The sequence below is a fragment of the Amycolatopsis sp. NPDC051102 genome, assembly GCF_040682815.1.
In the GTDB taxonomy this organism is placed as follows: domain Bacteria; phylum Actinomycetota; class Actinomycetes; order Mycobacteriales; family Pseudonocardiaceae; genus Amycolatopsis.
Window position 1 is genome coordinate 56382 of sequence record NZ_JBFBBT010000022.1, and the last position, 53082, is coordinate 109463.

Genomic DNA, 53082 nt, shown 5'->3' on the forward strand with positions numbered 1-53082 from the left:
CGCCGCCGCCACGCCGTCCCCAACGCCCTCCTGCCCACCACCACGCTGGTGTTCATGCAGTTCGGCCAGGTCGTCGCCGGTGCGGTCACCGTCGAAGCCGTGTTCAGCTGGCCCGGGCTCGGGCAGCTGACCTACGACGCGCTGCACGGGCCCGACCTGCCCGTGCTGCAGGGCGTGTTCACCGTGCTGGCGAGCGCGGTGGTGCTGATGAACCTGCTCGCGGAACTGCTCTACCGCGTGCTCGACCCGAGGGTGCGTACCTCATGACCACCGCCGAGACGCCCCGGCAGATCGCCCGGGCGCGCCGCCGCGCAGCGCTGCGCAAGACCTGGCGCGAGTTCTCCGGCCAGCGGGCCGCGCTCGCCGGGCTCGTCCTGCTCGGCGCCACCGTGCTCGTCGCCCTGCTCCTGCCGCTGATCAGCGACGAGAGCGGCCTCGACGTCACCAAGGCCACCGGGGCACCGCTCGCCCCGCCGAGCGCCGACTTCTGGCTCGGCACCGACAACTTCGGCCGCTCGGTGCTGCTGCTGACCGTCTGGGGCACCCGGATCTCCCTGCTCGTCGGGTTCTCCGCCGCCCTGCTCTCGGTCGTCATCGGCACCCTCATCGGCATCACCGCCGCCCACTTCGGCGGCTGGGTGTCGGCGACCCTGCTGCGGTTCACCGACTTCTTCCTGGTCCTGCCCTCGCTGATCCTCGCGATCGCGCTCTCGGCGGTGCTGCCCAAGGGCGTCGGCACCATCATCGTCGCCATCGGCCTCACCGCCTGGCCCAGCACCGCCCGGCTCGTCCGGGCCCAGACCCTCACCATCGAAAGCCGCCCCTACATCGAACGCGCCCACGCCCTCGGCGGCGGCCACCTGCACATCGTCGGCCGGCACGTCCTGCCCGGCGTGATGCCGCTGGTGCTGGCCAACACCACCCTCGTCGTCGGCAACGCCGTCATCGCCGACGCGACCCTGTCGTTCCTCGGCGTCGGCGACCCCAACTCGATCACCTGGGGCCTGGTACTGGAAAACGCGCTCAACAACGGCGCCATCAGCCGCAGCGCCTGGTGGAACGTGCTCCCGCCCGGCATCGCCATCGTCCTCGTCGTCCTCTTCTTCACCCTGGTCGGCCGGGGCCTGGAGACCGTGTTCAACCCGAGGTTGAAGAAGTGACCACCCCGCTGCTGCAGCTCACCGACCTGAACGTCACCTACGCGGTGGGGGACAAGCAAGTCCCCGCCGTCCGCGGCGTCGGCCTCACCCTCGAGCCCGGCGGCACCCTCGGCGTCGCCGGCGAATCCGGCTCGGGCAAGTCCACCGTCGCGATGAGCGTGCTGCGGCTGCTGCCGCGCACCGCCGACATCACCGGCGAGATCCTCCTCGACGGCGAAGACGTCACCACCATGAAGTGGGGCCGGCTGCGCGCGGTCCGCTGGGCCGAGGCGTCGGTGGTGTTCCAGGGCGCCATGCACGCGCTCAACCCCGTCCGCAAGATCGGCGACCAGATCGCCGAACCCCTGCGGCTGCACCCGGCGGCCGGGAAAGCTCCCACCGACGCCGAAGTCGACGCCCGCGTCGCCGAACTGCTCACCCAGGTCGACCTGCCCCCGGGCCGCGCCGGCGCCTACCCCCACGAGCTGTCCGGCGGCCAGAAGCAACGCGTCATGATCGCCATGGCGCTGGCCTGCTCACCCCGGCTGATCATCGCCGACGAACCGACCACCGCCCTCGACGTCATCGTCCAGGCCCAGGTCCTCGCCCTGCTCACCCGGCTGGTCGCCGAACAGCACATCGGGCTGATCATGATCAGCCACGACCTGTCCGTGCTCGCCGCCACCTGCGACCGCATCGCCGTCATGTACGACGGGCAGATCGTCGAAGAAGGCCCCAGCGCCGATGTGATGGGCTCGCCGAAGCACGAACACACCCGCGCACTGGCCGCGGCGTTCCCCACCGTCGGCGACCCGGTGTCCCGCTTCGCCCCCGCCACCAGCACCCCGCTGCCACCCGAACCGGCCGACCGCGCCCCCGCCGGCGAGCCACTGCTGGCCGCGGAAAACCTGCGCGTGTCCTTCCGCGACCGCACCGGCAAGCGCATCGACGCCGTCGCCGGCGTCGACCTCACCGTGGCCCGCGACGAGATCGTCGCCCTGGTCGGCCAGTCCGGCTCCGGCAAGACCACCCTCGCCCGCACGCTGCTCGGCCTGCAGAAACCCGACTCCGGCGTGGTCCGCTACGCCGGGAAGCCCGTCCCGGGCGGGGGAGCGGGCCTCAAGGCCTACCGCCGCCAGGTCCAGCTCGTCCTGCAGGACCCGACCAGCGCGCTCAACCCGGCGCACACGGTGTACGAGGCCGTCGCCGAAGGGCCGCGGATCCACAAGCTCGCCGACGAGCGCGCGGTCGTCCACCGGGCCCTGGAAGCCGCGGAACTGCGGCCGGCGGAGAAGTACGCCGACCGGCTCCCGCACCAGCTCTCCGGCGGCCAGCGCCAGCGCGTCGTCATCGCCGGAGCCTTGGCGCTCGAACCGTCGGTGGTGGTGGCCGACGAACCGGTCGCCTCCCTCGACGCCTCCGTCCGCGGCGAAATCCTCGCGCTGCTGCTGCGGCTGCGGCGCGAACTCGGCCTCGCCGCCCTGGTGATCACCCACGACCTGGGCCTGGCCTGGAACATCGCCGACCGCGTCGCCGTGATGTACCGCGGCGAGCTCGTCGAAACCGGGACCGTCGAACAGGTCCTGCTCGACCCGCAGCACGAGTACACCAAGTCCCTGCTGGCCGCCCTCCCGGGCGGGACCGCCCAGCGCCGGGCCGTCGGCAGCTGAGGCGGCAACCCGGCACTGCGGGAACCCCGCGCGAGCGCAGTGTGTAATCTCCGAACGGAAATGGCGACCACCACCGACCCCGCACAGACGCCCTCGGCCGGACTGGCCGAGCGGCTCCGCGTGCCCTCGCGGTTCCCGTACCGCACGATCGCGATGGGCACGGTCGGCAGCACGCTGCTGATGATCGCCGCCCTCGGCGCCGGCGGCATCCTGATCAAGGACCCCGTCCTCGGCCACGGCCCGCTCTCCTGGGTCCGCTACGGCCACGGGCGCATGCTCGCCAACGCCGTCCTCTACACCGGCTTCGGCCTCGTCGTCTGGGCCTGGGTCCGGCTCGGCCGCTACGTGCTGCTCGGCCGCGTCGGCAGCCGGCCCGTCCTGATCGCGGCCGGCTGCTGGATGGCGCCGCTGCTGGTCTCGCCGCCGCTGTTCACCCGCGACGTCTTCTCCTACCTCGGCCAGGGTGCCCAGCTGCTCTACGGGCTCGACCCGTACGCCAACGGCCCCGCCGAGCTCGACGTGCTGCCGAACGTCGTGCAGAACGTCCACCCGCTCTGGCAGACCACCCCGGCCCCGTACGGGCCGCTGTTCCTGCTGATCTCGAAGGGCGTGGTCGCCACCACCGGCGACAACATGATCCTCGGCGTCATCCTGATGCGCGTCGTGCTGCTGGCGGGCCTCGCCGGGACGCTGTGGGCGCTGCCGCGGCTGGTCAAGCACCTCGGCGGCAAGCTCCCGGTCGCGCTCTGGCTCGCCGTGGCCAGCCCGATGATGGTCATCCACCTCTTCGGCGGCCCGCACAACGACCTGATGATGCTCGCGTTCCTCACCATCGGCGTCCTCGCCGCCCTGGAACGCAAGCACGTCGCCGCGATCATCCTGGTCACCATCGGCATGCTGATCAAGCCCACCGCGGCGATCGCGCTGCCGTTCCTCGTCTGGATCTGGGCCAACCACCTCGAGGGCGAATCCAAGGTCCGCAACTTCCTGCGCGCCGGCGCCGCCTCGGTCGGGCTGTTCCTCCCGGTGTTCGTCGCCGGGACGTGGATCTCCCTCGGCTCGCTCAACCTGGGCTGGTGGTCCGGGCTCAAGGCCCCCCAGCTCATCGCGAACTGGCTCAACATCCCCACCGGCATCGGCGAGGTGTTCTACAACCTGGTCCACCTGGTGGTGGACGTCCAGGTCTCGCCGTTCGTCACGGTCGCCCGCGCGGCCGGCATGCTCCTGCTGATCGCCATCGGCATCCGCCAGTGGTGGCTCGGCCGCGGCGGCGGCACCGAGGCCGTCTACCGGGCCGGCATCTCGCTCCTGGCCGTGGCGATCCTCATGCCGCCGACCCTGCCGTGGTACCTGACCTGGGGCTTCGTGCTCCTGTCGGCGTTCAAGTGGCAACCCCGCCACCTGGCGGTCGTGGTGGCGGTATCGGTGTTCGTGACGCTGGTGTACTACCCCACGGGCGAGCAGGCCCTCTACGACTGGTGGTTCATCGCCCTGGTCGTGGTGGCCAGCCTGTACTCGGCGGCGTCCCTGCTGCGCCCGGACCCCCTCGGCATCATCGACGCCTGGCGCCGCCCGGAGAAGTTCCTCCGCGACTAGGGCGTGTCTGACAATGTCTTGGTCCAGGTGATCACGGCATGCAGGACTACGGCGGCGCGGTAGACGATGGCGAGCTTGTCGTCCAGTCGATCTGCCCGACCGCATCCGCGGTCATCAGCAGCGGTCGCAGCACGGTGTTCCAGGTGCCATCGCCCGCGCATCCGAAAACGGCCGCCCACGCCTCCCAGTCCGGACCGGCAGCAAGTCCTCGATCAACGCCCATTGAGCATCCGAAAGCAACTGAAACCACGACACGAGCAGCAGCATCCCAGCCGCCGACCAGGATATTCGTCAGAAACCCCTAGGCTGGCCGGCTGCGCGCGATCTCCTCGGCGACCTTCTCCATGAACCAGACCATGATCGCGTGGGGAACGCTGTGCTCCTCCGGCGCGTGGACCCGCACCGTCGGCTCCACCGACAGGTCTTCGTCGGGCACCACTCCGGTCATGATCAGCGCCCCGGACTTGATGTCGCTCAGCTCCACGAACCAGGCGTCCTCGGGCACGGCGTACATGAATTGCACGCCGTAGTGGCGCCCGGCGTGCTCGCGTTCCTCGTAGGCCATGCCCGGACGATGCCACCGCGACCGGGTCCGGGGTAGCGAATTCAGGCCGCCCCGGACCAGCCGCTCCACGTGTGCACGTCCGTGACCACCACGGCGTGTTCCGGCGGCCGGGCCGCGTACTGCTCGTACTTCGCCACCAGCCACGACACCGGCTCCGAGCCCGGAGGCAGCACTCGAGCCGTGCCGTCCGCCCGCGCCCACCACAGCTGCGACCAGTCCTCGTCGTAACCGTCCGCCAGGAAGCACACCGCCGGGTTCGCCTCGATGTTCGCCAGCCGGCGCAGCGCCGTCGTCGACTTCGGCTTGTGGTCCACCGCGAACACCACCACGTCGTGCCGCACCGCGAACGTCACCGGCACCAGGTGCGGCACGCCGTCCGCCGACACCGTCGCCAGCCGTGCGACCCGCGCCGCGGCGAACCGGTCGCGAGCTTCCTGCGGCCTCATGTCAGCGCGGGGGAGTCGAACGTCAACGTCCCCAGGTCCGCGTCCAGCGTCACCGGCACCCCCAGCGGCAACGTCGGCGACGACGCCACGTGCCCGAACCCGAACTCCTCCACCACCGGCACTCCCAGCGGCGCCAGCCGCTCCAGCAGCAACGCCCGGATGGCGGCCGGATCGCCGCACGCCGCCCACGACCCCAGCACGATCCCGCGGACCCCGGAGAACCAGCCGCTGCGCAACAGCTGCGTCAGCATCCGGTCCAGCCGGTACACGCTCTCCGTCACGTCCTCCAGCAGCACCACCGCGTCCCGCGCCGACCCCTGCTCCCGGGTCCCGATGCCCGCCGCCAGCAGCGACAGGTTCCCGCCCGTCAACCGCCCCGACGCCCGGCCCGGCACCAGCGCCGACCCGCCGCGGACCACCAGGTTCCGCTCCGGCTCGAACAACGACCGCCGCAGGTGCTCCACCGCGAAGTCGTCGAACAGCACGCTCGCCGGCATCGGGGAGAACAAACTGGACAGTCCCAAATGGACATCCACCGCCCGGTGCAGCGCGGTGATGTCCGACGAGCCGGCCAGCACCTTCGGGCCCGCCGCCCGCAACGCCGCCCAGTCCACCAGGTCCAGCATCCGCTGCACGCCGTAGCCGCCGCGCGCCGCCAGCACGCACCGCACCCCCGGATCCAGCCACGCCTCGGTGAACTCCGCGGCCCGCGCGGCGTCCGGCGCGGACAGGTACGGCGGCGACCCCGGCTCCGCCCGGACACCCGGCCCGACCCGCACCTCCACGCCCCAGCCGCGCAGCACCGGCAACGCCTTCTCCAGCAGATCCGCCGGCACCGGCCCGGCCGGCGCCACCAGCGCGACCGTGTCGCCGGCCCGCAACCGCGGCGGCCTCACCGCGACAGCTCCAGCCGCGCCACACCCGGCGTCTCGAACCCGAACGCCTGCCCGTAGAACGACAGCTCCGCCTCCAGCGCCGCCACGATCGTCGCCGCCTGCCGGAAGCCGTGCTGCTCCCCGGGGAACCGCTGGTAGGCGTACGGGATGCCGCGCCCGGCCAGGCCGGCGACGAACCGGTCGGCCTGCTCCGGCGGGCAGATCCGGTCCTCCAGGCCCTGCTGGAACAGCACCGGCCCGGCCAGCGCACCGGCGTTCGCCAGCGGCGAACGCTCCACGTAACGCTGCCGCGTCGCCGGCAACGGCCCCACCAGGCCGTCGAGGTACCGCGACTCGAAGTCGTGCGTGTCGCCCCCGGTGCCGGTCCACCCGGCCAGGTCCAGCACCGGGAACATCACCGTGCCCGCCCGGTAGGTCTTCGTCGTCGTCAGCGACGCCGCCGCGGTGAACCCGCCCGCGCTGCCCCCGCGGATCCCCAGCCGGTCCCCGTCGGCCAGCCCGGCCGCCACCAGCGCCTCGGCCACCGCCACGCAGTCGGCGACGTCCACCACGCCCCACTGCTCCCGCAGCCGCTCCCGGTAGGCGCGCCCGAACCCGGTCGACCCGCCGTAGTTCACCGCCGCCACCCCGATGCCGCGGCTGGTGAAGTACGCGATCTCCAGGTCCAGCACCGGGAAGTGCTGCCCGGTCGGCCCGCCGTGGACGTGCACCAGCAGCGGCGGCCGCTCGCCGTCGGGAGCCGCGAAGTCCGGGTTCCGCGGCGGGTACAGCACCACCGGCACGGTCTCGCCGTCAGCGGTGGTGAACACCCGCTCCTGCGGCACCGGCAGGTACGCCGACGGCAGCTCCGGCTGCGGCGTCAGGTCCGTCACCCCGCCGTCGGCCGAAACGCGCACCACGGCGGCCTCGCGGGCCGGGCCGCCGGCGACCCCCACCACCGCGTCACCGGAAACCGCGATCCCGGTGCTCGACCACGCCGTCAGCTCGCCGGCCACCGGCGTCACCGAGCCGTCCGCCTCGTCCAGCACCGCCAGCCGCCCCGACGCGAGCACCGCGTGCCGGCCGCCGCCCAGCGGCGCGAACCACCGCGACCCGGCCTTCCACAACGGCCCGCCCAGCTCCTGCTCCACCGGCGCCAGGTTCACCACCGACCCGTCCAGGCCGACCCGGTGCAGGTTCCACCAGCCCTCCGGGTCCAGCAGCGCCAGCAACGCCGACGGCGTCTCCCACTCGAGCTGGCACACCGAAACGTCCGCGCCGCCGGCCAGCACCCGGTGCGGCCCGAACGTCCCGTCCGCGGCCACCTCGGCGACGCACAGCTCGGTGCCGTCCCACGGCATCAGCGGGTGGTCCCAGCCGAACCAGGCCGCGTGCCGCCCGTCCGGCGACAGCTTCGGCACGGTCAGGAACCGGTGGCTCGCGCCCAGGACCCGCTGACCGCCGTCCAGGCCGATCGCCACCAGCTCCCGCTCGATGTCCGTCGGCCGCGGCCCGGTGCTGCGCTCCCGGACCGCCCACACCTCACCCGGCCGCCCGGCCCGCAGATCGCCGTAACGGACGCTCTGCGGTTCCGCCGGGGCCGGCGTGAGCGGCACCACGCCGGTTTCGCTCTGCGCGTACACGCGCTGATCCGCCCAGTGCGTGAACACCACCGCATCCCCGGCCGCCGCCCACGGCCGCCCGCCGTATTCGTGCAGCCGGTTGCGGACGTTCCACGGCGGCGGCAGCACGTCCTCGGTGCCGCCCGGCACCGCCCGGACCAGCGCGACCCGCCCCTGCTCACCGGGCCGCGCCTCGGCCCACCACACCTCGTCCCCGACGACGTCGAGCCACTGCGGGCCGCCACCGGCGGCGGCCACCTCGGCGGCGGTGATGGGCGAAGACCAGGTTCCGTACGGGGAGATCCGAGACACCCCCCGAGGCTAGCGGCCCCGCGAACCAGGGGCGGCGGATGCCGATCATGCGCCGGTGGCCTAGGGTCGTCAGTGCTATGTCTCGCGTAATCCACGTCTTCCGCCAGCCGGATCGGTTCGTCGCCGGCACCGTCGGCGAGCCCGGCGATCGCACGTTCTACCTCCAGGCGTCGGAGGACGTGCGCACGATCAGCGTCACCATCGAAAAACAGCAGGTCGTCGTCCTCGCGGAACGGCTGAGCTCCCTGCTGGAGGAGGTCGCCAGCCGCTTCGGCGCCGATGTCCCCGACGACGCACCCGACGACCTCGTCGACCTCGACCCCCTCACCGTGCCGGTCGAGGAGGAGTTCCGCGTCGGCACCATGGGGCTGGGCTGGGACGCCGACAGCAGCGCGGTCGTCATCGAGCTGCTCGCCATCACCGAGGGCGAGGTCGACGAAACCGTCGTGCTCGACGACACCGAGGAGGGCCCGGACGCCGTCCGCGTCTTCCTCAGCCCGGCCGCCGCCCGCGCCTTCGCCGAGCGCGCCGACCGCGTCGTCAACGCCGGCCGCAAGCCGTGCCCGCTCTGCGGCGAGCCGCTCGACCCGACCGGGCACATCTGCCCCCGGCAGAACGGCTACCGGCGCGAAACCGACGCGGGCGAAGACTGACCATGACCCCTGCCCCGGCCGACCCCGAGTCCCGCGAGCTGGTCACCCACGGCCGCATCGACGTCGAAGGCCGGCTCGTCGACGCCTCCAACGTCACCCTGTTCTGCGCCATCGAGCTCGACGGCGTCACCGGCCGGGTCGTGTACAAGCCGGTGTCGGGGGAGCGGCCGCTGTGGGACTTCCCCGACGGCACGCTGGCCGGACGCGAGGTCGCCACCGCGATCATCGCCGACGCGGCCGGTATCGGCGCGATCCCGCCGACCGTGCTGCGTGACGGCCCGTTCGGCCCCGGCATGGTCCAGCTCTGGGTGGAGACGACCGAAGACGACCTGGTGGAAGTCCTGCCGCCCGACGAAGTCCCCGACGGCTGGCGCCCGGTGCTGCACGCCCACGACCGGCTCGGCGAACCCGCGGTGCTCGCCCACGCGAACCACCCCGGGCTGCGCGACCTCGCCGTGCTCGACATCGTCGTCAACAACACCGACCGCAAGGGCGGGCACCTCCTGCCCGGCACCGACGGCCGCGTCTACGGCGTCGACCACGGCATCTGCCTGCACACCGACCCCAAGCTGCGGACCGTCCTGTGGGGCTGGATCGGCGAGCCGGTGCCACCGGACACCGTCGAGAAGCTGCGCAAGCTGCGCTCGGAGATCGACGGCGGCCTCGGTGCGACCCTCGCCGAGCACATCACGAAGTTCGAGATCCGGGCACTGGCCGAACGCGCCGACGTGCTGCTCGCCGAAGGCATCTTCCCCGAACCGGGCGACGACTGGCGCGCCATCCCGTGGCCCCTGTTCTGATCGACGACGCCACCCGCGCCCGGCTGGCCGGCCGCTTCGGCGCGGACCTGGCCGAGCCGTGGTGCGACGCCCTCCCCGACCTCGTCGCCCGGCTGAGCGCGAAGTGGGGGCTGACCGTCCGCGAGACGCGGCCCGGCAACAGCGGCCGCACCCTGCTGTGCACCGGACCCGGCGGTGACCTGCAGGTCCTCAAGCTCACCCCGGACCCCGAGGTCGCCCGGCTGGAGTTCGCCGGGCTGCGCGCCTGGCACGGCTGCACCCGCGCGGTGCAGGTGCTGGACACCGACCTCGACGCCGGCGCGATCCTGCTCGAAGGCCTCGTGCCCGGCATCGAACTGCGCGGCCGGCCGGTCCCGTGGCCGGAAATCGGCGCGCTGCTCACCGAGCTGCACGCGGTGACACCCCCGCCCGACCTGCCTCCGCTGACCGATCGGGTGACCTTCATGTTCGACATCACCGAGCGCACCGTCCCGGGCTCGGCGGCCGAACCGCACCTGACACCCGAACTCCTGCGGCGAGCCCGGAGCCGGGCCCTCGCTCTCGCCGAAAGCGGCCCGGCCGCGGTCGTGCACGGCGACCTGCACCCCGGCAACGTCCTGGACGCCGGCCCCCGCCGCGGCGTGGTCGCCATCGACCCGCGCCCGAGTGTCGGCGACCCCGCCTTCGACCTCGCCGACTGGCTCTACCTGCCGCTGGCCGCCGGCGGCACGCTCGACGACGGCATCGAGGCCCTCCGCCCGCACCTGCCCGGCCTCGACGCCGGCCGCGCCCGCGCGTGGTGCGCCGCGCTGGCTCCGCTGGCCGCCCATCCGCCCCTGCGCCGCGGTGAGCACACGCCGTTCACCGATGCCCTGCTGGAGATGGCGCGCTGACCGGCGTGGCATGACCGGCTCGGGACGCCGCGGCCGCTAGGTTCCGAGGTCGTGCGCTCCCATTCCTATGACGACGTGCTCGCCGGCCCGCGCCGCAAGAAGGTGCCGGAGGTCCCCGCCGAACCCGGCCTGGTCGTCGAGGACCCGGCCAGCGGCTACTGCGGCGCGGTGGTGAAGATCGAGTACGGCAACGTCGTGCTCGAAGACGCCAAGGGCCGCCACCGCGTCTTCCCGCTCGTCCCCGCCGGGTTCCTCCTGGAAGGCAAGCCGGTCACGCTGGTGCCGTTCCGGGCACCGGCGAAGGCACCGGCCCGGCGGGTCTCGGCGTCCGGCTCGGTCCGCGTCGAAGGGCTGAAGGCCCGCGTCGCCCGCGACTCGCGCATCTGGGTCGAAGGCAAGCACGACGCCGAGCTCGTCGAACGCGTCTGGGGCCACGACCTGCGCGTCGAAGGCGTCGTCGTCGAGCCGCTGGACGGCGTCGACGTGCTCGCCGACCGGATCGCCGAGTTCGGCACCGGCCCCGGACGCCGCCTGGGGGTGCTCGTCGACCACCTGGTGCCCGGCAGCAAGGAATCCCGGCTGGTCGAGGCCGTCCACGACGAGAACGTGCTGGTCACCGGCCACCCCTACATCGACGTCTGGGAAGCCGTGCGGCCGGAAGCGGTCGGCATCGAGGCGTGGCCGAAGATCCCCCGCGGCACCGAGTGGAAGCAGGGCATCTGCGACGCGCTCGGCTGGGGGCAACCTTTCGAAGGCTGGCAACGTGTCCTCAGCGGGGTGAGCAGTTTCCGCGACCTCGAGACCCCGCTCATCGGGGCCGTGGAACGGCTCATCGACTTCGTCACCGAACCGGCGGAGGAGGACTGAATGTCCGTTTTGTCCAAGGTCACGCGAGGGTTACGTCCCGTCACTGTGCCGGTGCGAACCGGCGCGATCTGAGAGCATGAAGCCATGGCTTGGGCAGTGGTCTGGTTGATCGTCGGCATCGCCCTGATGATCGCCGAAGTCGTCTCGGGCGACTTCGTGCTGATCATGCTGGGCGTCGCCGCGCTGTTCGGCGCCGGGGCCGAGGTCCTCACCGGGAATTTGGTCATCGACGTCGCCGTGTTCGCCGTCGCCTCGGTCGGCATGCTCATGCTGGTCCGGCCCGCGCTCAAGCGGCGCTTCCTGTCCGGGCCGATCCACCACACCGGCATCGACGCGCTGATCGGCGCCCGCGCCGTCGTTGTGTCCACAGTGGACGCCGAGGCGGGGCAGGTGAAACTGGGCGGCGACGTCTGGTCGGCCCGCAGCCTGGGGGAGCACCTCCCGCCCATCCAGCCCGGCACCCCGGTCACCGTCGTCGAGATCTCCGGTGCCACCGCCGTCGTGTCGGCCGAGCCGTGAGCCTGGGACTCGTCATCGTCGGCGCAGGCCACGCCGCGGTGATCGAACGCGCCGGGAAGTTCCGCGCCGTGCTCGGCCCCGGCCGCCACTTCGTGGTCCCGTTCGCCGACCGGGTCCGGGCCCGCGTCGACCTCGGCGAGCAGATCCTGTCCGCCCCGCCGCGTCCGGTCGAGGCCGGCGACGGGCTGGAGGTCCTGATCGGGTTCGAGGTCGTCTTCGCGGTGGCCGACCCGCGCCTGGCCACCTACGAGATCAGCAACCCGGCGATCGCGATCGAGCAGCTCGCCCGCACCGCGCTGCGGCAGGAAGCCGGCCTGACCACGGCCGAGCGCGCCGTCACCGCGCCGGAGGACCTGCACCGTACAGTGTGGACGGTCCTGCACGACACCACCGGCCGCTGGGGCATCACCACGAAGGAACTGGAGCTCGCGGTGAGCCCGCCCGCGGCACCCGGAACGCCGTCAACCGCGCAAGAATGGTACTAGGTAAGGGGAAATTCTCTTGACCGGATTCGCGATCGGCTTGGTCATCGCCTTGGTCTTGCTCGTGATCATCACGATAGCCAAGGCGGTCATGGTGGTGCCGCAGGCGCAGTCGGCCGTGATCGAGCGGCTCGGCCGGTTCCGCACGGTCGCCTCGCCCGGCCTCAACATCCTCGTGCCGTTCCTGGACAAGGTGCGCGCCCGGATCGACCTGCGCGAGCAGGTCGTCTCGTTCCCGCCGCAACCGGTGATCACCGAGGACAACCTGACGGTGTCGATCGACACGGTCGTGTACTTCCAGGTCACCGACTCCCGCGCCGCGGTGTACGAGATCTCCAACTACATCGTCGGTGTCGAGCAGCTGACCACCACCACGCTGCGCAACGTGGTCGGTGGCATGAGCCTCGAGCAGACCCTGACCTCCCGCGACTCGATCAACACCCAGCTGCGCGGCGTGCTCGACGAGGCCACCGGCCGGTGGGGCATCCGCGTGAGCCGGGTCGAGCTCAAGGCGATCGACCCGCCCCCCTCCATCCAGGACTCGATGGAGAAGCAGATGCGCGCCGACCGCGAGAAGCGCGCCATGATCCTCACCGCCGAAGGCCAGCGGGAGTCCGCCATCAAGACCGCGGAAGGCCAGAAGCAGAGCCAGATCCTCTCCGCCGAAGGTGCCCGCCAGGCGACCATCCTCGCCGCCGAGGCCGAGCGGCAGTCCCGCATCCTGCGGGCCCAGGGTGAGCGCGCCGCCCGGTACCTGCAGGCGCAGGGCCAGGCGAAGGCGATCGAGAAGGTGTTCGCCGCGATCAAGGCCGGCCGCCCGACCCCGGAGGTGCTGGCCTACCAGTACCTGCAGACGCTGCCGCAGCTGGCGCAGGGCGACGCGAACAAGGTCTGGATGATCCCCAGCGACTACGGCAAGGCCCTCGAAGGCTTCGCCCGCGCGCTCGGCGCCCCGGGCGACGACGGCGTGTTCCGGTACGAGCCGCCGAAGGAGGACGACGTCCCCGACAAGCCCGACCTCGAGGACGAAGAGGTCTCCAGCTGGTTCGAGACCAAGAGCGACCCGAAGGTCGCCGAGGCCGTCGCGGCCGCGGAAGCGGTAGCGCGCAAGGAGGTCCCGGCGATCGGGGCGCCCTCCTCGCCGCCCGCGCGGCCCTCGATCCCGCGCCCGGCCCAGCGGCAGGCCGAGCCGGAAGACGAGGACCGCGGCACGGAGGTCACCCCGGCCCCGCAGCAGCCGCCGACGCCGCAGAGCGGCCAGCCCGCCCTGCCGCAGCCGCAGGCCCCGGCCGGTCCGCCCCCGGGCGGCCAGTACCAGGGCCCGCCGCCGCAGGCGCCGCCCCCGGGCCAGTTCGGCGGCCCGCAGCAGCAGAACCCCGGCACCGGGCCGTTCCCGCAGCAGCCCCCGTTCGGCGGCCCCCAGGGCCCGCGCCGCTGAGGTTGACACGACGAGGGGCCTCCCACCGCACCAGGTGGGCGGCCCCTCGCTCGTTTTCGGTCAGGTGCGCTGGTAAACGCTCACGTCGTCGATGTCCGCCTTCGAACGGTCCCGCAGGAAGATCACGCACAGCACCGTGACCACCGCCGACAGGACGATGTAGCCGGAGATCGCGTACGGCGTCCCGGTCGTGTGCAGCAGCCACGTCGCCAGCAGCGGCGCCGGCCCGCCCGCGAACACCGACGCCAGCTGGTAGCCCAGCCCCGCGCCGCCGTAGCGCAGGTGCGTCGGGAAACTCTCGCCGATCAGCGCCGCCTGCGGGCCGTACTGCAGGGCGTGCGGGATGAACGACACCACGACCGCGACGAACACCAGCGCGTGGCTGCCGTGCGCCAGGATCGTGAAGTACGGGAACGCGATCACCCCGGTCAGCACCGCCCCGCACAGGTAGACCCGCTTGCGGCCGAAGGTGTCCGACAACGACGAGAACAGCGGGATCAGCGCCAGCTCGCACGCCGCCCCGACGAGGACCGCGTTGAGCACGAAGGTCTTGCTGAACTCGTGGCGCGCCACGACGTAGATCAGCACGTAGCTGGTGAACAGGTAGAACGGCATCTGCTCGCTGAACCGGACGCCGGCCGAGAGCAGGATCTCCCGCCAGTGGTGCCGGATCGCGTCCAGCACCGGGGTGCGGGCGGTCTGCCGGTTCTCGACGAGCTTGGCGAACATCGGTGTTTCGAGGATCTTCAGCCGGATCACCAGGCCGACCGCGACCAGCACCAGGCTCAGCAGGAACGGGATCCGCCAGCCCCAGGAGTCGAACGCGTCGGGGGAGAGGGTCGCCGACAGCAGCGTCATCCCGCCCGTGCCGAGCACCAGCCCGACCGGGACGCCGATCTGCGCGAAACTGCCGAGCAGCCCGCGTTTGCGCTGGTCACCCCACTCCATGGCGAGCAGCACCGAGCCGCTCCACTCACCGCCGATGGCGATGCCCTGCACCAGCCGCAGCAGCACGAGGATCAGCGGGGCGGCGACGCCGATCGCCGAGGTCCCGGGCAGCATCCCGACCACGCCGGAGGAGATGCCCATCAGCAGCAGCGTGACGATCAGCGTCGCCTTGCGCCCGATCCGGTCGCCCCAGTGCCCGAAGACGGCCGCCCCGACCGGCCGCGCGGCGAACCCGACCGCGTAGGTGGCGAACGACTGCATGGCCCCCGCGTACGCGCTCGACGCGGGGAAGAACAGGTGCGGGAAGACCAGCGCCGCCGCGGTGTTGTAGAGGAAGAAGTCGTACCACTCGATGGTCGTGCCGATGGCGCTCGCCAGCGCCGCCCGCCGGACCTGCACTCGCCTCGACTTGCTGTCCGGCTCCACCTTGTGAGTGACGCCGTTGTCGCCCAGAACCATCTCGCAACACCTCCGGTGACCGATGTCACACAACAGTGTGACGCGCGTCGACGGTTTCGGCGATCGATGACTCGGTTTCCGTCCGGTGCGTGACGGTGTATCGCGAAAACCAGGCGCGTCCGGGGCCCGTGGTGCCTACCCTCGGGGCATGCCGCGCCGGATCATGTACCTCCAGCTCAAGACGGGCTACGACACCGACCGGGGTCCGTCGTGGATCGCCTGGGTGCGGTTCTCCAAGACGTGGCGGACCGCGTACGTGCACGGCCGTGAGCTGCGCCGGTGGCCGGGGCTGTGGGACGCCAACTTCATCGACGTCGAGACCGGCGAGCGATTCTGGCTGTCCGGACCGAAGCGGGACCGCACCGACGGCCGCTACAGCAACGCCCAGCCGGCCGTCGACAGCGACGCGGCCGCCCGCTACGAAGCTTTCCTCGCCGGCGCACCTTCGACGAAACTTGCCGACTAGGCAACTTTGCAGATTCTGCAAACTTCGGTACGGTGAAGACATGGACAGCGACCGCGCCGGGCTCCGGGAGCGCAAGAAGCACGAAACGCGCATCGCGCTGAGCTGGGCGGCGATCCGGCTGACCGTCGAACGCGGGCTCGACAACGTCCGGATCGAGGACATCGCCGCCGAAGCCGGGGTGTCCACCCGGACCTTCAGCAACTACTTCGGCAGCAAGGGCGAGGCCATCGTGGCCCGCCACCACGACCGGGCCCGCGCGATCGCCGCCGCGCTGCGCGCCCGGCCCGCCGGCGAGCCGATCTGGGACGCGATCACCCAGGCCGCGCTCCAAGGGTTCGCCCTCGGCGAGCCGGTACCCGACACGCGGGTGCCCGACCAGGCGTGGGTGGAAGGACTGCGGCTGATGGTCGCCGAACCCACGCTGCAGGGCGAGTTCCAGAAGGCCGGCGCGGCGGCCGAAGCCGAGTTCGCGCTCGTCGTCGCCGAACGCACCGGCACCGACGTCGGCCGGGACGTCTACCCGCGGCTCGTCGCCGGTGTCGTCGGCGCCGCGCTCAACGTCGTCACCCAGCAGTGGCTCGTCGCCGAGCCGTCGCAGTCCCTCGAGGACATCCTGCGGGACGTGTTCGGCCGGCTCGCCGCCGGCCTGCCCGACCCGCGCTAGACCCCCGCCGGACCACGCCCGCGTACCCCGGGCTTCTTCGGCATGCCCATTTTCCCGCCACCGCAAGGAGTTCCGCCATGGAAGACGTCGTCATCGCCGGAGCCGGCCCCAACGGCCTCATGCTCGCCTGCGAACTGGCCCTCGCCGGGATCCGCCCGCTGGTGCTGGAGCGGCTGCCCGAGCCGACCACCGAAAACCGCGCCAACGGCCTCGTCGGCCAGGTCGTCCGCCTCATCGACCGCCGCGGCCTGCACGAACGCCTCGCCGGGCCGATCGGGCCACCCGTGCCGGGCTTCGTCTTCGGCGCGATGCACCTGGACCTCACCCTCGCCGAGCGCAATCCGCTCCACATCCTCGGCGTCCCGCAACGCCGCATCGCGGCGGTGCTCGAGGAACGCGCCGCCGAACTCGGCGTCGAGATCCGGCGCGGGCACGAGCTCACCGGCCTCACCCAGGACGCCGACGCGGTCGCCCTCGAGGTCACCGGTCCCGGCGGGCCCTACCGGCTGCAGGCCCGGTACCACGTCGGCGCCGACGGCGGCCGCAGCGTGACCCGCAAGCTCGCCGGCATCGGCTTCCCCGGTGTCACCGAAGATCGCACCGTGTCCCACTCCGCGAACGCGACCGTGCCGGCGGAGTTCGTCGACCCCGAATCCGGCGGGCTGCGGATACCGGGCCGCGGCGTGATCCCGCCCTTCTTCCACTACCGCACCGAAACCGGCCTGTTCGCCTACGCGCCGTTCCCGGCCGGCACCCTCGTCACCGCGATGGAGTGGACTGACGACGAAGGGTCCGACGACGAACCGCCGATGTCCCTCGGCGAGGTGCGCGCGAGCATCCGGCGCGTCCTCGGGTTCGACCTGCCGATCGGCGAGCCAGAAGGGGCGGGGCCGCACCTGCTGCGGCGGTTGCGCGGGCGCAACACGCGGCTGGCCGAGAAGTTCCGCGAAGGGCGCGTTCTGCTGGTCGGCGACGCCGCGCACGTCCACTCCGCGATCGGCGGCCCCGGCCTCAACCTCGGCCTGCAGGACGCCGTCGGTCTCGGCTGGAAACTCGCCGCCACGCTGCGCGGGTGGGCGCCGGCGGGCCTGCTCGACACCTATGAGAGCGAACGCCGTCCGGTCGCCGAGCGGGTGGTCATGCACACCCAGGCCCAGTCCGCGCTCATCGTCCCGGGCGGCGATGTCACGGCGCTGCGCGAGTTGTTCGGCGAGCTGTTGCGGCTGCCGAGCACGGTGCAGCACATCGCGGACCTCATGTCCGGCGCCGACGTCCGGTACGCACCGGCCACCGACCACCCGCTGGACGGCCGCTGGGCCCCGGACCTCATGCTGGCCGACGGGACCCGGCTCGCCGAGCTGACCCGCACCGCCCGGCCCTTGCTGCTGGACTTCACCGGCTCCCTCGGTGACGAGCTGCGCGGCTGGCACGACCGGGTCGACCTCGTCCCCGGCACGGTGCCGGACGAGGTGACCGCGCTGCTGATCCGGCCCGACGGGTACGTGGCCTGGGCCTCCAGCTCGGCCACGCCGGACGACACGGAGCGCAAAGCCCTGCGGGCGGCCCTCGAACGCTGGTTCGGCGACCCCCTTGACGCGTAGGAGATATCCTACGTAATGTCGGCGGCATGACGATCACCCACGTGCAGTTCCTGACCCTGCCGGTCGCCGACCACGCCCGCGCGCGGGACTTCTACGTCGGCAAGCTCGGTTTCGAAGCGCTCGTCGACCGCCGCACGCCCGAGGGCGGCCGGTTCGTGCTGGTCGCGCCGAAGGGGGCCAAGACCGGGATCGTCCTGACCGACCAGCAGGTCACCGGCGCCGGCGGCGGGCCGCAGCACTTCCAGCTGCAGACCACCGACCTCGACGCCGACGTCGCCGCGCTGCGGGCGGCCGGAGTCGAGGTCGCCGAACCGGAGACGCGGCCGTGGGGCCGGGCGACGTCGTTCCGGGACGCCGACGGCCACACCCTCGGCCTGCTCGAGCCGTCGGACTTCGGCGCCGTGCCGCGCTGATGCCGGTCAACGACGACGTCTTCGCCGCGCTGGCCAGCCCGGCGCGGCGCGAGGTCCTGCGGCTGCTGCTCGACGGGCCGATGGCCGCCGGCGCGATCGCCGAACAGTTCGCGATGGCCCGGCCCAGCCTTTCGGAACACCTGCGGGTGCTGCGGGAGGCGGGCCTGGTCACCGAGCAGCGCCAGGGCCGCAACCGCGTCTACCGGCTCGACGCGGCCCCGCTGGAGGAAGTCGCGGACTGGCTGACCCCGTACGAACGCTTCTGGCGCACCAAGCTCGCGAGCCTGCGTGACCTGCTGGACGAGGAGGACGACCGGTGACCGACGACGACCCGGCGGCGGTGCACGTCGACCAGTTCCTCGCCCACCCGGCGGGCAAGGTGTGGCGCGCACTGACCGAACCGGAGCTCCTCGAACGCTGGCTCGGGATGCCCAACGACATCAAGCCCGTGGTGGGGCACCGGTTCGAGCTGCTGGCCGAGCCGGTGCCGGCGGCCGGGTTCGCCGGCGGCCCGGTGGCGTGCGAGGTCCTCGAGGTCGAGCCCGAGCGCAAGCTGAGCATCCGCTGGGGTCCGCAGTGGACGGTCACCTGGCGGCTCGAGCCGGAGGGCACCGGCACCCGGCTGTTCCTCAGCCACGAGGGATTCGACCCGGACGACGAGTTCCAGCGTGTCTCGCGGCGGATCATGGGCGCCGGCTGGCGCTCGCACGTGCCGCGGGCCTTGGCCCGGTTGCTGGACACGCTGCCCGCTTCGCCCCCGTTACGATCGGGTGGTGACCCCCGCCGCCGCTGAACCCGATGCGTCGAAACCGCTGCGCGCCGATGCCCGGCGCAACCGGGCGCGCGTGCTGGAGGCGGCCGAGAGCGTGTTCGCCGCCAAGGGCACCGGTGCCCCCACCGAGGAGGTCGCGCGGGTCGCCGGCGTCGGCATCGGCACGGTGTTCCGGCACTTCCCGACGAAGGAGGCGCTGCTGGAAGCGGTGCTCGCCGCCCGGCTGCGCCGGTTCGTCGACGAGGCCGAAGCGGCCGTCGCGGCGGAGTCCGCGGACCCGGGTGCGGCGTTCTTCACCTTTCTCACCGGCTGGGTCGAGATGTCCAGCGCGAAGAACGCCTACTTCGAAGCCCTCACCGCGGCCGGCGTCACGGTCCCGGTGGCCAAGTCCGACATCGGCGCGCGGCTGATGTCGGCCCTCGGCGTGCTGCTGTCACGGGCGCAGGAGGCGGGTGCGGTCCGCGGCGACCTCGTCGCCGGCGAGCTCATCCCGGTGATCATCGGGGTCGCGCGGGCCGCGGAGTACGCCGGCCCGGACGAGCCGCTGCGCGACCGGGCCGTGACGATCCTCTTCGACGGCCTCCGCCCGTCAGCGAGGCAGGGGCGCTGAGTCCACCGGCGCCAGAACCGGGCGCTTCGCGGTGAGCGTGTCGCCCGAGGATTCGCCCCGAAGCCGCCGCCGCACCCACGGCAGCGCGTGCTCCTGCGCCCACTTCAGGTTCTGGCTGCGTCGCGCGGCCGGGCTCAGCACCTCGCGCGGCCCCAGCTCGGTGGCGGCCAGCGGGTGTTCGACGCCGAGCGCGGCCAGCACGGCGATGGCGACCTCGGTGTGGCCGTAGGCGTTGAGGTGCAGGCGGTCCGGTGCCCACAGCCGCCGGTCGCGCAGCTGCCGCATGGCCCACATGTCCACCAGCAGCGCGTCGTGGCGGGCGGCGATGGCGCGGACGAACTCGTTGTAGATGGCGACCCGGCCGCGCATCTTGCGGAACAGGGCGTCCTCGACGCCGTCGACGCCGGTGAACAGCACCAGGCGCGCGCCGGTCGCGCGGATCTTCGCGACGGCGGCTTCGTAGTCGGCCATCAGGCCGTCGATGTCGACCTTGGGCCGCATCAGGTCGTTGCCGCCGGCGTAGAGGGTGACCAGGTCGGGGTCCATGGCCAGCGCGGGCTCGAGCTGCTCGCCCAGGATCTGCGGCATCAGCTTGCCCCGGATCGCGAGGTTGGCGTACCGGAAGCCCGGCTCGCGCGCGGCGAGCTGCTCGGCGACGCGGTCGGCCCAGCCGCGCACGCCGTTCGGGGCGGCGGGGTCGTCGTCACCGACGCCTTCGGTGAACGAGTCCCCCAACGACACTAAGCGCTTGCTCATGTGTCCAGTGTAGGCAGACCGCCGAAGAACGTTCCGGAGGAGTGTCGGATCGGGGCGGTGCCGTTCGTGGCAGGGGTGACGACCGGCCCGCTTCCCCCAAGGAGACCCCATGACCGCCACCTACACCTTCGACGTCTTCGCCACGCTCGACGGCTACGCCAACCACAGCGGCGACTGGGGCGGCTACTGGGGCAAACAGGGCCCTGAATTCCTGGCCCACCGCGCCGCCGCCTACCGCGACCCGCTGCGCATGGTGCTCGGGGCCAAGACGTACTCGTCCAACGCGCCGTTCCTCGAGGCGGACTTCGACCACGGGCGGCTCGACGAGTGGATCACCCGCATGTTCGGCTCCCCGGTGACGGTGTTCTCCAGCCGGCTGACCGAGCCGCTCGGCTGGCCGGACACGACCATCGAGGCCGGTGACCCGGTCGAGGTGGTCAGGCGCCTCAAGGCCGAGTCCGACGTGCCCCTGCGCTCCCACGGCAGCCTGACGCTCAACCGGGCGATGCTCGGCGCCGGCCTGGTCGACGTCATCGAGCTGACCGTCTTCCCGGTGCTGTCCGGGAAGACCGGCGTCGCCCGGGTCTTCGACGGAGTGGACGACTTCGACCTCGAACTGCTCGAGGCCCGGACCTTCGACGGCCACACGCAGGTGCTGACCTACCGGCCGGCCCGGCACGGCTGACCGGTTCCGCTCGGCGCGGAATCCGTGGACCGCTGCGCCCGCGGCCCGGTACACGGGAAAGGTGACCGACTACGACGCGATCGCCGACTGGTACGAAACGACGCTCGTCCCCACCTGGCGTGCGGACCCGCTGGAGTTCGGCCCCACCCTGCGGGAGCTGCTCGGGCCGGGCACCGGAACGTGCCTCGAGCTGGGCTGCGGCACCGGCGCCCACGCCGGGCGGATCCGGGAGCTCGGCCGCACACCGCTCGGCATCGACGTCTCGGCCGGGATGCTGCGGCACGCGGCCGCGCGGTTGCCGGTCGTGCGGGGCGACGCCACGGCGCTGCCGGTCGCCTCCGGGACACTGCCGGCCGTCGTCGCGATCATGGTCCACACCGACATGCCCGCCTACCCGGCGGTGCTGCGCGAGGCGGCCCGCGTGCTGGCACCGGGCGGGGTGTTCGTGCACGTGGGCGTGCACCCGTGTTTCTGCGGCGGCTTCGCCGACCGCACCGACGGCCGGGCCGTCGTCATCCGGCCCGGCTACCGGGAGCCCGGCTGGACGAAGGAGTCGTGGACCGACCAGGGGCTGCGGGACAAGGTCGGCGCCACCCACCTGCCGCTGCCGGCCCTGCTGGACGCGGTCCTCGCGGCGGGGCTGGTGTTCGAGCGGTTCGCCGAAGGCGGCGTGCCGACGCCGACGGTTTTCGCGTGGCGGGCGAGAAAGCCCCGCCTCGGAGGAACTAGCAGCTGACCTGCCGGGCCCGGTGCTCGGCCACGTGCACCCGCGTCGCACACCGGGTCGAGCAGAACCGGCGACGCCCGTTGCGCGAAGTATCGACGTACGCCGTTTCGCAGCCTTCGCGGCTGCAGATGCCCAGGCGGTCTGGTGCCTCGCACACCAGGTGCGCGAGGCCGCCCGCGGTGTACGCGCGCACCCGGCCGACCGGGCCCGCGTCCGCCGCCGAGTAGTGCAGGTGGGGCGGCTTGCCGTCGTGAGTGGTGATGTACGGACGGCAGGCCGCTTCAGCCAGCAGCTCGTTGACCAGGTCCGGCCGGGCCGCCGGTTCGGCGGCGAACACCGGCCGCAGGCGATGGGCCCACGCGCCGATGCGCGCCGCTTCGTCGCCGGTCAGGCCCTTGATGGCCATGCCGTTGCGGACCATGCCGTCGAGGCGCTCGCTCGCGGAGCCGGCGTTGACCAGGTCGGCGGCCACGAGCGCAGCCGGACCGCCGTAAGGGTTGAAGTGCACAAAGCCATTACAGCACGATCGGGGCATGGATCGGAACCGTTGCCCCCGCTGCGGCTGGCCGCTGGCCGAACTCACCGCGGCCCGGCCCGTCACCCACCGGCTCGACTACGTGCGCTGCGTCTGCGGCAGCTGGCTCGCCCGCCTCGACGGCGAAGTCGTCGGCGCCACCCGCGCGCGGCTGACCCCGTGAGGCGGCCGGCGCGTCAGGTGGCGAGGGACGCCACCGGCTCCACGCCGTAGGTGTGCGCGTACCCGTTCTCGGTACCCACCAGCAGCTCCACGACGTCGAAGTAGCGGTCCCAGAACGGGGTCTCGCGCAGCGCGTCGACCAGCAGCCGGTAGGCCGCGTGGTCCTCGGCTTCCCAGACCCAGACGTCGGTGACCCGCGCCGAGTAGAACTCCGTGTCGTAGAACCGGGACCGGACGCCGTGGGTACGGGCCTCGATCACCGGGACGACCTCGGTGGTGAAGGCGTGGATGCGTTCGGCGACGGACATCGCCAGCCACTCGGGTGTGGTCTTGACCAGCATGAACGCGGTGACCGGGAGTTCAGCGGGCATCGACGGCCTCCGCGGTGACCAGCGGCTTCAGCACGTCCGAGCACCACTGCGCGAACCCGGTGTCCGCGCGCGGACCACGCTCGGCAACCGCGTCCAGGCCCTGGTCCTTGGCGCGCTTCATCTCGACCATGCCCTCGACGAAGGTGGCGTCGAGGCCGTAGCCGAGCATCGCGGACCGCAGGTCGTCGAGCGATTCACGCTGGTAGCGGACCGGGCGGCCCAGCTGCTCGGTCATGATGCGGGCCAGGTCGGCGGGCGCGAGGTCCTGCGGGCCGAGCACCGGAACACTGCCGGTGCCGGTCCACGAGCGGTCCAGCAGCAGCCCGGCCGCGGCCGCCGCGATGTCGGCGACGGCCACCAGCGGGGCCTTCCGGTCCGCGGCGACGGTGTCGGTGAAGACGCCACGCTCCCGGATGGAGCCGGCCTCCTCCAGCAGGTTCTCGTAGAAGGACGGGCAGGCCAGGGCGCGGTAGGCGACGCCGGAGCCGGCGATCAGGTCGTCCACGGCCAGGGTGGCGGTGACCAGCCCGGCCCGGCCGGCCAGTGGGGTGCCGCGGCCGAGCGCCGAGACACCCACGACGTGGCCGACGCCGTGGGTGGCGAACGCCCGCGCGGCCGGGGCGGTGAAGCCGCGGTAGGCCTGGTCGGGTGGGACAGAGCCGTCCGGCGGCACCAGCCAGAAGATGGCGTCGGCTCCGGCGAAGGCGCGGTCGACGGTTTCGGCGTCGCCGTGCGAGCCGGTGATCACCTCGACGCGGCCGCGCACGGCCTCGGGCAGCCGGGCGGGATCGCGGGCCACGACGCGCAGCTTTTCGTCGGGGGCGGCCTCGATCAGCAGGGACAGCAGCCGCCGGCCGATGTTCCCGGTGGGGGCGGTGATGACGATCATGAAAACCTCGTTCGATCGGATCGGTTCGACCCCTTCAGCGTGCTGATCCGGACCGCATTGCCACAATGGGAACTTCAGCATCCGATCATTGCCCGGAACGGAATGATGCCGGTGAGCACCCTCGACGCGAATCTGGCGGTCGCCCTCGACGCCCTGTTGACCGAACAGAGCGTCACGCGGGCGGCCGCGCGGCTGCAGACGTCCCCCGCGGCGATGAGCCGCACGCTCGCCCGGCTGCGCCGCGTGCTGCAGGACCCGCTGCTGGTGCGGGCCGGGCAGGCGATGGTGCCGACCCCGCGGGCCGAGGCGTTGCGGGACGAGGCCGCCGCCGTGGTCCGCCGGCTCGAGGCACTGCTCACGCCGAGCGGCGGGATCGACCCGGCGGCACTGCGGCGCACCTTCACCGTCCAGGCTTCGGATCTGGTCGGCGCCGCGCTGGCGCCGGGACTGCTGGCGCTGGCCCGGCGCGAGGCCCCGGGCGTCTCGCTCCGGGTACTGGCCGAGGAGTGGGAAGCCGGCCCCGCGCTGCGCGAAGGGCGGGTCGACCTGGAGGTCGGGGCGATCGACCACGTCGACCCGGAGACCCGGGTGGAAGACCTGGTGCAGCTGCGGATGGCGGCGGGTGTCCGTGCCGGGCACCCGCTCGACGGCGAAAACCTGACCCCCGCCGCGTTGGCCGCCGCCGAGCACGTGACGGTCAGCCGTCGCGGCCGGTTCACCGGCCCGCTGGACGCGGCCTTGGCCGAACACGGCCTCAGCCGGCGGGTCGGCGTGGTGCTGCCCAGTCACCTGGCGGCGATGGCGCTGGCCGCGGCCGGAGATGCCGTGTGCCTGGTGGCGGTCGAGCGGCCGGGCGAGCCGCCGTCACCTCTGGGTGATCCGGCGCGGGGGATGGGGCTGCGCCTGCTGGACATCCCGCTGCCGCTGCCGCCGGTGGTGATCGGCATGGCGTGGCACCCGCGCCACACCGCCGACGGCGGGCACCAGTGGTTGCGCGGTGCCGTGCGCCGGGTGCTGCGGCCCTGACGGGGTTCAGAGGTCGAGCGCGCCCGCGGCGTTGTCGTTCCACTGGTCGACGCGGCGGATGTACTCGTACAGCGCCCGGCTGCCGCGCACCCAGCGGCCCTGGTCGGCGATCGCCAGGTCGTCGGCGCCGGCGCGGCGGGCCTCGGTGGCGAACCCCGACCGCAGGGAGTGCCCGGTCACCGGGTACGGCAGGCCCGCGCGGACCCCGGCCCGGGTGAGGATCTGGTTGACGCCGGTCGTGGTCAGTGCGGGCGTGCCGACGTTGCCGTGCCGGTCGACGCGGCGGAACGCCGGTCCTTCGGTGATCCCGGCGCCGGATCGCCACGCGTGCCATGCCCGCACGGGGTCGGTGTCCGGGCTTTCCCGCCGCGGGACCACCATGTCGCCGGTGCTCTTGCCGTGCCGGACGGTCACCGCCAGCCCCCGGTCGTCGACCGGCTGGACGTCGGTGACCAGCAGGTTCGCCAGATCGGAGCAGCGGGCCGCGATCGGGAAGCCGATCAGCAGCATCGCCCGGTCGCGGGCGCCGGCGAGGGTGTCCGGGCACGCTCGCGACATCGCCCGCAGGTCGGCGAGGGTGACCATGGTGGCCTTGCCGCGGCCGCGCTGGACGCCCTCCCGGGCGAGGCGCTGCCGGTACCCCTTCAACGCCCGCCACGCCGCGCGGCTCGCCTCCGGGTCGACGACGACCTTGTGGTGGCGCAGCCCCGCGAGCGCCCCGGTGAGCCGCCGTTCGATCGTCGAGGGCGCCGCCGGAGCGGCCCGTTCGGGCACCTCGGGCACGGCTCGCTCGCCGGGCCGCAGCGTGCGGCCGCGTTCGAGCCACACGACGAACCCGGTCAGCGCGCCGATCGACGCCGACAGCGGCGGAATCCCGGCCTCGGCGGTGTAGTCCCGCCACACCTGCCAGTCCTGGGCGTAGGCCTTGAGCGTGTTGGGCGGCCGCTGCTCGTCGACGTGCCGGGCGGCCACGGCGTCCAGCAGCGCCAGCCGGTCCTGCGGGCTCAGCGCGACGTCGATCACCGGTTCCAGGTCGGGCACGCGCCGAGGGTACGGGAAGATCCCGCCCGGGAGTGTCGATCCGCGCCGGGCCCGTTCGTCTCAGCGGTGACGGCACCCGTTCCGAGGAGGACGACGTGAAGCAGTACCTGCTCAGCATCTACCAGCCCGACGGCCCGACCCCGCCGCCGGAGGTGCTCGAGGGCATCATCGAGAAGCTCGACACCCTCAACGCCGACCTCAAGGCGGCCGGGGCCTGGGTGTTCGCGGGTGGCCTGCACCCACCCGCGACGGCGACCGTGCTGCGGGCCGGCGACGGCGGCACTCTCGTCACCGACGGCCCTTTCGCCGAGGGCAAGGAGCACCTCGGCGGGTTCACCATCATCACCGCGCCCGACCTCGACGCCGCCCTCGCCTGGGGCGGTCGGCTCGCCGACGCCGTCGCACCGCTGCCGGTCGAGGTGCGGCCGTTCCGCGGATGAGCGTCGAGGCGGTGTTCGCCGCCGAGTACGGCCGGGCGGTGTCGGTGCTCGTGCGGGTCTTCGGGGACATCGACGTCGCCGAGGAAGCCGTGCAGGACGCGTTCGCCGAAGCGGTCCGGCGGTGGCCGACGGCCGGGCTGCCGCCGAGCCCGGCCGGCTGGATCATCACCACCGCCCGCAACCGCGCCATCGACCGCCTCCGCCGCGAAGCCGCGCGGGCGGACAAGCACGCCCAGGCCGCGTTGCTGCACGCCGCTGTGTTCGATACCGAAGCCGAGCCCGTGGAGGAGGGCGCCGTGCCCGACGAACGGCTCCGGCTGATCTTCACGTGCTGCCACCCCGCGCTGGCCCGCCCGGCGCAGATCGCGCTGACGCTGCGGCTGCTCGGCGGCCTGACCACCACCGAGATCGCGGCCGCCTTCCTGGTCGCCGAGCCGGCGATGGCCCAGCGGATCGTCCGCGCGAAGAACAAGATCCGCGACGCCGGCATCCCGTACCGCGTCCCGCGCGACGCCGACCTGCCCGCGCGGCTGGCCGCGGTGCTCGGCGTGCTGTACCTGATCTTCAACGAGGGGTACACCGCCAGCGCGGGGGCGGACCTGGTCCGCGACGACCTGTGCCGCGAGGCGATCCGGCTCACCCGCGTCCTGGCCGGCCTGATGCCCGACGAGCCCGAGGTGCAGGGCCTGCTGGCGCTGATGCTGCTCATCCAGTCGCGCCGCGCCGCGCGCACCACCGCCGACGGCGCGCCGGTGCTGCTGGCCGACCAGGACCGGACCCGGTGGGACGCGGGGCTGATCGCCGAAGGCCAGGACATCGTCCGCGGCTGCCTGCGCCGCAACCAGCCGGGCCCGTACCAGATCCAGGCGGCGATCCAGGCCGTCCACAGCGACGCACCCACGGACTGGGCGCAGGTCAAAGCGCTCTACGACCAGCTGCTGGCGGTGACTCCGACGCCGGTGGTGGCGCTGAACCGGGCGGTCGCCGTGGCGGAGGTCGACGGGCCGGCCGCGGCGCTGGCGCTCGTCGACGACCTCGGTCTCGCCCGGTACCCGCTGTTCCACGCGATCCGCGCGGACCTGCTCGCGCGCCTGGGCCGGCGCGAAGAAGCGGCCGCGGCGTACACGACGGCGATCGAGCTCACCGGCAACGCCGCCGAGCGTGACCTGCTGCGGCGCAAGCGGTCCGCTCAGGGCGTGCCGGGGGACAGCACGTAGGAGAACCGGCGGACGCGCGGCACCCAGGTCTGGAAGACGCTGACGTCGGGGAGCGTGATCGACGGTGCGAGTTCGGTCAGGCTGCGGTGCAGGTGCGCCCAGTGCGTGACCTCGCCGGCGGGGATCGGGCCGATGGCCTCGCTGCGCCACCGCTCGGCGTCTTCCACCGGTTGCAGGTCCGCCACGAAATCGGTCCACGGCGTCTGCGGTGCCCGGCGGAGCAGCGCGTCGGCGAACCGGCCGAGCAGGCGCCCGTGCGCGGTGCAGGTCCCGAGCAGCACGACCACGGCTTCGAACTCGCCCCCGAGGAAGGCCGCTGCCGGCGAAAGGTCCCGCGTCGCCCGCAGCATCCGGTAGAGGTTGATCAGGCGCTTGGCGTCCCGGGGCGTGTCGACCAGCCGGTCCAGGCGGGCGAGCAGGGCGATCTCCGGTTCGGTCAGGGGACGCGGTTTCGCGGGCGGCTCGGCCGGATCCAGCTGCGCGGCGACCTGTGAGCCGGGCTCCACCGGCAGGTCGGTGGCCGGGCGGTCCCAGGTGGCCGCCGGCTCCGGCTCCGGTTCGGGCGGCGGGCCGGGCGTGGGGGCCGGGGGTTCGATCATGCCGTCCAGCAGCCGGCGGAGGCTGCCGGCAGGCATCCGGGGCAGGACCAGCGGGATGTTGAGAATCTTCTCCAGGTAGTCCTCGGGTGTCACGTGCCAGCCGTCGGCCCGCACGAGGGGGTCCGCCTCGATGAGCCGGTCGTAGTGCGAGCTCAGCGACCGCAGCAGCCAGCGTGGGTCGACGCCGACGACCACCACGAACAGGTCGAACGCGAGCAGCAGGTGCACCGCCTGCAGCACGTCGACGACCTGGCGGGGGCTGCAGCGGTCGAGGTCGTCGATGTAGAGCACGATCCGGTCCAGCGGCCTGGTCCCGTCGTCGTCGCCGTCGATCATCAGCGCGACGAGCTTCTCGAAGTCCTTGCGGATGGTGGAGATCAGGCCCAGGTTGCCGTGGTAGTCGTCGGTGCGGGAGCGTTCGGCGAGGAAGGCGTAGAGCCGCCGTCCCGGCGTCAGCTCGGTGAGCTGCCGCCCCAGTTCGCCGATCCGGGCGACGACCTCGGCCAGCTGCCGTTCGGCGATCTGCTGCTCGGCGTCGGCCTGCCGCAGGGCGGCGACCTCCCGGCGCGCGGTGTCGTCGAGGCCGTTCTGCAGGTCTTCGGCGAGGGTCCGCAGCCGCCGCAACCCGGCGCGGGCGGCCCGCACCAGCGTGAGCCCGGCGGCGGCGAGGGTGCCGGCCACGGCGCCGACGCCGATCAGCCAGCTGCGGATGTCCGGCACGAACGCCGTGAAGCACGCCCCCGCCACCAGCACGACCCCGGCGACGACCAGCGCGATCCGGCCCTGGCGGTAGCGCGAGATCCGGCTCAGCTCTTCGGTTTCCGCCCGGGTGTCCCGGAGTTCGCCGGCCAGCAGCCGGCCCTGCTCGGCCACATCGCCGACGCCGAGCTTGCGCCACACCTCGGCGTACTGCTCACGCAGCACCGGCGACTTCGCCAGCGCCCGGACCAGGTCGAGGGCCCGCGTCCGGCGGCTGCCGCGGGCTTCGCCGATCTTGAGCTTGAGCGCGGCAGCCTCGGCCTGGGCGCGTTCGGTCACCGCGGTCAGCTGTTTGCGCTGCTCGAGTTCGCCGGCGAGCCGGTCACGCAACCGGGCGCCTTCACGCAGCCGCGCCTGGTGCTCGGCGTCCGGTTCGCCCGGCTGCCGGACCGGTTCGGCGAGCTGGCGGAAGATCTCGTCGCCGAGGCTGGCCCAGAGGTTGGCGTCCGCGTAGTGCCAGGCGTTGAACCCGACCTGCGCGATCTTCCGGCACTGGCCGGGCTTGCCCTCCAGTTCTTTGACCTGGCCGCGCAGCATGCCCATGAAGAAGCTCTTCCCGGCACCCCATTCGCCGAACACCCCGATCGACAGCGGCAGCGGGGTGTCCTTCGCGGCGATCACCGTGGCCAGCATCGAGACGTAGGTCTTGACTTCGAGGTGATCGCGTGACAGCGGGATGCATTCGTTGGGGTCGACGAGGTCCTTGGTCACACCGCCGGCGAGTTCGTCGGCGGAGAACCCGTTGACGGTGTAACTCCTGGGGAGGTGGGCGGCCGTCCACTGTTCGGCGATGGTGTTGACCTGGTCTTCGCGGAGGGAGAAGAAGACCACCCGGCGCACGGTGGAGTGGGCGATGAGTGCGCCCTCGATGAGGGCGTCGGCCGCGACTTTCGTGGCCATGCCCAGCTGGCCGGTGGCGAACAGCGGTAGCGCGATGGACGTGGCCCCGGCCTTGGCGGCGGTGCGGATCGCGGCTTCGGCCGCGGTGGCGATCGCCGTGGGGGTGGCCGAATTGCGCTGGTCCGGGGCGTGGGGTGTGGCGAGCACGGCCAGGCGCAGCTGCAGTCCGTCGTTCTGGCCGCTGAGGTCGAGCAGCGCCGGGGCGTCCGGGGTGACCTTGCCCAGGGGGACGGCGTCCCAGTCCACGTCGGGAAACACGTCCTGCAGGGCCAGGGCGAGCTGGCCGAACCCGGCGCCGACGGAAACCGCCAGCGCGTCCACGGGCAGTTCCCAGGGTCGGTTGGTCAGGGCGACGCCGTAGGAGACGCCGTCGACGGTCCGGAGCGGGGTCACCTCGGGCGGCGGGGAGGGGTGCACAGTTTCAGACTCGCCCATCCACCCTCCGTCGTTACGCCCGGGGCCACCAGGGTGTTCTGAGTTGGGATATGTGACCTTATCCAAACTCAGGCATGACGACAGTAATCTCTTGATTTTGAACAGTAGTTTCTAGTTCTGATCAGAAGCTTTGGTAGGGTCCTGATCATGACGGAAGACGCAGGTCAGGTGCGGGTGTGCGAGTACCGGAGGTGTGGAGCGGCACTGCCGCCCGCGGTGGGGCGCGGCAGCCGGGCTCGGTTCTGCCAGGACGGAAAGACCTGGGGGCGGCGCAACCTCAGCTGCCGCGACGCCGAGGCCGTGCTGTCGGACGCCGAGTCGCTGCGGGAGAGCGACACCGAGCTCGACGACACGGCCGTCACGGCACTGGCGGGCCAGGTCGACCGGGTACTGGAACCGGCCCGCGGGCTCGTCGAGACCCTCACGACGCTGCGCCACCAGCTCGAGGCGACGACCGCGGCCGCTCTGGCCGAACGGGACGCGGCCCTGGCCGAGGCCGACGAACACCGCCTGCAGCGTGGCCGCGCGGACGCCGAAGCCGCCCAGGCCCGGGACGCGGCCGAGACGGCCGTCGCCGCGGCCGCCGCGGCGGAGAAGGAGAAGGCGGCCGCGCTGCGGGAGCGGGACGAGGAGCTGGCTGCCCGCCGTGCTGCGGTCCAGGAGCAGCAGCGGGCCGAAGGGCAGCTGGCGGCGGTGCGGGACGAACTCGCCCGCGTCGCCGATCGTGCCGACGCATCCGCGGCACTCGCCGGTGAACGCGCCGCGGTGATCGCCACGCTGACCGCCGAACTGGCCGCCACCCGGACCGCACTGGAGGAGGAACGCGGCCGCGGCCAGGTCGCCGCGGCGCGGGCGGAGGTGGCCGAAAACCGCGCCGACGCCGTCCAGGAACGGCTCGATGCCGCAGGTGCCGAGCACGCCAAAGCCGTCGCGGCCCACGAAGCCGCGCTCGACCGGGCTCGCGCCGAAGCCGAGCGCCGGCAGGCCGGGTTCGACCAGCGGCTGGCGGAACTGCAGGCCGCGCACGAGCAGACCGTGCGGTCGATGCACGAAACCACGACGAACCTCGGCGCCGAACTGCGTGCGGTACTGGGCCGGGCGGACGCCGCCGAACGCGAACTGGCGGGTGTGCTGGCGGTCCTGCGTGAGGCGCCCGAGCTCCCGGAGATACTTAATCAGTTACTTGACCGTTGGCCGGAGCGGAGCTAACTTAAGTACATGCTTAACCATGAGGAGGCGCTCGACCTGGTGTTCCGCGCTCTGGGTGACCGGACGCGGCGGGCCATGGTGGAGCGGCTCGTGCGTGGCCCGGCGTCGGTCAGCGAGCTGGCCGAGCCGCTGACCATGTCGCTCGCCGCCGTCGTCCAGCACCTGCAGGTGCTGGAGACCGCCGGGATCGTGCGGTCGGAGAAGGTCGGCCGGGTCCGCACCTGCCGGATCGAGCCGGAGGCACTGCGCGCCGGCGAGCACTGGCTGGGGCGGCAGCGCACCACGTGGGAGAGCAGGCTCGACCGGCTCGGCGACTTCCTCGCCGAGCCGCCCGGAACGTCGGAAGGGAGCACGACATGACCGTCTTGCACAGCACGTTCAGCCTCGAACGCACCTACCCCGTGCCGCCCGAGCGGGTGTTCGCCGCCTGGGCGGACCCGGTGGCGAAGGAGCGCTGGTTCGTTTCCGCGGGCTCGCACGAACTCGACTTCCGCGTCGGTGGCCGGGAAACCATCGACGGCCGCACACCGCAGGGCGGCGCGATGAACTTCGTCGCGACGTTCCACGACATCGTGCCGGAGCAGCGGATCGTCTTCTCGGGCACGCTCACCGGCGACGGCGCGCTCGCGACCGTCTCGACGACGACGGTGGAGCTGTTCGGCGAAGGCGAGGGCACGCGGCTGGTGCTCACCGAGCAGGACACCTTCCTCGACGGCGCCGAGAAGCCGGAGTGGCGCGAGCAGGGCACGGGCGAGTGGCTCGACCGGCTGGGCGCCGAACTGAAGTCGTGACGGTTCAGTCCGCCATGAGGGGAACTTCGGGTGCCGGGACCACGGTGGCGTGCTGCCCGGCTTGCACCGCCCACACCTGCCCGGTGCCGGGGCCGGCCAGCACGGTTTCGACCGCGGCGGCGACCGCGTCCGGGTGAGCCAGGTGCAGGCCCCGGTTCCGCAGCGCCTGGCGGTACGGGGCGAGTACGGGGGTGTCGACCAGGCCCGGGCACAGGGCGTTGATCCGGATGCCGTCGGCGGCCAGCGCCGGGGCGGCCGACCGCGTCAGGCCGATCAGCGCGTGCTTGCCGGCCGCGTAGAACAGGTCCGGTGATCCGGTGAGGCCGGCGATGCTGGCCATGACGGCGATGGATCCGTGACCTTGCCGTCGCAGCGGGGGCAGGCAGGCGTGCAGGCCGTAGACGACGCCGTCGAGGTTGGTGCGCAGGGTGTAGCGGTAGCGCTCGACGGTGAAGTCGTGGAGCCCGCAGCGGCCGGGGACGGCGGCGTTGAGCACGACGTTGTCGAGCCGCCCGAAGGCTTCGAGGGTCGCGGTCACCGTGCGGGTGTTGTCCGCCGGTTCGCCGACGTCCGTGGGGACGAAGAGGCCGCCGACCTCGGCGGCGACGGCCTCTCCCGCGGCCGTGTCCCGGTCGGCGATCACGACGCGGCCGCCGGCGCGGTGGAACCGGCGCGCGGTCGCCGCGCCGATCCCGCTGGCGCCGCCGGTGATCAGCGTGACCGCGCCGGTCACCGGGTCGCTGCCACGGGGGTGAGCTGCACGCCCTCCAGCCGCAGCCCGTGGCGGCGGAGGAAGGCGCGGCCGAGGAGGCGCTGGCCGAGCACGAGCGCGGCGAGCGTCACCACCAGCAGGGCCAGTTCGGCGACGGGCACCGCGTCCACCGGCAGGGTCAGCACGAGCACCGCCCGCAGTGCCGCGTCGAGCAGGCACGCCGCCGCCCAGAGGGCGCTGCACAGGCGCAGCAGGCGGCGAAACGGCGGGTGCTCGTCCCAGTTGCGGCCCCAGGTGCGCTGCTTGTCCCGGTCGAGGACCGTCTTCGCCGCCTCGTACAGGAACGGGCGCCGCGCCCACACGGTGACCAGGAGGAACACCCCGAGCGCCCCCATCAGCACCACGCCGCGCAGCAACAGCGCGCGCGGGCTGCCGCTGATGAAGGACCCGGCCACGGTGACCGCCATGGCCCCGAGCACGAACCAGCGCACGCCGCCGATCCGCTGTCCGGCCGCCAGGTCGCGCAGCCCGGCCACGACCGGGATGGCTGCTCCGGCGAGCAGGGCGAGCAGCTGGTCCACGCCCGCGGCGCGCAGCCCGTAGAACAGCGCCAGCGGCGCGAGCACCTCGGCCAGGGTGCCGTTGAGCCGCTTCACCGGGCCACCGCCAGGGTGAACGTCGTGACGGTTTCGCCGGTGTAGGCGTCGAAATCGAAGTCGGGTTCGTCGCGCAGCCGGCGTGCGGCGCCGTCGACGGCGCCGCGCATCAGCACCGCCATCGACCGGACGTCGAAGTCGCGGAATTCGCCGCTCGCCTGCCCTTGGGCGAGGAGCTTCTCCAGGCTCTGCACGCTGACTTCCTGCGCGCTGACCGAGGTGTACGGCCGGCCGGTCGCGGTGCGCAGGTGCGGGCCGATTTCGGTCAGGGCCGCCATGTCGGCCGGATTTTCGCGCAGGAACTGCAGGTTGGCCTCGAGATAGGCCCGCACCTTGCCGGTCGCGGTGTCTTCGGCGGCCACCCGCTCGTTGATGAACGCCGCCCCGGCCGTGAGGACGTGCATCAGGATCTCGTGGATCAGCTCGTCCTTGTCGGCGAAGTGGTAGGAGATCATGCGCGGGCCGCTCAGCCCGGCCTTCTCGGTAATCCGGGCGAAGGACGCTTTCGCGTACCCCACCTCCGCGATCGTGTCGATCGCCGCCCGCATGATCTGCGCGCGCCGTGCCTCGTTGGTGAACGTCCGTCCCATGACCCCTCCGGAGTTTATCTGATCAGATAAACTTTACCACGGTCATTACGTCCGGGTCCGGTAGTGCTGGGGGCTGACGCCGAACTCGCGTTTGAAGGCCGTGCTGAGGGCGAAGGCGCTGCCGTAGCCGACCTGGCGGGCGATCGACGCGATCGTCGTCTCCGGGTGCTGGCGCAGCAGGTCCGCGGCCAGGGCGAGCCGCCACCCGGTGAGGTAGGCCATCGGTGTCTCGCCGACCGTGGCGGCGAACCGGCGGGCCAGCGCCGCGCGGGACACGCCGACGTCGGCGGCGAGCTTGGCCACCGTCCACGGCTCGGCCGGCTGGTGCTGCAGCAGCCGCAGCGCCTGGCCGACGATGGGATCGTCGTGGGCGCGGTACCAGGCCGGTGCCCTGGTGTCCGGCCGGTCGAACCAGGCCCGCAGCGCGGCGATGAGCAGCAGGTCCAGCAGCCGGTCGAGGACGGCTTCCTGGCCGGGGACGTCCCGGCCGATCTCGTCGGCGAGCAGCCCGGCGAGCGGGGTGGGCCAGTCGGCGGCGCGCAGGAGGATCAGCGTGGGCAGCGCGGCGATGAGCTTCCGGCTGATTTCGCCTTCCATGCCGTAGGTGCCGGTGAGCAGCACGACCGGGCCGCCGGTGCCCCAGGTGCGGACGCCGAGGTCGGCGTAGGCGGTGAGGTGCCCACCGTCGGGGGTGCGGCACTCCTGGCCGGGCAGGATCACCGCCTGCGGCGGCGTCGCCGGGTGGTCGGCGACCAGGTACGGGTCGGGGCCGCGGGCGATGGCGACGTCGCCTTCACCCAGCAGGACGGCGTCGCCGGTGTCGGGCACGATCCACGCTTCGCCGCGGACCACCGACACCACGGTCAGGGGTGCCCGGTCCTCGATGCGCAGCGACCACGGCGGGGTGAGCACCGAGCGCAGCAGGAATGCGCCGTGGGCACGCGGGCCGTCGAGCAGTGCGGCGAGGGGGTCCATGTCGCGACTGTAGACGCTGAAACATGCCATCGAGGCTCTGAGCTATGGAGAGTCTCACCTCCGGTCGCTTGACTGGGGGCATGACAACGACATTCCTGGTGGTGGGCGGGACCGGCAAGACCGGGCGCCGGGTGGCGGACCGGCTGCGGGAGCGCGGCTCGGCGGTGCGGAGCACGTCGCGGCGTGGAGTGCCACCGTTCGACTGGACCGATCGCGGGACGTGGGCGCCGGTGCTCGAGGGCGTCGACGCGGTCTACCTGACCTACTACCCCGATCTGGCGGTGCCGGAGGCCGCCGGCGACATCCGGACGTTCACCGGGCTGGCGGTGGCGGCCGGTGTGCGGCACGTGGTGCTGCTGTCCGGCCGCGGCGAGGAACAAGCCGAGGCGTGCGAAGGGATCGTCCGGAACTGCGGTACCAGCTGGACGGTCCTGCGGTGCAGCTGGTTCGCGCAGAACTTCAGCGAGCACTTCCTGCTGGACGCGGTGCGCGCCGGCGAGATCGCGCTGCCGGCGGGGACGGTGACCGAGCCGTTCGTCGACGTCCGCGACCTCGCCGACGTCGCGGTGCGGGTGCTCACCGAGCCCGGGCACACCGATGCGCTCTACGAGCTGACCGGGCCACGGCTGCTGAGCTTCGCCGACGCCGCCGCGGACATTTCGGCCGCTTCGGGACGGGATGTCCGCTACCGCGCGGTTTCCCCGGCCGAGTTCGCCGCCGCGGCCACCGGCCAGGGCGTGCCGGAGGCGGAGGTCGGCGCACTGACCGAGCTGTTCGCTCACGTCCTCGACGGCCGGAACGAATCGGTGACGTCGGATGTGGCCCGGGTGCTGGGCCGTCCGGCGACGGATTTCGCCGATTTCGCGCGGGACGCGGCGGCGACCGGGGTCTGGACGCGGTGACGGGGAAGGGGAAACCGATGTCGACGGTGGTGCTGGTGGCCGCGCTGGTCGCGGCGGGGCTGGTCGCGGGGTTGTTCTACGCCTACGCCTGCTCGGTGATGCCGGGCCTGGCGCGCGGGGACGACAGGACGTTCGTGGTGGGGATGCGCGGCATCAACGTCGCGATCGTCAACCCGGTGTTCATGGTGACGTTCCTGGGCGCGCCGCTGCTGGCGGGGGTGGCGGTGTTCCTGAACCCGGGGCCGCGGCCGTGGGTGATCGCGGGGTTCGTGTTGCTGGTGGCGATGGTGGTGCTCACCGGCGTGGTGCACATCCCGCTGAACGACGCCCTCGACGGCGGCGGTGACGACTACGCGGCCGTGCGGGCGCGGTTCGAGGCGGTGTGGGTGCGCTGGAACGTCGTGCGCGCGCTGGTGAGCACGGCGGGGTTCGGGTGCCTGGTGGCGGCCGTGCTCACCGGGCGCGGCTAGCCGGCGAGGCGGAAGAGCAGGTCGGTCACCCACTGGGCGGGGTCCGGGACTTCGCGGGGGTTGCTGCGCAGCACTTCCAGGCGCCCGCCCCACGCTTCGCCGTCCGCGGTTTCGGTGCGGTCCCACGTGAGGCCCTCGGCGGCGCCCCAGGCGAGAACGGCCTCGGTCGCGGCGGCCAAGCCGCCGGGGTCGCCGACGTAGGTGTCCAGCACGTACCGGCCAGCAGGGAGCTCGCCGAGGAAGGCGGGGCCGGCCGGGGTGTACTCGCCGTCGATCGGGACGCCGGCTTCGACGGTGAACCGCCTGCCGGGGTGGAGGACGCGGTAGCGGAAGAACGGGGCCCCGGCCGGGGCGACGCCGCCGGCGGCGAGGGTGCCGATGAGCGGGGGCAGCCGGTCGGCGATCCGCGGGAACTCCGGGAGGCCGAGGGTGGCGCGCTCGGCGACGTAGCGCTGGGCCGGCCGGTCGACGATGACGGGCATCAGGCGAAGTCCTCCGGTCCGAGCATCGGGCGGACTTCGATGCTGCCGTAGCCGGCGGCGGGGTGGCGGGCCGCGAGCTCGAGGGCTTCGTCGAGGTCTTCGCAGTCGAGGATGACGAAGCCGCCGATCTGTTCCTTGGCTTCGGTGAACGGCCCGTCGGTGAGCAGCACTTCGCCGTCGCGGACGCGGATCGTGGTGGCTTCCGAGGGCGGGCGGAGTCCCCCGCCGCCGCGGACCTTGCCGGCGCGTGCCATGTCTTCGCTCCAGCCGCCGCAGCCGTCGAATCGGTGTTCCTCGGCGGTTTCGTCGCCGCAGATCATCAGCAGGTACTGCATGTCAGCATCCTTTCAGGACTTCGCGCAGGCGCGCGGCGAAGGCTTCCGCGTCGGTGTCGAACCCGCCGTGGCCGCCGGGGAACACCTCGGTGGGGACGCCGAGGGCCCCGGCCAGCCCGACGGCGGCCTGGTGCACCGGCAGCTCGGCGGACTGCTCGCCGACGGCGACCACCAGCCGCGCCGGTGCCGCCCGGAGCGCGTCGACGTCGGGCTCGTAGGCGCCGATCGCGGGCATGAGGTGACCGAAGAAGTAGGCGAAGTTGCCTTCCGCGCGCGGGTCGAGCGATGGTGCGGGGTCGACGCCCACGACCTTCATGAACGCGGTGAAGGCGGCTTCGAGACCGTGGTCGCGGAACAGGGCGGGGATGTCGGGCCGGTCGAGCGCGCCGGCGGGCAGGTAGCGGGTGACCGGGGGTTCGTGCAGCACGGCCGTGCGGACGCCGCCGGGGTGGCGGCGCAGGTGTTCGAGCAGGGTGATCGCCCCGCCGCTGCTGGCCAGGACGTCGGCGGGGCCGACTTCGGTGAGCAGCCGGTGCACGTCGTCGGCGTGGTCGCCGACGACGTGCGGGCCCGGGGCGCCCTCGAGCGGGCTGCGGGACAGGCCGCGCGGGTCGAACGTGACGACGGTGTGGTCTTCGGCCAGCAGGGGCCGGAGGTGGGTGAACACCGCGGCGTCGGCGGGTCCGCCGGGGATGAGCAGCAGCGCCGGGCCGCGGCCGTGGACGTCGTAGGTGATGGTGGCGCCGGGGACGGAGAGGGTGGTCATGGGTGTTCCTCCGGTGGTCGGGCTTCACCCACCCGACGAACGGCATCGCCGGAGACCGACAGCGATTCCGAAATTCTTCGCGTGAGGTAGGTGCGTTCGGCTTCGGTGCCGGCGAGATCGCGGGCTTTCTCGTACCAGTGCACGGCTTCGGGGTGGCGGCCGAGGCGGCGGAGGAAGTCGGCGCGGGTGGCGGCCAGCAGGTGGTAGCCGTCGAGGGGCAGCCCGTCGAGCAGGGCGAGCCCGGCCGCGGGCCCGTCGGCCATGCCGACGGCGATGGCGCGGTTGAGTTCGACGACGGCGCTGGGGACGTGCCGGCGCAGCTGGTCGTAGAGCCCGGCGATCTGGGGCCAGTCGGTGTCGGCGGCCCGGGCGGCGGTGGCGTGGCAGGCGGCGATGGCGGCCTGGATCTGGTACGGCCCGGGCCGGCGGCGGCGCAGCGCGGTCTCCAGGACGGTGGTGCCTTCGGTGATCGCGGTGGTGTCCCAGCGGGTGCGGTCCTGCTCTTCGAGGGGGACGAGCACGCCGTCGGCGCCGGCGCGGGTTTCGCGGCGGGCGTGCTGAAGCAGCATCAGCGCGAGCAGGCCGAGGACCTCCGGTTCGTCGGGCATCAGCCGGGCCAGGACGCGGGCGAGCCGAAGCGCTTCGGCGGCGAGATCCGGGCGCAGCAGGTCGGGGCCGGCGCTGGCGGAATAGCCCTCGTTGAACGTCAGGTAGAGCACGCCGAGCACGGCGTTGGTGCGTTCGGGCAGCAGGTGCGCGGGCGGGACGCGGTAGGGGATGCGGGCGTGGCGGATCTTGCGCTTCACCCGCACGAGCCGCTGGGACATGGTCGCTTCCGGGACGAGGAAGGCGCGGGCGATCTCGCCGGTGGACAGCCCGGCCAGCGCGCGCAGCGCGAGTGCGACCTGGGCTTCGGTGGCGAGGGCGGGGTGGCAGCAGGTGAAGATCAGCCGCAGCCGGTCGTCGGTGACGCCGCTGTCGTCGGGTTCGGGGTTGTCGGGGACGGGCATGCGGGCGGCCTCCCGGAGCTTGGCGGCGCCGAGGGCGTCGCGGCGGAGCCGGTCGGTGGCGCGGTGGCGGGCGGCGGTGGTGAGCCAGGCGCCGGGCCGGTCGGGGACGCCGTCGCGGGGCCAGGTGCGCAGGGCGAGGGCGAAGGCCTCCTGGGCGCACTCCTCGGCGAGGTCCCAGTCGCCGGTGATCCGGATGAGCGTGGCCACGACCTGGCCCCACTCCTCCCGGAACGCCTCGGCGACCGCGGTCTCGACGTCCACCTTCGCTCCTTCCGCCGGTTTCACCCTCCCGACGAACGGCCGGCCCCCGGACCGACAGCCGCGGCGTGGCACGCGCCGTACCCTTCGGCGCGCGCGACGATCCGGCCGCCCTCGACGCGGACGGCGGTCTCGGTGGCGTCGCTGACCGCGGTGACGCCGGCGGCCGCGGCGAGCTCGCCGCCGGTGTCGCAGACGATCCGCAGCCGGGGCCGGGCCGGGGGCGTGATCGCCTGGTCGAGGCAACCGCGCAGGTCGGCGACGGCGAGCCGGGTCAGCGGGGCGAGTTCGCCGGGGTCGCTGGTGACGAGCACGGCGGTGACGTCGGCGCCGGCGCGGACGGCTTCTTCGAAGGCGGCGGCGCGGTGCAGGCCGAGGACCGTGACGACGCCGTCGCCGGGGCGGACGGGGTCGCCGGTCAGCAGGTCGGTCGCGGCCGGCGGGTTCCAGGGGCGGTCGTCGGGGCGGGCCTGGGTGGTGATGGGCGGCTCGGCGGGCCAGTCGTCGGCCAGGTCGAGGTCGAGCAGGGCGGCGCAGGCGGTGACGAGGTGGAACGGCTCGCCGAAGCCGGGTGCGGCGGCGGCGAGCTGGCCGGCGCCGTGCAGCGTGGTGAGCGCGGCTTCGGCGACCCGCACGAGCCGCCGCCCGGGCCGCAGGCGTTCGAGGGCGAGCCCGAGCAGGATCGCTTCGACCCGCATGAGCTGGGCGTAGGGCCGGCGGGTGTGTTCGTCGGCGAGGATTTCCGGGAGCAGGTCGCGGGCGAGGCGGGCGTCGTCGCTGTCGCTGTCGGTGGCCAGCGGGAGCCGGGCGATCCAGGCGCGGGCGAAGGCGGCCAGTGCGTCGGCGGCGCCGGGGTTGCGGGGCGGGGTGGCGGGCCGGGGGGCGCGTTCGGCGAGGTCGGCCAGCACCGCGAAGTACAGGGCGCGTTTGCCGGGGAAGTTGGAGTAGACCGCGCCGCGGGTGAGTTCGGCGCGTTCGGCGATGACGTCGATCTTCGCCTCGCGGAAGCCGCGGCGGGCGAACTCGTCGCGGGCGGCGGCGAGCACCTTCGCGCGGTTGCGCTCCTGCGTCTCCGCCCTGCTGAGCCTGACCATCGTCCTCCTTGCCGTGGCGTCGCAGGTCAAGATACCGTGACCACTGAGATGATTAGAACATCTGATGTGAGCATTTGGAGTGGTGGATGACCCCCGAGATCGATCTGACCGACGGCAAGGTGCTGACCGACCCGTTCACCGCCTACGACCGGGCGCGGGAGGTGAGCGCGGTGGCCAAGCTGGTCATCCCCGGGTTCGGCCCGTTCTGGGCGCTGACCCGCTACGCCGAAGCACGCGCGATGCTGGGCGACCCGCGGTTCGAGGTGAACTCCGTCAGCTTCCTGCGCCCGCCCGGGATCCCCGAGCACTGCCTGCGGTACATGGAGACGATGGCGGAGAAGGACGGCCCGGAGCACCGGCGGCTGCGGCGGCTGGTGGCGCCGGCGTTCACCCCGAAGCGGGCCGCGCAGCTGCGGCCGCGGCTGGCGGCGCTCACCGGGCAGCTGCTCGACGAGCTGCCCGCGCACGCCGAGGACGGCGTGGTCGACCTGGTGCCGCACTTCGCGCGGTCGCTGCCGATGGACGTCATCTGCCAGCTCGTCGGCATCCCGCACGCCGACCGGCCCCGCTGGCGCGAATACGGTGCCGCGGTCGCCGGCGGCATGGGGCCGGACTTCGCCGCGGCCGTCCCGGCGATCATCGCGGGGGCGCAGGAGGCCGTGGCGCGCAGCCGCGCCGAGCCGGGTGACGACCTCATCGGCGACCTGGTGCGCGCCCAGGACGAGGACCGGCTCACCGACACCGAGCTGGTCACCCTGGTCTGGCACCTGGTGCTGGGCGGGCAGACGCCGGTGAACCTGATCGCCAACGCCGTGGAGGCGCTGCTGCGGCACCCGGAGCAGCTGGCCCTGCTGCGGGCGGACGCCGGGTTGTGGCCGGGGGCGGTCGAGGAGCTGATGCGCTGGTGCAGCCCGCAGCTGCTGACCACGCCGCGGTTCGCGCGTGAGGACGTCGAGATCGACGGGCAGCTGATCCGCCGCGGTGAGCGGGTGACGGCGGCGATGGTGGCCGCTGACCGCGACCCGCGCGCGTTCACCGACCCGGACCGCCTTGACATCACCCGTCAGGGGCCGGCGCAGCTGGGCTTCTCGCATGGCCCGCACTTCTGCCTGGGCGCGTCGATCTCGCGGGTGCAGACGGAGGTGGCGTTGTCGGCGCTGTTCGCCCGCTTCCCGGACCTGGCGCTCACCGAGGACGTCCCCCGCGCTCCCGACGGCGGGACCTGGCGTCCGGCGCGGCTACTGCTGGCGCTCTGACACCAGCACCTCGATGCCGTCGAGGACGCGGGCGAGGCCGAAGCGGAAGGTGTGGGCGGGGTTCTCCGCGGCGTTGTGGGCCTGGCCCGCGGCCGTCCCGACCCGCGAGGCGAGGGGGTAGTGCGCCGCGTCGGCGGCCGGGATGCCGGCCAGGACCGGCGCGGCGCGCTCCCACCACTGGGCGTCGGTCAGGCCGCTGGCGCGGACCAGCCGGGCGTGGTCGAGCGAGCTGCGCGCGGTGGTGCGGACCAGGCCGGCGACGAGGGTGACCACGGCGTCCATCTCGACGTCGTCGAGGCCGATGCCCTCGACCGCGCGCAGCTCGTGTTCGTACTTGGCGAAGCTGTGGGGTCCGAGCGCCGTGCGGCCGGTGGGGACCTGCAGCAGCCAGGGGTGGCGGTGGAACAGCGCCCACAGCTGCTCGGCGATCGCGGTCAGCGCCGCCCGCCAGCCGAGGCCGGGCTCGGGGGCCGGCAGTTCGCCGTGGACGTGGTCGACCATCAGGTCCAGCAGCTCCGCGCGGCCGGGCACGTAGGTGTAGAGCGACATGGGGGAGACGCCGACGTGGTCGGCGACGCCGCGGATGGTGACGGCCTCGATGTCGTCGGCGTCGGCCAGCGCCACCGCCGCCTGCACGACGTCGGCGGTGGTCAGTTTCGGTTTCGGGCCCCGGCGCGGGGGTGCCGAGACGCCCCAGAGCAGCTCGATCGCCCGTCGGGGGTCGCCACCGCCGTTGTCCTGCGTGCGCACGCCGGCCATTCTGCCCACCTGATTCCCGTACGACGTACAGAGTTGTGCTAGCCTCTTCTTCGTACACAGTACACAGTACAGAGTTAGGGGCAGGATGACTCCGCAGATCCACGCCGAGGGACTTCGCAAGCGCTACGGCGACGCGGACGCCCTCGATGGGTTCGACCTCTCCGTCCCGGCCGGCACCCTGTGCGGCCTGCTGGGACCCAACGGCGCGGGCAAGACCACGGCCGTGCGCGTGCTCTCCACGCTGCTGCGGCACGACAGCGGCGTCGCGCGGGTCGCCGGGTTCGACGTGGCCACCGAACCGGCGAAGGTGCGCTCGGAGATCGGGGTGGTGGGGCAGCAGGCCGCGGTCGACGAGCTGCTGTCGGGCCGGCAGAACCTGGTGCTGTTCGCCCGGCTGCACCACCTGGGCCGGCGCGAGGCCGCGCGCCGGGCGGATGAGCTGCTGGAGCGGTTCGGCCTTGCGGACACCGGGTCGAAGCCGGTGTCGGCGTACTCGGGCGGGCTGCGGCGGCGGCTGGACCTCGCGGCGTCGCTGCTGGCCGCGCCGCGGGTGCTGTTCCTCGACGAGCCGACCACCGGGCTGGATCCGCGCAGCCGCACCGAGGTCTGGCGGGCGGTGCGCTCGCTGGTCGCCGACGGCACGACCGTGCTGCTCACGACGCAGTACCTCGAGGAGGCCGACCAGCTGGCCGACCGGATCTCCCTGGTCGAGCACGGCCGCGTGATCGCCGAAGGCACCCCCGCGCAGCTGAAGGGCTCGCTCGGGGCGACCCGCATCGAGCTGGTGCTGACCGATCCGGACGCGCTCGGCGCGGCGGCGGGGCTGCTCGCCCGGGTCACCGGGGCCGAGCCGGTGACCGAGGAGCTGCGGGTCAGCGCGCCGGCCGAGCCGTCGATGCTGACCGACGTCGTGCGTGAGCTGGCGGCGAGCGAGCTGTCGTTCGCCGACGTGGCGCTGCGGCACCCGACGCTGGACGAAGTGTTCCTGGAGCTGACGGGGGTGGCGCGATGAGGTGGGCGATCGAAGACGGCTGGACGCTGACCCGGCGGTACCTCGCGCAGCTGGCGCGCCGCCCGGCCCGGCTGGCCACGGTGGTGGCGTTCCCGATCCTGCTGGTGCTGATCTTCGCCTACCTGCTCGGTGGCGGGATGACCGTGCCCGGCGGCGGCTCCTACCGCGAGTTCCTGATGCCGGGGATGTTCGCGATGACGATGGCGTTCGGGCTGTCCGGGACGATGATCGCGGTGCTGGACGACGCCACCAAGGGCGTCACCGACCGGTTCCGGACGCTGCCGATGGCGCCGTCGGCGGTGCTCACCGGGCGGGTCGCCGCCGACCTGCTCAACGCGGTACTGGCGCTGGCGGTGCTGCTGGGCTGCGGGTTCGCCGTCGGCTGGCGCCCGCACGGCAGCCTCGGGGAAACCTTCGCCGCGCTCGGCTTGCTGCTCCTGCTGCGGACGGCGCTGGTGTGGGCGGGCACCTACCTGGGCCTGCTGACGTCCGATCCGGCGATGGTGACGCTGGCACAGACGCTGGAATTCCCGTTCGGGTTCCTCTCCAGCGCGTTCGTGGCGACTTCGACGATGCCGGCGTGGCTGGGAACCGTGGCGGAGTGGAACCCGTTGTCCTCCACGGTGACCGCGGCGCGGGTGCTGTTCGGCAACCCCGGCGCGGCCGGGACGTCCTGGGTGAGCACGCACGCGGTGCCGATGGCGGTGGTGTGGCCGCTGGTGCTGCTGGGGGTGTTCGTGCCGTTGTCGGTGCGACGGTACGGGAGGCTGGGGAACTGAACGTCCACTTCGAACCGGGCGAACCACCGCGGGCCGGCCGCCTGGTGGTCGACGGCCGCGAGCTGTCCATGGTGGAAGGTCTGCCGGTCCTGCTGGGCGGCCCTGAGGGTTTCTGGGCGACCGCGGCGCAGGCCGCGCTGCGGCTGGTCGCGGCGGGCCGGCTGCTGCCGGGGGTCACCGAGGCCGGGCACGACGCCTGGCGCGCCGGCCCCTTCGCACCGGCGGAAGCCGCGTGGCTGCGGGACCTCGCGGCCGCGATGCCCCCGGACGAGCGCGCGCCGGGGCCGCTGCTGCGGGCGTTCCTCGACGCCGTGGCCGACACGCTGCCCCGCACGCCCGCCGCGGCGAAGGCTGCCGGGACGCGGTTGTTCGCCGCCGTGGCGCCGCAGCGCGCGGATTCGCTGCGCGACTGGGCCGGCGAGCTGGCCGCCGGGCTGGATTCGGGGATCCGGGTGTCGTTGCGGGTGGAGGCACCGGACGGGTTCGACACCGGCCGCTTCCACGCCGTGGTGCAGGTGCACAGCCTCGCCGAGCCCGGGCAGGTCGCCGACGCGGCGCAGCTGTGGGAGACCGGGCGGTTCGGCCCGCGGGCCCGCATCGACGTCGTGCTGGCGCTGCGGCGGGGTGCGCAGGTGTGGCCGGCGCTGGGGCCGCTGCTGACCTCGGCGGTGCCGGACCGGCTGCCCCTCGGCGAGGACGACGTGACCGAGCTGCTCGCCTCGGCGGCGCCGCGGCTGGCGGCGGCCGGGATCGACGTGCACTGGCCGGCCGAGCTGGCGGGTTCGCTGACCGCGCGGGCCGTCGTCCGCGGCGGGGCCGACCCGGGTGACCTGCCGTCGTTCTTCGGCGGTGGCCGGGCGCTGCGGTTCGACTGGCAGCTGGCCCTGGGCGGCGAGGTGCTGACCGAGGACGAGCTGGACGCCCTGGCCGAGGCCCGCCGTCCGGTGGTGCGGCTGCGCGACCGGTGGGTCCTGGTCGACCCGGCATTCGCGGCGAAGGCCCGGGACCGGACGCTGAAGCCGCTGAACCCGGTCGACGCGCTCGGCGTCGTGCTGTCGGGGACCACCGAGGTCGACGGCGAGCCGGTCGAAGTCGTCACCGAGGGCTGGCTGGCGCGGCTGCGGGAACGGCTGTCCGCGCCGCCGCAGCCCCAGGTGCCGCCGCCCGGGCTGGCCGCGCAGCTGCGGGACTACCAGCTGCGCGGGCTGCAGTGGCTGGCCACCGTCACCGGGCTCGGGCTCGGCGGCTGCCTCGCCGACGACATGGGCCTGGGCAAGACGGTCACGCTGATCGCGCTGCACCTGCACCGGGCGTCGGGGGCGACCCTGGTGGTGTGCCCGGCCTCGCTGCTGGGCAACTGGGAACGCGAGATCCGCCGGTTCGCCCCGGACGTGCCGGTGCGGCGTTTCCACGGCAGCGCGCGTTCGCTCGAGGACCTCGACGGGTTCGTCCTGACCACCTACGGCACGCTGCGCACCGATCCGGCGCCGCTGGCCGGGGTGCGGTGGGGGCTGCTGGTCGCCGACGAGGCCCAGCACGTCAAGAACCACCGGTCGGGCACGGCGAAGGCGCTGCGGCTGGTGCCCGCGGCGGCCCGGGTGGCGCTGACCGGGACGCCGGTGGAGAACACGCTCTCGGAGCTGTGGGCGATCCTCGACTGGACCGCACCGGGACTGCTGGGATCGCTGAGCGAGTTCCGGGCGCGCTGGGCGAAACCGATCGAGGCCGGCGACGCGGGCGCGGCGGACCGGCTGGCCCGGTTGCTGCGGCCGTTCCTGCTGCGGCGGCGCAAGTCCGATCCCGGGATCGCGCCGGAGCTGCCGCCGAAGACCGAGACCGACCGGCCGGTGGCCTTGAGCGCGGACCAGGTGGCGCTGTACGAGGCCGTGGTGCGGGAGATGATGGCCGACATCGCCGCCAGCGACGGAATGGCCCGCCGCGGCCGGATCGTGAAGCTGCTGACCGCGCTCAAGCAGATCTGCAACCACCCGGCGCAGTACCTGAAGGAGCCGGGTGGCCGCTCGGGCAAGGTGGAGCTGCTCGACGAGCTGCTGGACACCATCCTCGCCGAGGGCGGCGCGGTGCTGGTGTTCACCCAGTACGTCGCGATGGCCCGGCTGCTGGAGAAACACCTGGCCGGGCGCGGGATCGCGACGCAGCTGCTGCACGGCGGGACCCCGGTGGCCCGCCGCGAGGAGCTCGTGACGCGGTTCCAGGCCGGCGAGGTTCCGGTGTTCCTGCTGTCGCTGAAGGCCGCCGGGACGGGCCTGAACCTGACCCGCGCGGACCACGTCGTGCACTTCGACCGCTGGTGGAACCCCGCGGTGGAGGACCAGGCGACCGACCGGGCGTACCGGATCGGGCAGACCCGCCCGGTCCAGGTGCACCGGCTGGTGGCCGAGGGGACGGTCGAGGACCGGATCGCGGCGATGCTGCGGGAGAAGCGCGCGCTGGCCGACGCGGTGCTGGCCGGCGGCGAGGCCGCGTTGACGGAACTGTCGGACACCGAGCTGGCGGAGCTGGTGCAGCTGAGGAGCCGCGGATGAGCGACGAACGGGTACGCGGCTTCCCGGCGTTCGGGGCCGGCGGGCGGCCGGCCCGGTCCTGGTGGGGCCGGGCGTGGCTGAGCGCGATGGAGGACACCGCGCTGGACCTGCGGCAGCTCAAGCGCGGCCGCAAGTACGCCGCGGCCGGGCTGGTCGGCCCGATCACGGTGAGCCCGGGCCGGCTCGCGGCGGCGGTCGACGACGTGGACGGCGGCCCGTACCGGACGGCGCTGCGGCTGGCGGAACTGTCCGAAGCGGACTGGACCCGGTTCTTCGACCGGGTGGCCTCCCGGGCCGGGCACCTGGCGGCACTGCTGGACCGCGACATGCCGCACGACCTGGTCGAGGCGGCCGCCGACGCGGGCGTCGACCTGCTGCCGGGGATCGGCGACCTCGACCCGGAGTGCGACTGCCCGGGCTGGGAGCTGCCGTGCCGGCACGCGGCGGCGTTGTCGTTCCAGGCGTCGTGGCTGCTGGACGCGGACCCGTTCGTGCTGCTGCTGTTGCGCGGCCGAGGCGAAGGCGAGATCCGCGAGGAGCTGGAGAGCCGCACGGCGCCGGTGTCGCTCACCACGGTGGATGCGGTGGACGCGGCGGACCGGACGCCGGGTGAGCTGCCCGGCTTGGCCGGGTTCCGGCCGTCGGGGGCACCGTCGATCCCGGCGGCGCCGGGGGTGCCTGCCGAGGCGTTCGCGTTGCTGTCGGCGAACGCGGCCGGCCAGGCCCGGGCGCTGCTGGCGGGGCAGCCGTGGCCGGGACGCCGTGCCGACGCGGTCCGCCTGGCCGCGGAGTTCCCGACGGCGGCGGAGCGGCTGGGCTCGGGCGAGGAGTTCGAGCGGGCGGTCGCGGCCTGGACCCACGGCGGGCCCGAGGGGCTGGCGGTCCTGGAGTCGACGTGGGCACCGCCGAAGGGGGCCTTGGCGGCGGCGCGGGCGGCGCTGGTGGACGTCACGGAGGCCGAGCCGGTGTTCGACCGGAACCGCTGCACGGTGGGGGAGGTCCAGCTGCGCCTGGACCACCACGGCCGCTGGCACCCGTACCGGCTCGAGGGGGAGACCTGGTGGCCCGCCGGGCCCCCGGAATCCGACCCGGGACTGCTGCTGGGCTGAGGCCGTCCCCGGGGCCGGCCGTCAGGCGAAATCCGGTCCTTTTCCCGGTATCCAGCGCGGTACTCGTTGTCTCCTGTCCCCCGACGGCGGGTTCCGCCGGGCCACTGGGGGTGCGGGCGCGCGGAGACCTCTTCCGCGCGCCCGCCCGGTTTCCGCCGGTGACCGACATGTTCGAAAACCCCGCTGTCGAGCTGGAGGGGGCTTCCGCGCGCGGTGGCCCCCTCCAGCGTCAGGCCGTCGCCGCCACCGCGTAGTCCTTGACCTGCATCGAGTCGTGCATCCGGACGCCGGCGCCGTTCAGCTTCGCCAGCGCCCGGGTCAGCCCGGCCGGCAGTGCCGAGACCAGCTGGCCACCGCGGGTCAACGCCCAGACTCCCGCGCGCGAGGACGGGATCAGGCTGCGGGCCGCGCCCACCGCGAACGCCCGGCTGCGCCGGACCAGCTCGCCCATCTCCCGTTCGTAGGCGGCGAAGGCGCGCGTGTGGTCGCCCCCTGCCGCGGCCAGCTCGCCGGCCAGGACGTACGCGCCGAGCACCGCGAGGCTGGTGCTGCCGCCGACGGCCGGGCCGGGGCAGTAGCCCGCGTCGCCGACCAGGGTGACGCGGCCGCGGGACCAGGTGTCCAGCTGCAGCTGGGTGATCGAGTCGAAGTAGAACGGGCCGCCGTCGTCCAGCCGGGCGAGCCAGCCGTCGACCTGGGGGTGCATGCCGGCGAACGCCTCCCGCAGCAGCTCCTTCTGGCGCGGGATGTCCCGGTGGTGGTAGGCGAGTTCCTGGTCGCGGCGGAACAGGAACACCGCGCGGGCGTCGCTCATGTGCCGGGCGCTGTAGAGCGACGCGGTGCGGCCGGCGCCGAGGTGGGTGACCGCCTCGCCGTCGAGGCCGAGGGTGTCGGGCACGGACAGCACCGCGAGGTACGCGCCGACGAACCGCGTCAGCCCGGCTTCTTCGCCGAACACCAGGCGCCGGACGTTCGAGTGCAGGCCGTCGGCGCCGACGACGACGTCGAACCGGCGGGGCGCGGCGTGCTCGAAGGTCACTTCGCCGTCGGGGGAGAGGGCGGTGATGGTGTCGCCGAAGAGGTACTCGACGTCGTCGCGGCCGGCGTCGTAGTAGATCTCGCTGAGGTCGTCGCGCATGATCTCGGCGTGCCGGTCGGAGGTGGCCTGGAAGACCTTCGCCAGGTCCACCCGGGCGGGCCGCCGGGCGCCTTCGCGGTGCACCGTCATCCGGGTCGTGCCGGTGGCCAGCGCCTCGACGCGGGGCAGCACCCCCATCCGTTCGGTGATGTCCATGGCGGGCCGGAACAGGTCGACGGCGTGGCCGCCGGTCTTGCGCAGCGCCGGCGCGCGCTCGACGACGGTGACGTCGAAGCCGTGGCGGGTGAGCCAGTACGCCAGCACCGGACCCGCGATGCTGGCGCCGGAGACGAGAATCCGCATGAGTACCTCCCTGACTTAACGGTAGGTAAGTTGTACCACGGATCCTTACCTATCGTTAAGTCAGTTATGCTGTGACCGTGCCGAAGCCCTCTGACACCAAGCAGCGCATCCTCGACGTCGCCCGCGACCTGTTCACCACGCAGGGCGTGCAGCGCACCAGCCTGCAGGACATCGCCGACCGGCTCGGCATCACCAAACCGGCGCTCTACTACCACTTCCCGTCCCGCGACGACCTCATCCTCAGCATCGTCCAGCCGATGCTCGACGACGGCGAAAAGTTCCTCCTCGACCAGGAAGCCCGCGGCGACGCCCCGGTACGCGAGCTGATCGAGGGCTTCTTCGACTTCAACTACCGCCACCGCGCCGACGTCGTCATGCTGCTGGCCGAGATGCCCACCCTGGCCGACCTCGGGCTCATCGACCGGGTCCTGGCCTGGCGCACCCGGCTCACCGCGCTGATCTGCGGCCCCGCACCGACCCTGGACCAGCAGGCCAGGGCGATCCTGGCCCTCGGCGGCCTGCAGGACGTCTGCATGCAGTTCCCCGACGTGCCCGTCGGCGAACTCAAGGCCGCCGCGGTCGCCGGCGCCCTCGGCGCGCTCGGCCGCTGAAACTTTTCCCGCCCCGCGTGTCGAGAACGCGCCGGCGGCTCCGTCCCCGGGACATCAGCGGCCACCCAGGCCCGACCGGAGGAGACGACCCGTGCAGCAGAACGAGATCACCGGAATCCTGAACCGCCCGCTCAGCCGCGAACTGCTCACCCGCGACCTGGCCCGGCTGGCCTACGTCGCCAAGGACGGCACCCCGCGCACGATCCCGATCGCCTTCACCTGGAACGGCTCCCAGCTGGTGATGTGCACGTCGAAGAACGCCCCGAAGCTGCCGTCCCTGCGCGCCAACCCGGCGGTCGCCCTCACCATCGACACCGAGGTGCACCCGCCCAAGATCCTCCTCATCCGCGGCCGCGCCGAACTCGACGTCGTCGACGGCATCCCGGAGGAGTACCTGCAGATGAACGGCAGCTACGAGATGACGCCCGAGCAGCGCGTCGAGTGGGAACGCGAGGTGCGCTCCCTCTACGACGGCATGGTCCGGATCGTGGTCACCCCGACCTGGGCGAAGCTGATCGACTTCGAAACCACCCTGCCCAGCGCGGTCGAGGAACTGGCCCGGCAGCGCGCCGAGCGCGCCGGCTAACGCACCGCGGCGCGCTCGATGATCGCTCCCGTGTCGACGCCGGCCGGGAGCGTGCCGAACGCGATGCCCCAGTCGCTGCCGAAGCGGGACGCGCAGAACGCGTCGGCGACCGCCGGGTGGCCGTGGCGCACCAGCAGCGAACCCTGCAGCACCAGCGCCATCGCCTCGACCAGCCGCCGCGCCCGGTACTCGATGCCGTCGAGGTCGGTGAGCTCCTTGCGGAGGCGGTCGGCGGCGTCGTCGAGGCGGGCGTCGCCGCCGGCGGCCCGCTCGACCTCGGCGAAGAACGCCGCGACTGACTCCGGCTGCCGGCCCATCGCCCGCAACGCATCCAGCGCGGCGACGTTGCCCGAGCCCTCCCAGATCGACGACAGCGGCGCCTCCCGGTAGAGCCGCGGCATGCCCGACTCCTCGACGTACCCGTTGCCGCCGAAGCATTCCAGCGCCTCCGCGGCGTGCATCGGCGCCCGCTTGCACACCCAGTACTTCGACACCGCGAGCCCCAGCCGCCGGAACGCCTGCTCCTGCGCGTCACCCGGCCGGTCGCCCGCCGCGGCCAGCCGCATCGCCACCGTCGTCGCCGCCTCGGACTCCAGCACCAGGTCCGCCAGCACGTTCGCCATCAGCGGCTGGTCCACCAGCGCCTTGCCGAACGCCTGCCGGTGGGTCGCGTGGTGCACCGCGCGCACCGCACCCAGCCGCATGCCCGACGCGCTGCCCAGCGTGCAGTCCAGCCGGGTGTTGTTGACCATCTCGATGATCGTGCGGACCCCGCGGCCCTCCTCGCCGACCAGCCACCCGACGGCGTTGTCGTACTCGATCTCCGAAGAGGCGTTGGAGCGGTTGCCGAGCTTGTCCTTCAGCCGCTGCAGCCGGATCGGGTTGCGCGAACCGTCGGGCAGGACGCGGGGGAGCAGAAAGCACGAAAGCCCGCCGGGCGCCTGGGCCAGGGTGAGGAACATGTCCGACATCGGCGCCGAGGTGAACCACTTGTGCCCGACCAGGGTGTAACTGCCGTCGGCACTCGGGGTCGCGGTGGTCGTGTTGACGCGGACGTCGGATCCGCCCTGCTTCTCGGTCATCGACATGCCCGCGATCAGGCCACGCTTGCCGCTCGGCTCACGCAGCCCGAAGTCGTACTCGGTCGAGGCCAGCAGCGGCTCGTACCGCGCCGCCAGCTCCGGGTTCGCCCGCAGCGCCGGAACGGCCGCGTACGTCATCGAAACCGGGCAGCTGTGCCCGGCCTCGGCCTGGCTCCACACGTAGAACTTCGCCGCCCGCGCCGCATGTGCGCCGTCCCGGGAGTCCCGCCACGGCGTGCCGTGCATCCCGTGCGACACCGCCACCGTCATCAGCTCGTGCCAGTACGGGTGGAACTCGACCTCGTCGATCCGGTGCCCGTACCGGTCGTGCGTGCGCAGCACCGGCTCGTTCTCGTTGACCAGCCGGCCCCACTCCTGCACCTGCTCGCTGCCGGCCAGCCGGCCCAGCTCGTGCAGTTCACCCGCGGCCCAGCCGGCACCGGCCCGCTCGAGCCCGGCCAGCAGCGCAGGGTCGTCGGCGACGTCGTGCCCCGCCAGCGGCGGAACCTGGTTGGTGACCTCATGCGTGGCGGGCATCGGGACCTCCTAGAGCGCGCAGGATGAACGTGCGGAGCTCGGCGACGTCACCGGCGTTTCCGCTGGTCAACGGGCCGATCAGAACTTCGGCGGCGGCACCCACCAGCGCGGCGGCGGTCAGCCGGCCGTCCTGCGGCGGCAGTACGCCCTCACGCACCCCGGCCGCGACGTGCTCGGCGATGACGTCGGTGTAGGCGCGCCGGAACTCCAGCCGCTCGGCGTCGATGAGCGCGTCGACCGGCTCGGCGAGCAGGGCATACGCCTGCTTCGGCGCCTTCAGGGCACGCTGGGCGAACGTCTCGACCGCCGCCAGCACCCGCTCGGCGGGCTCACCCGCCGCCGCGGACGCCATGCGAACCGCTGCCACCTCCCGCGTCACCACCTGCCGGAACACGTGCACGACCAGGTCGGCCTTGGTGGGGAAGTGCTTGTAGACGCTGCCGACGGCGACACCGGCACGCTCGGCGACCGCGGCCACCGAGCAGCCGCCGTAGCCGTGTTCGGCCAGCTGACGCGTCGCGGCGGCGACGATCGTCTCCCGCTGGGCGTCCAGGCGTTCCTGCACCTTCGGGGTGCGGCGGTAGGGCACGGCAAGAAGTGAAGCACTGATTCACTGCTTCAGTCAACGCTCCAGCAGCTGCTTCGCGTCTCGAATCTCCTGTTCGACGTCCGCTCGCAGGTTCCGCTTCAGGACGGGCTCGGCCAGCAGGCGCAGGGGAGCGGCGAACCCGAACGCAATCCGCCGCCGCACCCGGATCCCGTCCACCGCCGGCGCGCACTCGA

General features: G+C 73.2%; 61 protein-coding genes (2 of these 61 running past the window's edge). 36 read left to right on the forward strand and 25 right to left on the reverse strand.

Features of this window, described 5'->3' with window-relative positions:
- The 4 genes in view from AB0M93_RS39270 to mptB are tightly spaced (at most 60 nt apart) and all read left to right on the forward strand, a layout consistent with a single transcriptional unit that may run on beyond the window.
- Positions 1 to 267: the 3' portion of an ABC transporter permease gene (locus tag AB0M93_RS39270; RefSeq protein WP_364284109.1), read on the forward strand. It extends 759 nt beyond the left edge of the window; 267 of the gene's 1026 nt are visible here — the last part of the coding sequence; its start codon lies off the left edge, out of view; it ends in the stop codon at positions 265 to 267.
- Positions 264 to 1160 (forward strand): ABC transporter permease, encoded by an 897-nt coding sequence (locus AB0M93_RS39275; RefSeq protein WP_364284111.1) that lies wholly within the window; start codon positions 264 to 266, stop codon positions 1158 to 1160. The genes AB0M93_RS39270 and AB0M93_RS39275 overlap by 4 nt, the downstream gene beginning before the upstream one ends.
- Complete coding sequence (locus AB0M93_RS39280; protein WP_364284114.1) at positions 1157 to 2809, forward strand: ABC transporter ATP-binding protein; 1653 nt, start codon at positions 1157 to 1159, stop codon at positions 2807 to 2809. Before AB0M93_RS39275 ends, AB0M93_RS39280 begins: the two co-directional genes overlap by 4 nt.
- 60 nt (positions 2810 to 2869) lie before the next feature.
- A complete protein-coding gene (gene mptB, locus AB0M93_RS39285) occupies positions 2870 to 4405 on the forward strand; it encodes a polyprenol phosphomannose-dependent alpha 1,6 mannosyltransferase MptB (RefSeq protein WP_364284116.1) in 1536 nt (511 codons plus the stop codon).
- Between the two features lie 301 nt (positions 4406 to 4706).
- Here mptB and AB0M93_RS39290 read toward each other — a convergent pair whose 3' ends face one another.
- The 4 genes from AB0M93_RS39290 to AB0M93_RS39305 are packed head-to-tail and all read right to left on the reverse strand — an operon-like array spanning position 4707 to position 8225.
- Positions 4707 to 4970: a hypothetical protein gene (locus AB0M93_RS39290; protein WP_364284119.1), complete on the reverse strand. Its 264-nt coding sequence runs from the start codon at positions 4968 to 4970 to the stop codon at positions 4707 to 4709.
- Positions 4971 to 5011: 41 nt separating this feature from the next.
- Positions 5012 to 5416: a TIGR03668 family PPOX class F420-dependent oxidoreductase gene (locus AB0M93_RS39295; protein ID WP_364284122.1), complete on the reverse strand. Its 405-nt coding sequence runs from the start codon at positions 5414 to 5416 to the stop codon at positions 5012 to 5014.
- Entirely contained in the window at positions 5413 to 6312 is a 900-nt protein-coding gene (locus AB0M93_RS39300; protein WP_364284125.1) for an LD-carboxypeptidase, read from the reverse strand. The genes AB0M93_RS39295 and AB0M93_RS39300 overlap by 4 nt, the downstream gene beginning before the upstream one ends.
- Positions 6309 to 8225 carry a prolyl oligopeptidase family serine peptidase gene (locus tag AB0M93_RS39305; protein ID WP_364284128.1) on the reverse strand — a complete coding sequence of 639 codons (1917 nt, stop codon included), beginning with the start codon at positions 8223 to 8225 and terminating at the stop codon, positions 6309 to 6311. Before AB0M93_RS39305 ends, AB0M93_RS39300 begins: the two co-directional genes overlap by 4 nt.
- A gap of 77 nt (positions 8226 to 8302) precedes the next feature.
- Here AB0M93_RS39305 and AB0M93_RS39310 point away from each other — a divergent pair, with 77 nt between their 5' ends.
- The 7 genes from AB0M93_RS39310 to AB0M93_RS39340 all read left to right on the forward strand — a co-directional run bounded on the left by AB0M93_RS39310 (position 8303) and on the right by AB0M93_RS39340 (position 13856).
- Complete coding sequence (locus AB0M93_RS39310; protein ID WP_364284131.1) at positions 8303 to 8878, forward strand: DUF3090 domain-containing protein; 576 nt, start codon at positions 8303 to 8305, stop codon at positions 8876 to 8878.
- A 2-nt stretch (positions 8879 to 8880) separates the two neighbouring features.
- On the forward strand, positions 8881 to 9678 hold the full coding sequence (locus tag AB0M93_RS39315; protein WP_364284134.1) for an SCO1664 family protein: 798 nt from the start codon (positions 8881 to 8883) through the stop codon (positions 9676 to 9678).
- On the forward strand, positions 9663 to 10550 hold the full coding sequence (locus AB0M93_RS39320) for an aminoglycoside phosphotransferase family protein (RefSeq protein WP_364284138.1): 888 nt from the start codon (positions 9663 to 9665) through the stop codon (positions 10548 to 10550). Before AB0M93_RS39315 ends, AB0M93_RS39320 begins: the two co-directional genes overlap by 16 nt.
- A 51-nt stretch (positions 10551 to 10601) precedes the next feature.
- A complete protein-coding gene (locus tag AB0M93_RS39325) occupies positions 10602 to 11417 on the forward strand; it encodes a DUF3097 domain-containing protein (protein ID WP_364284141.1) in 816 nt (271 codons plus the stop codon).
- 84 nt (positions 11418 to 11501) lie between these two features.
- Positions 11502 to 11936, forward strand: coding sequence for an NfeD family protein (locus AB0M93_RS39330; RefSeq protein WP_364284144.1), 435 nt, complete (start codon positions 11502 to 11504; stop codon positions 11934 to 11936).
- Positions 11933 to 12421: an SPFH domain-containing protein gene (locus AB0M93_RS39335; protein WP_364284146.1), complete on the forward strand. Its 489-nt coding sequence runs from the start codon at positions 11933 to 11935 to the stop codon at positions 12419 to 12421. The genes AB0M93_RS39330 and AB0M93_RS39335 overlap by 4 nt, the downstream gene beginning before the upstream one ends.
- Before the next feature lie 88 nt (positions 12422 to 12509).
- Entirely contained in the window at positions 12510 to 13856 is a 1347-nt protein-coding gene (locus AB0M93_RS39340; RefSeq protein WP_364284379.1) for an SPFH domain-containing protein, read from the forward strand.
- A gap of 60 nt (positions 13857 to 13916) precedes the next feature.
- Here AB0M93_RS39340 and AB0M93_RS39345 read toward each other — a convergent pair whose 3' ends face one another.
- Positions 13917 to 15263 carry an MFS transporter gene (locus AB0M93_RS39345; RefSeq protein ID WP_364284149.1) on the reverse strand — a complete coding sequence of 449 codons (1347 nt, stop codon included), beginning with the start codon at positions 15261 to 15263 and terminating at the stop codon, positions 13917 to 13919.
- Between the two features lie 148 nt (positions 15264 to 15411).
- On the opposite strand from AB0M93_RS39345, the gene AB0M93_RS39350 reads away from it, so the two are divergent.
- From AB0M93_RS39350 to AB0M93_RS39380, 7 genes are all read left to right on the forward strand, one after another.
- Positions 15412 to 15729, forward strand: coding sequence for a hypothetical protein (locus AB0M93_RS39350; protein WP_364284152.1), 318 nt, complete (start codon positions 15412 to 15414; stop codon positions 15727 to 15729).
- Between the two features lie 40 nt (positions 15730 to 15769).
- Positions 15770 to 16393, forward strand: a complete 624-nt coding sequence (locus AB0M93_RS39355; RefSeq protein ID WP_364284154.1) for a TetR family transcriptional regulator — start codon at positions 15770 to 15772, stop codon at positions 16391 to 16393.
- Positions 16394 to 16470: 77 nt separating this feature from the next.
- Complete coding sequence (locus tag AB0M93_RS39360; protein WP_364284157.1) at positions 16471 to 17994, forward strand: FAD-dependent monooxygenase; 1524 nt, start codon at positions 16471 to 16473, stop codon at positions 17992 to 17994.
- Between the two features lie 26 nt (positions 17995 to 18020).
- Positions 18021 to 18407, forward strand: a complete 387-nt coding sequence (locus AB0M93_RS39365) for a VOC family protein (protein WP_364284160.1) — start codon at positions 18021 to 18023, stop codon at positions 18405 to 18407.
- Entirely contained in the window at positions 18407 to 18727 is a 321-nt protein-coding gene (locus tag AB0M93_RS39370; RefSeq protein ID WP_364284163.1) for a metalloregulator ArsR/SmtB family transcription factor, read from the forward strand. The genes AB0M93_RS39365 and AB0M93_RS39370 overlap by 1 nt, the downstream gene beginning before the upstream one ends.
- On the forward strand, positions 18724 to 19200 hold the full coding sequence (locus AB0M93_RS39375; protein WP_364284165.1) for an SRPBCC domain-containing protein: 477 nt from the start codon (positions 18724 to 18726) through the stop codon (positions 19198 to 19200). The genes AB0M93_RS39370 and AB0M93_RS39375 overlap by 4 nt, the downstream gene beginning before the upstream one ends.
- Positions 19181 to 19789, forward strand: coding sequence for a TetR/AcrR family transcriptional regulator (locus AB0M93_RS39380; RefSeq protein WP_364284168.1), 609 nt, complete (start codon positions 19181 to 19183; stop codon positions 19787 to 19789). Before AB0M93_RS39375 ends, AB0M93_RS39380 begins: the two co-directional genes overlap by 20 nt.
- On the opposite strand, the gene AB0M93_RS39385 is transcribed toward AB0M93_RS39380, so the two are convergent.
- Positions 19769 to 20545, reverse strand: a complete 777-nt coding sequence (locus AB0M93_RS39385) for an SGNH/GDSL hydrolase family protein (RefSeq protein ID WP_364284171.1) — start codon at positions 20543 to 20545, stop codon at positions 19769 to 19771. The genes AB0M93_RS39380 and AB0M93_RS39385 overlap by 21 nt on opposite strands.
- A gap of 109 nt (positions 20546 to 20654) precedes the next feature.
- Between AB0M93_RS39385 and AB0M93_RS39390 the strand changes: the two genes are divergently transcribed.
- Both AB0M93_RS39390 and AB0M93_RS39395 read left to right on the forward strand, forming a co-directional pair.
- On the forward strand, positions 20655 to 21230 hold the full coding sequence (locus tag AB0M93_RS39390) for a dihydrofolate reductase family protein (protein WP_364284174.1): 576 nt from the start codon (positions 20655 to 20657) through the stop codon (positions 21228 to 21230).
- A 61-nt stretch (positions 21231 to 21291) separates the two neighbouring features.
- Positions 21292 to 21966, forward strand: a complete 675-nt coding sequence (locus AB0M93_RS39395) for a class I SAM-dependent methyltransferase (RefSeq protein ID WP_364284176.1) — start codon at positions 21292 to 21294, stop codon at positions 21964 to 21966.
- Here the strand turns inward: AB0M93_RS39395 and AB0M93_RS39400 are convergent.
- Positions 21956 to 22465, reverse strand: a complete 510-nt coding sequence (locus AB0M93_RS39400) for a CGNR zinc finger domain-containing protein (protein WP_364284179.1) — start codon at positions 22463 to 22465, stop codon at positions 21956 to 21958. The two genes, AB0M93_RS39395 and AB0M93_RS39400, sit on opposite strands and share 11 nt — an antisense overlap.
- Before the next feature lie 25 nt (positions 22466 to 22490).
- On the opposite strand from AB0M93_RS39400, the gene AB0M93_RS39405 reads away from it, so the two are divergent.
- The gene (locus tag AB0M93_RS39405; RefSeq protein ID WP_354826453.1) at positions 22491 to 22655 is read left to right on the forward strand and encodes a hypothetical protein; all 165 of its coding nucleotides are present in this window, start codon (positions 22491 to 22493) and stop codon (positions 22653 to 22655) included.
- Between the two features lie 13 nt (positions 22656 to 22668).
- Here the strand turns inward: AB0M93_RS39405 and AB0M93_RS39410 are convergent, their stop codons facing one another.
- Together AB0M93_RS39410 and AB0M93_RS39415 are read right to left on the reverse strand one after the other, a co-directional pair.
- Positions 22669 to 23025, reverse strand: a complete 357-nt coding sequence (locus AB0M93_RS39410; protein ID WP_364284182.1) for a darcynin family protein — start codon at positions 23023 to 23025, stop codon at positions 22669 to 22671.
- A complete protein-coding gene (locus AB0M93_RS39415; protein WP_364284185.1) occupies positions 23015 to 23914 on the reverse strand; it encodes an NAD(P)H-binding protein in 900 nt (299 codons plus the stop codon). Before AB0M93_RS39415 ends, AB0M93_RS39410 begins: the two co-directional genes overlap by 11 nt.
- Positions 23915 to 24019: 105 nt before the next feature.
- Here AB0M93_RS39415 and AB0M93_RS39420 point away from each other — a divergent pair, with 105 nt between their 5' ends.
- Positions 24020 to 24940, forward strand: coding sequence for a LysR family transcriptional regulator (locus AB0M93_RS39420; RefSeq protein WP_364284188.1), 921 nt, complete (start codon positions 24020 to 24022; stop codon positions 24938 to 24940).
- A 6-nt stretch (positions 24941 to 24946) separates the two neighbouring features.
- On the opposite strand, the gene AB0M93_RS39425 is transcribed toward AB0M93_RS39420, so the two are convergent.
- Complete coding sequence (locus AB0M93_RS39425; protein ID WP_364284191.1) at positions 24947 to 25981, reverse strand: site-specific integrase; 1035 nt, start codon at positions 25979 to 25981, stop codon at positions 24947 to 24949.
- 95 nt (positions 25982 to 26076) lie between these two features.
- On the opposite strand from AB0M93_RS39425, the gene AB0M93_RS39430 reads away from it, so the two are divergent.
- Together AB0M93_RS39430 and AB0M93_RS39435 are read left to right on the forward strand one after the other, a co-directional pair.
- Positions 26077 to 26421 (forward strand): YciI family protein, encoded by a 345-nt coding sequence (locus tag AB0M93_RS39430; protein WP_364284194.1) that lies wholly within the window; start codon positions 26077 to 26079, stop codon positions 26419 to 26421.
- On the forward strand, positions 26418 to 27638 hold the full coding sequence (locus AB0M93_RS39435; protein ID WP_364284196.1) for an RNA polymerase sigma factor: 1221 nt from the start codon (positions 26418 to 26420) through the stop codon (positions 27636 to 27638). Before AB0M93_RS39430 ends, AB0M93_RS39435 begins: the two co-directional genes overlap by 4 nt.
- Here AB0M93_RS39435 and AB0M93_RS39440 read toward each other — a convergent pair.
- Positions 27611 to 30331 carry a P-loop NTPase fold protein gene (locus AB0M93_RS39440; RefSeq protein ID WP_364284199.1) on the reverse strand — a complete coding sequence of 907 codons (2721 nt, stop codon included), beginning with the start codon at positions 30329 to 30331 and terminating at the stop codon, positions 27611 to 27613. The two genes, AB0M93_RS39435 and AB0M93_RS39440, sit on opposite strands and share 28 nt — an antisense overlap.
- Before the next feature lie 147 nt (positions 30332 to 30478).
- On the opposite strand from AB0M93_RS39440, the gene AB0M93_RS39445 reads away from it, so the two are divergent.
- The 3 genes from AB0M93_RS39445 to AB0M93_RS39455 are packed head-to-tail and all read left to right on the forward strand — an operon-like array spanning position 30479 to position 32331.
- Positions 30479 to 31540, forward strand: coding sequence for a hypothetical protein (locus AB0M93_RS39445; RefSeq protein ID WP_364284202.1), 1062 nt, complete (start codon positions 30479 to 30481; stop codon positions 31538 to 31540).
- Positions 31541 to 31549: 9 nt separating this feature from the next.
- Positions 31550 to 31900: a metalloregulator ArsR/SmtB family transcription factor gene (locus AB0M93_RS39450; protein ID WP_364284205.1), complete on the forward strand. Its 351-nt coding sequence runs from the start codon at positions 31550 to 31552 to the stop codon at positions 31898 to 31900.
- Positions 31897 to 32331, forward strand: a complete 435-nt coding sequence (locus AB0M93_RS39455) for an SRPBCC family protein (protein WP_364284208.1) — start codon at positions 31897 to 31899, stop codon at positions 32329 to 32331. Before AB0M93_RS39450 ends, AB0M93_RS39455 begins: the two co-directional genes overlap by 4 nt.
- 4 nt (positions 32332 to 32335) lie before the next feature.
- Here the strand turns inward: AB0M93_RS39455 and AB0M93_RS39460 are convergent, their stop codons facing one another.
- From AB0M93_RS39460 to AB0M93_RS39475, 4 genes are read right to left on the reverse strand one after another with little or no spacing between them, the layout of a single operon-like run.
- Entirely contained in the window at positions 32336 to 33064 is a 729-nt protein-coding gene (locus AB0M93_RS39460) for an SDR family oxidoreductase (RefSeq protein WP_364284211.1), read from the reverse strand.
- Positions 33061 to 33699 carry a VC0807 family protein gene (locus tag AB0M93_RS39465; RefSeq protein ID WP_364284214.1) on the reverse strand — a complete coding sequence of 213 codons (639 nt, stop codon included), beginning with the start codon at positions 33697 to 33699 and terminating at the stop codon, positions 33061 to 33063. The genes AB0M93_RS39460 and AB0M93_RS39465 overlap by 4 nt, the downstream gene beginning before the upstream one ends.
- Positions 33696 to 34289 carry a TetR family transcriptional regulator gene (locus AB0M93_RS39470; RefSeq protein WP_364284216.1) on the reverse strand — a complete coding sequence of 198 codons (594 nt, stop codon included), beginning with the start codon at positions 34287 to 34289 and terminating at the stop codon, positions 33696 to 33698. The genes AB0M93_RS39465 and AB0M93_RS39470 overlap by 4 nt, the downstream gene beginning before the upstream one ends.
- 45 nt (positions 34290 to 34334) lie before the next feature.
- Entirely contained in the window at positions 34335 to 35264 is a 930-nt protein-coding gene (locus AB0M93_RS39475; RefSeq protein WP_364284218.1) for an AraC family transcriptional regulator, read from the reverse strand.
- An 80-nt stretch (positions 35265 to 35344) separates the two neighbouring features.
- Here AB0M93_RS39475 and AB0M93_RS39480 point away from each other — a divergent pair, with 80 nt between their 5' ends.
- Entirely contained in the window at positions 35345 to 36166 is an 822-nt protein-coding gene (locus AB0M93_RS39480; RefSeq protein WP_364284221.1) for an NAD(P)H-binding protein, read from the forward strand.
- A 17-nt stretch (positions 36167 to 36183) separates the two neighbouring features.
- The gene (locus tag AB0M93_RS39485) at positions 36184 to 36636 is read left to right on the forward strand and encodes an anthrone oxygenase family protein (RefSeq protein WP_364284224.1); all 453 of its coding nucleotides are present in this window, start codon (positions 36184 to 36186) and stop codon (positions 36634 to 36636) included.
- Here AB0M93_RS39485 and AB0M93_RS39490 read toward each other — a convergent pair.
- Genes AB0M93_RS39490 through AB0M93_RS39510 form a run of 5 tightly spaced genes read right to left on the reverse strand, consistent with a single transcriptional unit; the run spans position 36633 to position 40581 of the window.
- Complete coding sequence (locus AB0M93_RS39490; protein ID WP_364284227.1) at positions 36633 to 37118, reverse strand: GyrI-like domain-containing protein; 486 nt, start codon at positions 37116 to 37118, stop codon at positions 36633 to 36635. The genes AB0M93_RS39485 and AB0M93_RS39490 overlap by 4 nt on opposite strands.
- Positions 37118 to 37453 carry a YciI family protein gene (locus tag AB0M93_RS39495; protein ID WP_364284230.1) on the reverse strand — a complete coding sequence of 112 codons (336 nt, stop codon included), beginning with the start codon at positions 37451 to 37453 and terminating at the stop codon, positions 37118 to 37120. Before AB0M93_RS39495 ends, AB0M93_RS39490 begins: the two co-directional genes overlap by 1 nt.
- Position 37454: 1 nt before the next feature.
- Complete coding sequence (locus AB0M93_RS39500) at positions 37455 to 38219, reverse strand: alpha/beta hydrolase (protein WP_364284233.1); 765 nt, start codon at positions 38217 to 38219, stop codon at positions 37455 to 37457.
- Positions 38216 to 39490 (reverse strand): sigma-70 family RNA polymerase sigma factor, encoded by a 1275-nt coding sequence (locus AB0M93_RS39505; protein ID WP_364284235.1) that lies wholly within the window; start codon positions 39488 to 39490, stop codon positions 38216 to 38218. The genes AB0M93_RS39500 and AB0M93_RS39505 overlap by 4 nt, the downstream gene beginning before the upstream one ends.
- A 20-nt stretch (positions 39491 to 39510) precedes the next feature.
- Positions 39511 to 40581, reverse strand: coding sequence for a TetR/AcrR family transcriptional regulator (locus tag AB0M93_RS39510; RefSeq protein ID WP_364284238.1), 1071 nt, complete (start codon positions 40579 to 40581; stop codon positions 39511 to 39513).
- Positions 40582 to 40667: 86 nt separating this feature from the next.
- On the opposite strand from AB0M93_RS39510, the gene AB0M93_RS39515 reads away from it, so the two are divergent.
- Entirely contained in the window at positions 40668 to 41837 is a 1170-nt protein-coding gene (locus AB0M93_RS39515) for a cytochrome P450 (protein ID WP_364284241.1), read from the forward strand.
- On the opposite strand, the gene AB0M93_RS39520 is transcribed toward AB0M93_RS39515, so the two are convergent.
- A complete protein-coding gene (locus AB0M93_RS39520) occupies positions 41820 to 42596 on the reverse strand; it encodes a TetR/AcrR family transcriptional regulator C-terminal domain-containing protein (RefSeq protein WP_364284244.1) in 777 nt (258 codons plus the stop codon). The genes AB0M93_RS39515 and AB0M93_RS39520 overlap by 18 nt on opposite strands.
- A gap of 85 nt (positions 42597 to 42681) precedes the next feature.
- Here AB0M93_RS39520 and AB0M93_RS39525 point away from each other — a divergent pair, with 85 nt between their 5' ends.
- The 4 genes from AB0M93_RS39525 (at position 42682) to AB0M93_RS39540 (ending at position 48042) form a co-directional block, all read left to right on the forward strand.
- Entirely contained in the window at positions 42682 to 43608 is a 927-nt protein-coding gene (locus AB0M93_RS39525; protein WP_364284247.1) for an ATP-binding cassette domain-containing protein, read from the forward strand.
- Positions 43605 to 44387: an ABC transporter permease gene (locus AB0M93_RS39530; protein ID WP_364284249.1), complete on the forward strand. Its 783-nt coding sequence runs from the start codon at positions 43605 to 43607 to the stop codon at positions 44385 to 44387. Before AB0M93_RS39525 ends, AB0M93_RS39530 begins: the two co-directional genes overlap by 4 nt.
- Positions 44388 to 44455: 68 nt before the next feature.
- Positions 44456 to 46933: a DEAD/DEAH box helicase gene (locus AB0M93_RS39535; RefSeq protein ID WP_364284252.1), complete on the forward strand. Its 2478-nt coding sequence runs from the start codon at positions 44456 to 44458 to the stop codon at positions 46931 to 46933.
- A complete protein-coding gene (locus AB0M93_RS39540) occupies positions 46930 to 48042 on the forward strand; it encodes an SWIM zinc finger family protein (protein WP_364284255.1) in 1113 nt (370 codons plus the stop codon). The genes AB0M93_RS39535 and AB0M93_RS39540 overlap by 4 nt, the downstream gene beginning before the upstream one ends.
- A 229-nt stretch (positions 48043 to 48271) precedes the next feature.
- On the opposite strand, the gene AB0M93_RS39545 is transcribed toward AB0M93_RS39540, so the two are convergent.
- On the reverse strand, positions 48272 to 49483 hold the full coding sequence (locus AB0M93_RS39545; RefSeq protein WP_364284258.1) for an FAD-dependent monooxygenase: 1212 nt from the start codon (positions 49481 to 49483) through the stop codon (positions 48272 to 48274).
- Between the two features lie 77 nt (positions 49484 to 49560).
- On the opposite strand from AB0M93_RS39545, the gene AB0M93_RS39550 reads away from it, so the two are divergent.
- Entirely contained in the window at positions 49561 to 50094 is a 534-nt protein-coding gene (locus AB0M93_RS39550) for a TetR/AcrR family transcriptional regulator (protein WP_364284261.1), read from the forward strand.
- A 91-nt stretch (positions 50095 to 50185) separates the two neighbouring features.
- On the forward strand, positions 50186 to 50680 hold the full coding sequence (locus tag AB0M93_RS39555) for a pyridoxamine 5'-phosphate oxidase family protein (RefSeq protein ID WP_364284263.1): 495 nt from the start codon (positions 50186 to 50188) through the stop codon (positions 50678 to 50680).
- On the opposite strand, the gene AB0M93_RS39560 is transcribed toward AB0M93_RS39555, so the two are convergent.
- The 3 genes in view from AB0M93_RS39560 to AB0M93_RS39570 are tightly spaced (at most 33 nt apart) and all read right to left on the reverse strand, a layout consistent with a single transcriptional unit that may run on beyond the window.
- A complete protein-coding gene (locus tag AB0M93_RS39560; RefSeq protein ID WP_364284266.1) occupies positions 50677 to 52299 on the reverse strand; it encodes an acyl-CoA dehydrogenase family protein in 1623 nt (540 codons plus the stop codon). The genes AB0M93_RS39555 and AB0M93_RS39560 overlap by 4 nt on opposite strands.
- A complete protein-coding gene (locus AB0M93_RS39565) occupies positions 52283 to 52888 on the reverse strand; it encodes a TetR/AcrR family transcriptional regulator (RefSeq protein WP_364284269.1) in 606 nt (201 codons plus the stop codon). The genes AB0M93_RS39560 and AB0M93_RS39565 overlap by 17 nt, the downstream gene beginning before the upstream one ends.
- 33 nt (positions 52889 to 52921) lie before the next feature.
- A protein-coding gene (locus AB0M93_RS39570) for an SRPBCC family protein (protein ID WP_364284271.1) crosses the window boundary here: on the reverse strand, positions 52922 to 53082 show its 3' end. The gene runs 295 nt beyond the window's last position; 161 of the gene's 456 nt are visible here — the last part of the coding sequence; its start codon lies off the right edge, out of view; the stop codon is at positions 52922 to 52924.

Excerpts from the sequence above, each read along its gene's own strand:
- AB0M93_RS39275 (WP_364284111.1), top strand. The coding sequence starts at position 264 with ATGACCACCGCCGAGACGCCCCGGCAGATCGCCCGGGCGCGCCGCCGC.
- mptB (WP_364284116.1), top strand. The coding sequence starts at position 2,870 with ATGGCGACCACCACCGACCCCGCACAGACGCCCTCGGCCGGACTGGCC.
- AB0M93_RS39290 (WP_364284119.1), bottom strand. The coding sequence starts at position 4,970 with ATGGCCTACGAGGAACGCGAGCACGCCGGGCGCCACTACGGCGTGCAA.
- AB0M93_RS39295 (WP_364284122.1), bottom strand. The coding sequence starts at position 5,416 with ATGAGGCCGCAGGAAGCTCGCGACCGGTTCGCCGCGGCGCGGGTCGCA.
- AB0M93_RS39310 (WP_364284131.1), top strand. The coding sequence starts at position 8,303 with ATGTCTCGCGTAATCCACGTCTTCCGCCAGCCGGATCGGTTCGTCGCC.
- AB0M93_RS39315 (WP_364284134.1), top strand. The coding sequence starts at position 8,881 with ATGACCCCTGCCCCGGCCGACCCCGAGTCCCGCGAGCTGGTCACCCAC.
- AB0M93_RS39330 (WP_364284144.1), top strand. The coding sequence starts at position 11,502 with ATGGCTTGGGCAGTGGTCTGGTTGATCGTCGGCATCGCCCTGATGATC.
- AB0M93_RS39340 (WP_364284379.1), top strand. The coding sequence starts at position 12,510 with ATGGTGGTGCCGCAGGCGCAGTCGGCCGTGATCGAGCGGCTCGGCCGG.
- AB0M93_RS39345 (WP_364284149.1), bottom strand. The coding sequence starts at position 15,263 with ATGGTTCTGGGCGACAACGGCGTCACTCACAAGGTGGAGCCGGACAGC.
- AB0M93_RS39350 (WP_364284152.1), top strand. The coding sequence starts at position 15,412 with ATGCCGCGCCGGATCATGTACCTCCAGCTCAAGACGGGCTACGACACC.
- AB0M93_RS39355 (WP_364284154.1), top strand. The coding sequence starts at position 15,770 with ATGGACAGCGACCGCGCCGGGCTCCGGGAGCGCAAGAAGCACGAAACG.
- AB0M93_RS39360 (WP_364284157.1), top strand. The coding sequence starts at position 16,471 with ATGGAAGACGTCGTCATCGCCGGAGCCGGCCCCAACGGCCTCATGCTC.
- AB0M93_RS39365 (WP_364284160.1), top strand. The coding sequence starts at position 18,021 with ATGACGATCACCCACGTGCAGTTCCTGACCCTGCCGGTCGCCGACCAC.
- AB0M93_RS39370 (WP_364284163.1), top strand. The coding sequence starts at position 18,407 with ATGCCGGTCAACGACGACGTCTTCGCCGCGCTGGCCAGCCCGGCGCGG.
- AB0M93_RS39385 (WP_364284171.1), bottom strand. The coding sequence starts at position 20,545 with ATGAGCAAGCGCTTAGTGTCGTTGGGGGACTCGTTCACCGAAGGCGTC.
- AB0M93_RS39390 (WP_364284174.1), top strand. The coding sequence starts at position 20,655 with ATGACCGCCACCTACACCTTCGACGTCTTCGCCACGCTCGACGGCTAC.
- AB0M93_RS39405 (WP_354826453.1), top strand. The coding sequence starts at position 22,491 with ATGGATCGGAACCGTTGCCCCCGCTGCGGCTGGCCGCTGGCCGAACTC.
- AB0M93_RS39410 (WP_364284182.1), bottom strand. The coding sequence starts at position 23,025 with ATGCCCGCTGAACTCCCGGTCACCGCGTTCATGCTGGTCAAGACCACA.
- AB0M93_RS39415 (WP_364284185.1), bottom strand. The coding sequence starts at position 23,914 with ATGATCGTCATCACCGCCCCCACCGGGAACATCGGCCGGCGGCTGCTG.
- AB0M93_RS39420 (WP_364284188.1), top strand. The coding sequence starts at position 24,020 with ATGCCGGTGAGCACCCTCGACGCGAATCTGGCGGTCGCCCTCGACGCC.
- AB0M93_RS39435 (WP_364284196.1), top strand. The coding sequence starts at position 26,418 with ATGAGCGTCGAGGCGGTGTTCGCCGCCGAGTACGGCCGGGCGGTGTCG.
- AB0M93_RS39440 (WP_364284199.1), bottom strand. The coding sequence starts at position 30,331 with ATGGGCGAGTCTGAAACTGTGCACCCCTCCCCGCCGCCCGAGGTGACC.
- AB0M93_RS39445 (WP_364284202.1), top strand. The coding sequence starts at position 30,479 with ATGACGGAAGACGCAGGTCAGGTGCGGGTGTGCGAGTACCGGAGGTGT.
- AB0M93_RS39450 (WP_364284205.1), top strand. The coding sequence starts at position 31,550 with ATGCTTAACCATGAGGAGGCGCTCGACCTGGTGTTCCGCGCTCTGGGT.
- AB0M93_RS39455 (WP_364284208.1), top strand. The coding sequence starts at position 31,897 with ATGACCGTCTTGCACAGCACGTTCAGCCTCGAACGCACCTACCCCGTG.
- AB0M93_RS39470 (WP_364284216.1), bottom strand. The coding sequence starts at position 34,289 with ATGGGACGGACGTTCACCAACGAGGCACGGCGCGCGCAGATCATGCGG.
- AB0M93_RS39475 (WP_364284218.1), bottom strand. The coding sequence starts at position 35,264 with ATGGACCCCCTCGCCGCACTGCTCGACGGCCCGCGTGCCCACGGCGCA.
- AB0M93_RS39480 (WP_364284221.1), top strand. The coding sequence starts at position 35,345 with ATGACAACGACATTCCTGGTGGTGGGCGGGACCGGCAAGACCGGGCGC.
- AB0M93_RS39485 (WP_364284224.1), top strand. The coding sequence starts at position 36,184 with ATGTCGACGGTGGTGCTGGTGGCCGCGCTGGTCGCGGCGGGGCTGGTC.
- AB0M93_RS39490 (WP_364284227.1), bottom strand. The coding sequence starts at position 37,118 with ATGCCCGTCATCGTCGACCGGCCGGCCCAGCGCTACGTCGCCGAGCGC.
- AB0M93_RS39495 (WP_364284230.1), bottom strand. The coding sequence starts at position 37,453 with ATGCAGTACCTGCTGATGATCTGCGGCGACGAAACCGCCGAGGAACAC.
- AB0M93_RS39500 (WP_364284233.1), bottom strand. The coding sequence starts at position 38,219 with ATGACCACCCTCTCCGTCCCCGGCGCCACCATCACCTACGACGTCCAC.
- AB0M93_RS39510 (WP_364284238.1), bottom strand. The coding sequence starts at position 40,581 with ATGGTCAGGCTCAGCAGGGCGGAGACGCAGGAGCGCAACCGCGCGAAG.
- AB0M93_RS39515 (WP_364284241.1), top strand. The coding sequence starts at position 40,668 with ATGACCCCCGAGATCGATCTGACCGACGGCAAGGTGCTGACCGACCCG.
- AB0M93_RS39520 (WP_364284244.1), bottom strand. The coding sequence starts at position 42,596 with ATGGCCGGCGTGCGCACGCAGGACAACGGCGGTGGCGACCCCCGACGG.
- AB0M93_RS39525 (WP_364284247.1), top strand. The coding sequence starts at position 42,682 with ATGACTCCGCAGATCCACGCCGAGGGACTTCGCAAGCGCTACGGCGAC.
- AB0M93_RS39530 (WP_364284249.1), top strand. The coding sequence starts at position 43,605 with ATGAGGTGGGCGATCGAAGACGGCTGGACGCTGACCCGGCGGTACCTC.
- AB0M93_RS39535 (WP_364284252.1), top strand. The coding sequence starts at position 44,456 with ATGGTGGAAGGTCTGCCGGTCCTGCTGGGCGGCCCTGAGGGTTTCTGG.
- AB0M93_RS39540 (WP_364284255.1), top strand. The coding sequence starts at position 46,930 with ATGAGCGACGAACGGGTACGCGGCTTCCCGGCGTTCGGGGCCGGCGGG.
- AB0M93_RS39545 (WP_364284258.1), bottom strand. The coding sequence starts at position 49,483 with ATGCGGATTCTCGTCTCCGGCGCCAGCATCGCGGGTCCGGTGCTGGCG.
- AB0M93_RS39560 (WP_364284266.1), bottom strand. The coding sequence starts at position 52,299 with ATGCCCGCCACGCATGAGGTCACCAACCAGGTTCCGCCGCTGGCGGGG.